General features: G+C 66.5%; 52 protein-coding genes and 1 tRNA gene (1 of these 53 running past the window's edge). 32 read left to right on the top strand and 21 right to left on the bottom strand.

Going from position 1 to position 57,343, the window contains the following annotated elements; translation table 11 throughout:
* Both QQL87_RS08870 and QQL87_RS08865 read right to left on the bottom strand, forming a co-directional pair.
* A protein-coding gene (locus QQL87_RS08870) for an ABC transporter permease (protein WP_284417050.1) crosses the window boundary here: on the bottom strand, positions 1-2,049 show its 5' portion. The gene continues 522 nt to the left of window position 1, outside the view; only the first 2,049 of its 2,571 coding nucleotides appear in the window; it begins with the start codon at positions 2,047-2,049; its stop codon lies off the left edge, out of view.
* Positions 2,046-2,783, bottom strand: a complete 738-nt coding sequence (locus QQL87_RS08865; protein ID WP_284417049.1) for an ABC transporter ATP-binding protein — start codon at positions 2,781-2,783, stop codon at positions 2,046-2,048. Before QQL87_RS08865 ends, QQL87_RS08870 begins: the two co-directional genes overlap by 4 nt.
* Before the next feature lie 55 nt (positions 2,784-2,838).
* On the opposite strand from QQL87_RS08865, the gene QQL87_RS08860 reads away from it, so the two are divergent.
* From QQL87_RS08860 to QQL87_RS08810, 11 genes are all read left to right on the top strand, one after another.
* On the top strand, positions 2,839-3,471 hold the full coding sequence (locus QQL87_RS08860) for an arylesterase (protein ID WP_284417230.1): 633 nt from the start codon (positions 2,839-2,841) through the stop codon (positions 3,469-3,471).
* A gap of 205 nt (positions 3,472-3,676) precedes the next feature.
* Positions 3,677-4,216 (top strand): RNA 2',3'-cyclic phosphodiesterase, encoded by a 540-nt coding sequence (gene thpR / locus QQL87_RS08855; protein WP_284417048.1) that lies wholly within the window; start codon positions 3,677-3,679, stop codon positions 4,214-4,216.
* A gap of 160 nt (positions 4,217-4,376) precedes the next feature.
* On the top strand, positions 4,377-5,558 hold the full coding sequence (zapE, locus tag QQL87_RS08850; RefSeq protein WP_284417047.1) for a cell division protein ZapE: 1,182 nt from the start codon (positions 4,377-4,379) through the stop codon (positions 5,556-5,558).
* A gap of 236 nt (positions 5,559-5,794) precedes the next feature.
* Entirely contained in the window at positions 5,795-6,763 is a 969-nt protein-coding gene (gene mdh, locus QQL87_RS08845) for a malate dehydrogenase (protein WP_172112917.1), read from the top strand.
* 127 nt (positions 6,764-6,890) lie between these two features.
* A complete protein-coding gene (gene sucC, locus QQL87_RS08840; protein WP_284417044.1) occupies positions 6,891-8,087 on the top strand; it encodes an ADP-forming succinate--CoA ligase subunit beta in 1,197 nt (398 codons plus the stop codon).
* A gap of 55 nt (positions 8,088-8,142) precedes the next feature.
* Positions 8,143-9,027, top strand: coding sequence for a succinate--CoA ligase subunit alpha (sucD, locus tag QQL87_RS08835; RefSeq protein ID WP_172184319.1), 885 nt, complete (start codon positions 8,143-8,145; stop codon positions 9,025-9,027).
* A 140-nt stretch (positions 9,028-9,167) separates the two neighbouring features.
* A complete protein-coding gene (locus QQL87_RS08830; protein WP_284417041.1) occupies positions 9,168-12,125 on the top strand; it encodes a 2-oxoglutarate dehydrogenase E1 component in 2,958 nt (985 codons plus the stop codon).
* A 143-nt stretch (positions 12,126-12,268) separates the two neighbouring features.
* Positions 12,269-13,504, top strand: coding sequence for a 2-oxoglutarate dehydrogenase complex dihydrolipoyllysine-residue succinyltransferase (gene odhB / locus QQL87_RS08825; protein ID WP_284417039.1), 1,236 nt, complete (start codon positions 12,269-12,271; stop codon positions 13,502-13,504).
* 65 nt (positions 13,505-13,569) lie between these two features.
* Positions 13,570-14,316, top strand: coding sequence for an SDR family oxidoreductase (locus tag QQL87_RS08820; RefSeq protein WP_284417037.1), 747 nt, complete (start codon positions 13,570-13,572; stop codon positions 14,314-14,316).
* A 44-nt stretch (positions 14,317-14,360) separates the two neighbouring features.
* Positions 14,361-15,764, top strand: a complete 1,404-nt coding sequence (gene lpdA / locus QQL87_RS08815) for a dihydrolipoyl dehydrogenase (RefSeq protein WP_284417035.1) — start codon at positions 14,361-14,363, stop codon at positions 15,762-15,764.
* Positions 15,765-15,893: 129 nt separating this feature from the next.
* Positions 15,894-16,436, top strand: coding sequence for a hypothetical protein (locus QQL87_RS08810; RefSeq protein ID WP_284417032.1), 543 nt, complete (start codon positions 15,894-15,896; stop codon positions 16,434-16,436).
* A 98-nt stretch (positions 16,437-16,534) separates the two neighbouring features.
* On the opposite strand, the gene QQL87_RS08805 is transcribed toward QQL87_RS08810, so the two are convergent.
* The gene (locus tag QQL87_RS08805) at positions 16,535-17,125 is read right to left on the bottom strand and encodes a DUF4337 domain-containing protein (RefSeq protein WP_284417030.1); all 591 of its coding nucleotides are present in this window, start codon (positions 17,123-17,125) and stop codon (positions 16,535-16,537) included.
* An 82-nt stretch (positions 17,126-17,207) separates the two neighbouring features.
* Positions 17,208-18,110, bottom strand: a complete 903-nt coding sequence (locus QQL87_RS08800) for a tyrosine recombinase XerC (RefSeq protein WP_349817258.1) — start codon at positions 18,108-18,110, stop codon at positions 17,208-17,210.
* A gap of 460 nt (positions 18,111-18,570) precedes the next feature.
* On the opposite strand from QQL87_RS08800, the gene QQL87_RS08795 reads away from it, so the two are divergent.
* Complete coding sequence (locus QQL87_RS08795) at positions 18,571-20,781, top strand: primosomal protein N' (protein ID WP_284417025.1); 2,211 nt, start codon at positions 18,571-18,573, stop codon at positions 20,779-20,781.
* Positions 20,782-20,903: 122 nt separating this feature from the next.
* On the opposite strand, the gene QQL87_RS08790 is transcribed toward QQL87_RS08795, so the two are convergent.
* Positions 20,904-21,449: a septal ring lytic transglycosylase RlpA family protein gene (locus QQL87_RS08790; protein WP_284417023.1), complete on the bottom strand. Its 546-nt coding sequence runs from the start codon at positions 21,447-21,449 to the stop codon at positions 20,904-20,906.
* 652 nt (positions 21,450-22,101) lie between these two features.
* On the opposite strand from QQL87_RS08790, the gene QQL87_RS08785 reads away from it, so the two are divergent.
* The 6 genes from QQL87_RS08785 to QQL87_RS08760 all read left to right on the top strand — a co-directional run bounded on the left by QQL87_RS08785 (position 22,102) and on the right by QQL87_RS08760 (position 29,151).
* Complete coding sequence (locus QQL87_RS08785; RefSeq protein WP_284417021.1) at positions 22,102-22,662, top strand: F0F1 ATP synthase subunit delta; 561 nt, start codon at positions 22,102-22,104, stop codon at positions 22,660-22,662.
* The gene (gene atpA / locus QQL87_RS08780) at positions 22,662-24,194 is read left to right on the top strand and encodes a F0F1 ATP synthase subunit alpha (RefSeq protein WP_284417019.1); all 1,533 of its coding nucleotides are present in this window, start codon (positions 22,662-22,664) and stop codon (positions 24,192-24,194) included. Before QQL87_RS08785 ends, atpA begins: the two co-directional genes overlap by 1 nt.
* Before the next feature lie 155 nt (positions 24,195-24,349).
* Entirely contained in the window at positions 24,350-25,228 is an 879-nt protein-coding gene (locus QQL87_RS08775; RefSeq protein ID WP_284417016.1) for a F0F1 ATP synthase subunit gamma, read from the top strand.
* Positions 25,229-25,322: 94 nt separating this feature from the next.
* Positions 25,323-26,765 carry a F0F1 ATP synthase subunit beta gene (gene atpD, locus QQL87_RS08770; RefSeq protein WP_284417014.1) on the top strand — a complete coding sequence of 481 codons (1,443 nt, stop codon included), beginning with the start codon at positions 25,323-25,325 and terminating at the stop codon, positions 26,763-26,765.
* A 114-nt stretch (positions 26,766-26,879) separates the two neighbouring features.
* Positions 26,880-27,287 carry a F0F1 ATP synthase subunit epsilon gene (locus QQL87_RS08765; protein WP_284417013.1) on the top strand — a complete coding sequence of 136 codons (408 nt, stop codon included), beginning with the start codon at positions 26,880-26,882 and terminating at the stop codon, positions 27,285-27,287.
* A 169-nt stretch (positions 27,288-27,456) separates the two neighbouring features.
* The gene (locus QQL87_RS08760; RefSeq protein WP_284417011.1) at positions 27,457-29,151 is read left to right on the top strand and encodes an adenylate/guanylate cyclase domain-containing protein; all 1,695 of its coding nucleotides are present in this window, start codon (positions 27,457-27,459) and stop codon (positions 29,149-29,151) included.
* A gap of 79 nt (positions 29,152-29,230) precedes the next feature.
* Here the strand turns inward: QQL87_RS08760 and QQL87_RS08755 are convergent, their stop codons facing one another.
* The 11 genes from QQL87_RS08755 to obgE all read right to left on the bottom strand — a co-directional run bounded on the left by QQL87_RS08755 (position 29,231) and on the right by obgE (position 40,457).
* Positions 29,231-29,737 (bottom strand): RNA pyrophosphohydrolase, encoded by a 507-nt coding sequence (locus QQL87_RS08755; RefSeq protein WP_284417009.1) that lies wholly within the window; start codon positions 29,735-29,737, stop codon positions 29,231-29,233.
* A gap of 134 nt (positions 29,738-29,871) precedes the next feature.
* The gene (locus QQL87_RS08750; protein ID WP_284417007.1) at positions 29,872-30,378 is read right to left on the bottom strand and encodes an RNA pyrophosphohydrolase; all 507 of its coding nucleotides are present in this window, start codon (positions 30,376-30,378) and stop codon (positions 29,872-29,874) included.
* Positions 30,379-30,462: 84 nt separating this feature from the next.
* Positions 30,463-31,680, bottom strand: a complete 1,218-nt coding sequence (locus QQL87_RS08745) for a divergent polysaccharide deacetylase family protein (RefSeq protein ID WP_284417005.1) — start codon at positions 31,678-31,680, stop codon at positions 30,463-30,465.
* Between the two features lie 169 nt (positions 31,681-31,849).
* Positions 31,850-33,202, bottom strand: a complete 1,353-nt coding sequence (locus tag QQL87_RS08740; RefSeq protein WP_284417003.1) for a S41 family peptidase — start codon at positions 33,200-33,202, stop codon at positions 31,850-31,852.
* Entirely contained in the window at positions 33,199-34,569 is a 1,371-nt protein-coding gene (locus QQL87_RS08735; protein WP_284417000.1) for a murein hydrolase activator EnvC family protein, read from the bottom strand. Before QQL87_RS08735 ends, QQL87_RS08740 begins: the two co-directional genes overlap by 4 nt.
* A gap of 33 nt (positions 34,570-34,602) precedes the next feature.
* The gene (gene rlmH, locus QQL87_RS08730) at positions 34,603-35,085 is read right to left on the bottom strand and encodes a 23S rRNA (pseudouridine(1915)-N(3))-methyltransferase RlmH (RefSeq protein ID WP_284416998.1); all 483 of its coding nucleotides are present in this window, start codon (positions 35,083-35,085) and stop codon (positions 34,603-34,605) included.
* 46 nt (positions 35,086-35,131) lie between these two features.
* Positions 35,132-35,488 (bottom strand): ribosome silencing factor, encoded by a 357-nt coding sequence (gene rsfS / locus QQL87_RS08725; RefSeq protein ID WP_284416996.1) that lies wholly within the window; start codon positions 35,486-35,488, stop codon positions 35,132-35,134.
* A 357-nt stretch (positions 35,489-35,845) separates the two neighbouring features.
* The gene (locus QQL87_RS08720) at positions 35,846-36,469 is read right to left on the bottom strand and encodes a nicotinate-nucleotide adenylyltransferase (RefSeq protein WP_284417228.1); all 624 of its coding nucleotides are present in this window, start codon (positions 36,467-36,469) and stop codon (positions 35,846-35,848) included.
* A gap of 66 nt (positions 36,470-36,535) precedes the next feature.
* Complete coding sequence (locus QQL87_RS08715) at positions 36,536-37,825, bottom strand: glutamate-5-semialdehyde dehydrogenase (protein ID WP_284416994.1); 1,290 nt, start codon at positions 37,823-37,825, stop codon at positions 36,536-36,538.
* A 74-nt stretch (positions 37,826-37,899) separates the two neighbouring features.
* Positions 37,900-39,036 (bottom strand): glutamate 5-kinase, encoded by a 1,137-nt coding sequence (proB, locus tag QQL87_RS08710; RefSeq protein WP_284416993.1) that lies wholly within the window; start codon positions 39,034-39,036, stop codon positions 37,900-37,902.
* Between the two features lie 350 nt (positions 39,037-39,386).
* Positions 39,387-40,457 carry a GTPase ObgE gene (obgE, locus tag QQL87_RS08705; RefSeq protein WP_284416992.1) on the bottom strand — a complete coding sequence of 357 codons (1,071 nt, stop codon included), beginning with the start codon at positions 40,455-40,457 and terminating at the stop codon, positions 39,387-39,389.
* Between the two features lie 211 nt (positions 40,458-40,668).
* Between obgE and QQL87_RS08700 the strand changes: the two genes are divergently transcribed.
* The gene (locus QQL87_RS08700; protein ID WP_284416991.1) at positions 40,669-41,586 is read left to right on the top strand and encodes a DMT family transporter; all 918 of its coding nucleotides are present in this window, start codon (positions 40,669-40,671) and stop codon (positions 41,584-41,586) included.
* A gap of 183 nt (positions 41,587-41,769) precedes the next feature.
* Here the strand turns inward: QQL87_RS08700 and QQL87_RS08695 are convergent, their stop codons facing one another.
* From QQL87_RS08695 to rplU, 3 genes are all read right to left on the bottom strand, one after another.
* The gene (locus tag QQL87_RS08695; RefSeq protein WP_284416989.1) at positions 41,770-42,360 is read right to left on the bottom strand and encodes a GNAT family N-acetyltransferase; all 591 of its coding nucleotides are present in this window, start codon (positions 42,358-42,360) and stop codon (positions 41,770-41,772) included.
* 142 nt (positions 42,361-42,502) lie between these two features.
* On the bottom strand, positions 42,503-42,772 hold the full coding sequence (gene rpmA / locus QQL87_RS08690) for a 50S ribosomal protein L27 (protein ID WP_284416987.1): 270 nt from the start codon (positions 42,770-42,772) through the stop codon (positions 42,503-42,505).
* Between the two features lie 138 nt (positions 42,773-42,910).
* Entirely contained in the window at positions 42,911-43,294 is a 384-nt protein-coding gene (gene rplU / locus QQL87_RS08685; protein WP_284416985.1) for a 50S ribosomal protein L21, read from the bottom strand.
* Between the two features lie 344 nt (positions 43,295-43,638).
* On the opposite strand from rplU, the gene QQL87_RS08680 reads away from it, so the two are divergent.
* From QQL87_RS08680 to QQL87_RS08625, 12 genes are all read left to right on the top strand, one after another.
* A complete protein-coding gene (locus tag QQL87_RS08680; protein ID WP_284416984.1) occupies positions 43,639-44,778 on the top strand; it encodes an ROK family protein in 1,140 nt (379 codons plus the stop codon).
* 413 nt (positions 44,779-45,191) lie between these two features.
* On the top strand, positions 45,192-45,806 hold the full coding sequence (locus QQL87_RS08675; RefSeq protein ID WP_284416982.1) for an outer membrane protein: 615 nt from the start codon (positions 45,192-45,194) through the stop codon (positions 45,804-45,806).
* Positions 45,807-46,059: 253 nt separating this feature from the next.
* A tRNA-Ser gene (locus QQL87_RS08670) sits at positions 46,060-46,149 on the top strand.
* Between the two features lie 114 nt (positions 46,150-46,263).
* Complete coding sequence (locus tag QQL87_RS08665; protein WP_284416980.1) at positions 46,264-47,664, top strand: ATP-binding protein; 1,401 nt, start codon at positions 46,264-46,266, stop codon at positions 47,662-47,664.
* Positions 47,665-47,667: 3 nt separating this feature from the next.
* Positions 47,668-48,594 (top strand): tetratricopeptide repeat protein, encoded by a 927-nt coding sequence (locus QQL87_RS08660; RefSeq protein WP_284416978.1) that lies wholly within the window; start codon positions 47,668-47,670, stop codon positions 48,592-48,594.
* A 605-nt stretch (positions 48,595-49,199) separates the two neighbouring features.
* Positions 49,200-50,531: an ABC1 kinase family protein gene (locus QQL87_RS08655; protein WP_284416976.1), complete on the top strand. Its 1,332-nt coding sequence runs from the start codon at positions 49,200-49,202 to the stop codon at positions 50,529-50,531.
* A gap of 120 nt (positions 50,532-50,651) precedes the next feature.
* A complete protein-coding gene (locus QQL87_RS08650; protein WP_284416974.1) occupies positions 50,652-50,819 on the top strand; it encodes a hypothetical protein in 168 nt (55 codons plus the stop codon).
* Positions 50,820-51,022: 203 nt separating this feature from the next.
* The gene (locus QQL87_RS08645) at positions 51,023-51,763 is read left to right on the top strand and encodes a DUF7168 domain-containing protein (RefSeq protein ID WP_284416972.1); all 741 of its coding nucleotides are present in this window, start codon (positions 51,023-51,025) and stop codon (positions 51,761-51,763) included.
* Positions 51,764-51,848: 85 nt separating this feature from the next.
* Positions 51,849-52,751 carry an HNH endonuclease gene (locus QQL87_RS08640; protein ID WP_284416971.1) on the top strand — a complete coding sequence of 301 codons (903 nt, stop codon included), beginning with the start codon at positions 51,849-51,851 and terminating at the stop codon, positions 52,749-52,751.
* A 68-nt stretch (positions 52,752-52,819) separates the two neighbouring features.
* Complete coding sequence (locus QQL87_RS08635; RefSeq protein WP_284416970.1) at positions 52,820-53,146, top strand: MmcQ/YjbR family DNA-binding protein; 327 nt, start codon at positions 52,820-52,822, stop codon at positions 53,144-53,146.
* A gap of 341 nt (positions 53,147-53,487) precedes the next feature.
* Positions 53,488-53,937 carry a hypothetical protein gene (locus QQL87_RS08630; protein ID WP_284416969.1) on the top strand — a complete coding sequence of 150 codons (450 nt, stop codon included), beginning with the start codon at positions 53,488-53,490 and terminating at the stop codon, positions 53,935-53,937.
* Between the two features lie 86 nt (positions 53,938-54,023).
* Complete coding sequence (locus tag QQL87_RS08625) at positions 54,024-54,977, top strand: right-handed parallel beta-helix repeat-containing protein (RefSeq protein WP_284416968.1); 954 nt, start codon at positions 54,024-54,026, stop codon at positions 54,975-54,977.
* Between the two features lie 76 nt (positions 54,978-55,053).
* Here QQL87_RS08625 and QQL87_RS08620 read toward each other — a convergent pair whose 3' ends face one another.
* Positions 55,054-55,662, bottom strand: a complete 609-nt coding sequence (locus QQL87_RS08620) for a hypothetical protein (protein ID WP_284416967.1) — start codon at positions 55,660-55,662, stop codon at positions 55,054-55,056.
* A 99-nt stretch (positions 55,663-55,761) separates the two neighbouring features.
* Here QQL87_RS08620 and QQL87_RS08615 point away from each other — a divergent pair, with 99 nt between their 5' ends.
* A complete protein-coding gene (locus QQL87_RS08615; RefSeq protein WP_284416966.1) occupies positions 55,762-55,926 on the top strand; it encodes a hypothetical protein in 165 nt (54 codons plus the stop codon).
* A gap of 28 nt (positions 55,927-55,954) precedes the next feature.
* Here QQL87_RS08615 and QQL87_RS08610 read toward each other — a convergent pair whose 3' ends face one another.
* The gene (locus QQL87_RS08610) at positions 55,955-56,971 is read right to left on the bottom strand and encodes a hypothetical protein (protein ID WP_284416965.1); all 1,017 of its coding nucleotides are present in this window, start codon (positions 56,969-56,971) and stop codon (positions 55,955-55,957) included.
* Positions 56,972-57,343: the final 372 nt, after the last annotated feature.

Below are 57,343 nucleotides of genomic sequence, written 5' to 3'. Positions count from 1 at the left end.
GACATGGGTATGTGGCGCTCCCTTGAACGCATTCGGAGAGAACACCAGCACGAAATTGATCCCCAGCCCCTGCCAGTCGATCGTGCGCATGTTGCCGATCCGCGCCGCGATGTCGCGTCCGAGCACGTTGACGACGATATCGTCGCCGAGCTTGAGCCCCAGCCCGTCCGCGATGCGCTTCTCGATCGAGACCAGCGGCGGGCCACTGTAAGTCTCGCCCCACCACTCGCCCTCGACGACCTTAGAGCCCTTCGGGATCTCGCTGGTGTAGGTCAGGCCGCGATCGCTCTGCAGCACCCATTCGGTGTCCGCCGTCGCCTTCAGGTCTTCGGCCTTGACGCCGCGGGCGGAGACGATGCGCCCGCGCAGCATCGGAACATCATCGACCGTCGATTGCGGGGCCAGGCCCTTGAGGAAGTCCCGGAAGCGGTCCGCTTCGCCCGAGGGGACGTCGATGAAGAAGAATGACGGCGCCTGCTCAGGCAGTTGCGCCAGGAACTGGCGCCGCAGATTGCCGTCGATCTGGGTGATCGTCACCAGGACGGCGAGCCCCAGTCCGAGTGAGAGCACCACAGAGGGCGTCAGCGCGCCCGGGCGGTAGATGTTGCTGACCGCCAGCCGCAGCATCGGGAAGCGGCTGCGCGGCAGGCTGCGGGCAATCGCCATCACGACGGCGGCGATGCCACGCAGCAGCACGAATACCAGCGCCGCCGCCGCCACGAACACCGCCGCGATCTTCTTGTCGTAAGACAGGCCGATCACGACCGCGATCAGCAGCGCCACGGTGCCTGATATCAGCGCCAGATAGCTCCAGCGCGGCCGGTGCCATTCGGCGATCACGGCCTCCCGGAACAGCGCCGCGACGGGCACGTCACGCACCCGACCCAGCGGCCACAGACCGAACGCCAGTGCGGTGAGCAGGCCGTAGATGAACGAGAGCGCCAGTTCGTCCGGATGGACAGCTGCCACCACCGGCAGCGGCAGGATCTTGCCGAACAGCCCGACGATGATGAAGGGCAGGGCGGCGCCGGCGCAGAGTCCGATGATCGAACCGATCGTGGCGAGCACCATCACCTGCACGAGGTAGATGCCGAACACGTCGCGGCTGGTGGCGCCAAGCGCCTTGAACGCGGCGATCACCTCGGTGCGGCGGTCGACATGGCTCTTGACCGCATTGGCGACGCCGACGCCGCCGACCAGCAATGCGGCGAGACCGACCAGCGTCAGAAATTGCGTGAAGCGGCCGATGGTCCGCTCCAGCTGCGGCGAGGCATTGCTGCGGCTGCGGATCTCCCAGCCTGCCGATGGCAGTGTCAGACGGGTGTCGGCGATGAAGGACGCGGCGGCACGGTCGTCGGTGGCGTTGTCAGGCAGTCGGACCCGGTAGGTCCAGCGCACCAGGCTGCCGGGCTGCAGCAGCGGCGTGGCGCGCAGGCCGGCCTCGCTGATCAGGAAGCGCGGCCCGAGGCCAATGCCGCCGGACAGCTTGTCCGGCTCGGCCTGCAAGGCGCTCCGGATCTGGAAGCGGATCGTGTCGATGCTGACGGTGTCGCCGATCTTGAGGTCCAGCCGCGCCAGCAGCGCCGGATCGGCGGCGGCCCCATAGGCGCCATCGCGCTCGGCCAGGATGTCGGCCATCGGCAGGTCTGGCTGCAGCTCGGCCTTCCCCAGCAAAGGATAGGCGTTATCGACCGCCTTGAGCTCGACCAGCGCCAGCTTGGCGTCGCCGGAGCGCACCATCGCCCGCAAGGTTGCCGCCAGCGACAGCTGCCCGCGCGAGCGCAGGAAGTCGATCTCCTCCGGCTTGGCCTCGCGCTGAAACAGCGAGAACGCGACGTCGCCGCCGAGCAGCGTCCGGCCCTCGCGGACGAGGCCGTCATTCAGGCTCGCCGCGACCGAGCCGACACCGGCGATGGCGAGAACGCCGAGCGCGATGCAGGCGATGAAGACATAGAAGCCGCGCAAGCCGCCGCGCAGCTCACGCAAGGCGTAGCGAACGGGCAGGAAGGCCATTCGGCCGCCCGCGACCGGCTCCGACATGGCGCTCATGCGTCAGCCGGCTCGCGTGCGGCGCTCTCGCTTTCGATCCGCCCCGAGCGCAGCCGGACGACGCGATCGCAGCGGTGCGCGAGGCTGCTGTCGTGGGTCACCAGCACCAGCGTCATGCCGCGCTCGGCGTGCTTGGTGAACAGCAGGTCGACGATCTGCCGCCCGGTGGTCTCGTCGAGATTGCCGGTCGGCTCGTCGGCGACCAGGATGGCAGGGTCCGGGGCCAGCGCGCGCGCCAGCGCCACGCGCTGCTGCTCGCCGCCCGACAGCTGGGTCGGATAATGATGCAGCCGGTGGCCGAGGCCGACCGAGTCGAGCTCGCGGGCGGCGCGCTCGGCGGCGCCGGCGTGGCCGGCCAGCTCGAGCGGCACCGCGACGTTTTCGAGCGCGGTCATGGTCGGGATCAGATGGAATGACTGGAAGACGATGCCGACCTGGCGGCCGCGGAACCGGGCCAGGGCGTCCTCGTCCAGGGCATTGAAAGCGGTCCCATTGACCACCACCTCACCGCTGTCAGGACGTTCCAACCCCGCCATCACCATCAGCAGCGTGGACTTCCCCGATCCCGAGGGGCCGATCAGGCCGATCGTCTCGCCCTGTCCCACCCGCAGGCTGATGTCCTTGAGGATATGGACCCGCGCTGCGCCGGTGCCGAGCGAGAGGTTGACGTTGGAAATGGTAATGGTGTCCGGCGCTGTGCCGGCCAGACGCGAGGTTTCGATGAGACTGTCCATGGCTCGGTCATATGGCAACTCCGCAAGCCGGGTCGAGAGGCGCGGACGCATCTTCGTGCACATACTCGTGTTGATGCTCGCTTTGATGACAGCTTCTCCGGTGTTCGCGGGCGCGGACGCGGCCAAGCCGATCAAGCTTGTCGTGCTCGGCGACTCCTTGAGCGCAGGTCTCGGCCTGTCGGCCTCGGATTCGTTTCCGGCCAAGCTGCAAAAAGCATTGCAGGCCAAGGGGCTGCTGATCGACCTGACCAATGCCGGCGTGTCCGGCGACACCTCCTCCGGCGGCCGCGACCGGCTCGACTGGTCGGTGGCGGATGGCACCGAAGCGGTGATCGTCGAGCTCGGCGCCAATGATGCGCTGCGCGGCATCGACCCCGCCGTCACGCGCAAGGCGTTGACGGAGATCGTGACCCGGCTGAAGGCGCGCGGCATCGCCGTCATGCTGTGCGGTATGCTGGCGCCGCCGAACTACGGCAGCGACTACGCCGTGAAGTTCAATGCGATCTACCCCGATCTTGCCCGGGAGTTCGGCGTGCCGCTCTATCCGTTCTTCCTCGACGGCGTCGCCGCCGACCCGAAGCTGAACCAGGCCGACGGCATTCACCCCACCGCCGCAGGCGTCGACATCATCGTGTCCAGGCTGTTGCCTACGGCAGAAGCATTCCTGCGTCCGCTTCGTGGGCAATGACGGAACGAAGCCGCGCCGGATCGACTTTCGATAACCTTAAGGACCGGGTTTTCCGCAGGTTTTACCGGCGTTAACGCACCTTCCGTCGCGGAGTCATATAAATTCGGTAGGAATTATGCATTGGCGATTCGTCGTCGATCATTCTCGTCAAGGCATGATCTCGTCACCTTTCGAGATCAGCCTCCAGCATCGGAGTCCTGAAACGATGCCGCGTCTGTTTACTGGACTGGAAATCCCGGCCGAGGTCGGCCAGACGCTTTCCGGTTTGCGGGGGGGCCTCCCCGGCGCCCGTTGGATCGATCCCGAAAACTACCATGTCACGTTGCGTTTCATCGGTGACATCGACGGCGCCTCGGCCAACGAGATCGCCTCGATGCTGTGGCGGGTGAACCGCAAGCCGTTCGAAGTGACGGTGCAGGGACTGTCGAGCTTCGGCGGCCGCAAGCCGCGGGCCGTCGTCGCCAACATCGCGCCGAGCCGGCCGCTGATCGAGCTGCAGGCCGAGCTGGAGCGGCTGATGCAGCGGATCGGCCTCGATCCCGAGGGGCGCAAATTCGTCCCGCATGTCACGCTGGCGCGGCTGCACGATGCCTCGAGCCAGGACGTCGCCGACTATCTGTCGGTCCGCGGCTATTTCCCGAGCCGGGTCTTCGTCGCCGAGCGCTTCGTGCTGTTCTCGGCGCGTGCCTCGACCGGCGGCGGCCCTTACGTCGTCGAGGACGCCTACGACCTTTGTCCGGAATGAGGAGCGCTGGGCGCAGCTCAGGCGAACGTCGTTAGCCCGGGACTAACGAGCGTCGCGGCGTTTGCGTGCCATATACCAAGACCTCACGGCTCCGCTGCATGGCGGCTTCCACCATTTGCGGATTGCATTTTCCGTAAGTCTCGTGACCTAGAGTGGGCTCATGTTGTCCACTCCCTCAGACGCGTTCCGCGCGCAATATCAGTCTCTCGTCGACACCGGTGCGATCGAGGCCGACCCCGCCCAGGCCGAGGTCGCCGACGCCCTGGCGGCGATGGAGCGGCGCCTCGCCACCTACAAGCCCGCACGCAAGCAGGGGTTGTTCGGCCGCCTCTTTTCCGACAAGAGCGAGCCGCCGCGCGGCCTCTATGTCCATGGCGAGGTCGGCCGCGGCAAGACCATGCTGATGGACCTGTTCTTTCAGGCCTGTCCGGTCGAGCACAAGCGCCGCGCGCATTTCCACGAATTCATGGCCGAGGTGCATGAGCGCATCTACGGCTACCGCCAGAACATCGCGCGGGGCGAGCTCGCCGATGGCGACGTGATCGGGCTGACCGCGCAGGCGATCTTCGACCAGGCCTGGCTGCTCTGCTTCGACGAATTCCACGTCACCGACATCGCCGATGCGATGATCCTGGGCCGCCTGTTCGCCAAGCTGTTCGAGCTCGGCACGGTGGTCGTGGCGACCTCCAACGTCGCGCCTGAGGATCTCTACAAAGGCGGCCTCAATCGCGCGCTGTTCCTGCCCTTCATCAAGCAGATCGCCGACCACATGGATGTTGTCAGGCTCGATGCGCGGACTGATTTCCGGCTGGAGAAGCTCGCCGGCGTCAAGACGTGGCTGGTGCCGCCCGACGTCGATGCGCGCGCCGCGCTCGACAAGGCCTGGGGCCAGCTCACGGGCAATGCCAGGTGCCGGTCGCGGGACATCACGATCAAGGGGCGCGTCCTGCATGTGCCATGCTCGGCCAATGGTGTCGCGCGTTTCGGCTTTGCCGACCTGTGTGAGAAGCCGCTCGCGGCGTCGGACTATCTGCGGCTGGCGCACGACTATCATACGATCCTGATCGACCACGTTCCGGTGATGGATCTCGCCGAGCGCAACGCCGCCAAGCGCTTCATCACCTTGATCGACACGCTCTACGACAATGCCGTCAAGCTGATCGCCTCCGCCGAGGCCGACCCGATCTCGCTCTACATCGCGGCCGAGGGCATCGAGGCGATGGAGTTCAAGCGGACGTCGTCGCGGCTGATCGAGATGGGCTCGGAGTCCTATCTGGCCCTGCCGCACGGACGGAAGGACTCCGCCGCGAGTGGGACTTCTACGGGGTTGGTCGAAACCTGACGAGGACAGCGTTTGCCGGGTGGTCCGGGCAGCGCCCGCCGCCGGGCACACAGCCGCGAAAACGCCACGTCAATCATGCTGAAAGGATTGTCAGCACACCCCGCCCGGAGCTGATCGAAATCAAGGCACGCCTGTCAATTGGCCATAGCGTGACTTGAACGGCCCGGGCGAAAGGGATAACCACCCAGTCGACTTTTCACCTCCCTCACTCCTTCGGGTTCAAAGGAAAATTTGCCATGGCGCGCGACAAGATTGCTTTGATTGGCTCCGGTCAGATCGGCGGAACGCTGGCTCACCTCGTCGGTCTCAAGGAGCTCGGCGACGTCGTGATGTTCGACATTGCCGAAGGCGTTCCGCAGGGCAAGGCGCTCGACATCGCTCAGTCCTCGCCGGTCGACGGCTTCGATGCGCACTACACCGGCGCGAACTCCTACGAAGCGCTCGACAACGCCAAGGTGTGCATCGTCACCGCCGGCGTGCCGCGCAAGCCGGGCATGAGCCGCGACGATCTCCTCTCGATCAACCTCAAGGTCATGGAGCAGGTCGGCGCCGGCATCAAGAAGTACGCCCCCGACGCCTTCGTCATCTGCATCACCAACCCGCTCGACGCGATGGTCTGGGCGCTGCAGAAGGCCTCCGGCCTCCCGGCGAAGAAGGTCGTCGGCATGGCCGGCGTGCTCGACTCCGCCCGCTTCCGCTACTTCCTGGCTGATGAGTTCAACGTCTCGGTCGAGGACGTCACCGCCTTCGTGCTCGGCGGTCACGGCGACACCATGGTGCCGCTGACCAAGTACTCGACCGTCGCCGGCATTCCGCTGCCCGACCTCGTCAAGATGGGCTGGACCTCGCAGGCCCGGATCGACGAGATCGTCGACCGCACCCGCAACGGCGGCGCCGAGATCGTCAACCTGCTCAAGACCGGTTCGGCCTACTACGCTCCGGCCGCCTCGGCGATCGCGATGGCCGAGAGCTATCTGCGCGACAAGAAGCGCGTGCTGCCCTGCGCGGCCTATCTCAACGGCGAGTTCGGCGTGAAGGACATGTATGTCGGCGTGCCCGTGGTGATCGGCTCCAAGGGCGTCGAGCGCATCGTCGAGATCGAGCTGGCCGGCAAGGACCGCGAGGCGTTCGACAAGTCGGTCGGCGCCGTGCAGGGCCTGGTCGACGCCTGCAAGAAGATCGCGCCCGACCTGCTCGGCCGCTGAGCAGGGTTCATTCACGGGGCGTAATCTCGCCCATATCGAGTTGCAGGATGTTTGGTATATGGTATACCAGACATCCTAACAACAATTCTGGTCGTCACCCCATCGCGGGTTCGGGGAGCAAGCGCTTATGAACATTCACGAATATCAGGCCAAGGCACTGCTGCACGAGTTCGGCGTGCCGATTTCCAAGGGCGTGCCGGTGCTCCGTCCGGAGGACGCGGATGCCGCGGCGAAGACGCTCGGCGGCCCGGTCTGGGTCGTGAAGAGCCAGATCCACGCCGGCGGCCGTGGCAAGGGCAAGTTCAAGGAGGCCTCGGCCGGCGACAAGGGCGGCGTCCGCCTCGCCAAGTCGATCGCGGAGGTCAACGAGTTCGCCAAGCAGATGCTCGGCGCGACCCTGGTGACCATCCAGACCGGTCCCGACGGCAAGCAGGTCAACCGCCTCTATATCGAGGACGGCTCTGATATCGAGAAGGAATTCTATCTGTCGCTGCTGGTCGATCGCGAGACCTCGAAGGTTGCCTTCGTGGTGTCGACCGAAGGCGGCGTGAACATCGAGGACGTCGCCCACAGCACGCCTGAGAAGATCATCACCTTCTCGGTCGATCCGGCCACCGGCGTCATGGGCCATCACGGCCGAGCCGTCGCCAAGGCGCTGAAGCTGTCGGGCGATCTCGCCAAGCAGGCCGAGAAGCTGACCAGCCAGCTCTACACCGCCTTCGTCGCCAAGGACATGGCGATGCTCGAGATCAACCCGCTGGTGGTGACCAAGCAGGGCCAGCTCCGGGTGCTCGACGCCAAGGTGTCGTTCGACTCCAACGCGCTGTTCAAGCACCCCGAGGTCGTCGCGCTGCGTGACGAGACCGAGGAGGACGCCAAGGAGATCGAGGCCTCGAAGTACGACCTCAACTACGTCGCGCTCGACGGCACCATCGGCTGCATGGTCAATGGCGCCGGCCTCGCCATGGCGACGATGGACATCATCAAGCTCTACGGCATGGAGCCCGCCAACTTCCTCGACGTCGGCGGCGGCGCCAGCAAGGAGAAGGTCGCGGCGGCGTTCAAGATCATCACCGCCGACCCGAACGTGAAGGGCATCCTGGTCAACATCTTCGGCGGCATCATGAAGTGCGATGTCATCGCCGAGGGCGTGGTGGCCGCGGTCAAGGAAGTGGGCCTGAAGGTGCCGCTGGTGGTGCGCCTCGAAGGCACCAATGTCGATCTCGGCAAGAAGATCATCAGCGAGTCCGGTCTGAACGTGCTGCCCGCCGACAATCTCGACGACGCCGCGCAGAAGATCGTCAAGGCCGTCAAGGGAGGCTGAGCGCCGCTTCTGGCGCTCGCTTCGTCCTCACCGCAACGCTTTTAGAGAAAGCACGATGTCCATCCTCATCGACAAGAATACCAAGGTCATCTGCCAGGGCTTCACCGGCAAGAATGGCACCTTCCACTCCGAGGCGGCGATCGCCTACGGCACCAAGATGGTCGGCGGCACCTCGCCGGGCAAAGGCGGCTCGACCCATCTCGGCCTGCCGGTGTTCGACACCGTCAAGGAGGCCCGCGAGGCCACCGGGGCCGACGCCTCGGTGATCTACGTGCCGCCGCCGGGCGCAGCCGACGCGATCTGCGAAGCGATCGACGCCGAGGTCCCGCTGATCGTCTGCATCACCGAGGGTATCCCGGTGCTCGACATGGTCCGGGTGAAGCGCTCGCTGCAGGGCTCCAAGTCGCGCCTGATCGGGCCGAACTGCCCGGGCGTCATGACCGCCGGCGAGTGCAAGATCGGCATCATGCCGGCCAACATCTTCAAGCCCGGCTCGGTCGGCATCGTGTCGCGCTCCGGCACGCTGACCTATGAAGCGGTGTTCCAGACCACCTCGGAAGGCCTCGGCCAGACCACCGCGGTCGGCATCGGCGGCGACCCGGTCAAGGGCACCGAGTTCATCGACATGCTCGAGATGTTCCTGGCGGACCCCAAGACCACCTCGATCATCATGATCGGCGAGATCGGCGGCTCGGCCGAGGAGGACGCGGCCCAGTTCATCAAGGACGAAGCCAAGCGTGGCCGCAAGAAACCGATGGTGGGATTCATCGCCGGTGTCACGGCCCCTCCCGGCCGCCGCATGGGCCATGCCGGTGCGATCATCTCGGGCGGCAAGGGTGATGCCGGCTCGAAGACGGCCGCGATGGAAGCAGCTGGTATTACAGTGTCTCCGTCGCCGGCACGGCTCGGCAAGACGCTTGTCGAAAAATTGAAATCCTGATTCAGGACTTAGTGCTTTTCGGCGCGAATATTTACAAAGAATAAGGTAAACCGTCCTAACCCGAGCCTGACCCGCGTCTCACGTGGGTCAGGCATTGCGCCGTTTTCATTGGGCGCATCGAAATTACCAGGACGCCTACCATGTCTCGCCAAGATGCGAACGCAGCCTTCGCCCTGTCATCTTTTCTGCAGGGCACCAATGCCACCTACATCGATGAGATCTACGCCCGCTACGAGAAGGACCCCGCTTCGGTCGACCCGGAGTGGCAGGAGTTCTTCAAGAGCCTGAAGGACGCGCCGGCCGACGTGCAGAAGAACGCGTCGGGCCCCTCCTGGGCGCGTAGCAACTGGCCGGTCTCCCCCCGCGACGAACTGACCTCCGCGCTCGACGGCAACTGGGCCGTGGTCGAGAAGAAGGTCGGCGAGAAGATTGCCCAGAAGGCGCAGACCAAGGGCGCCGAATTGTCGCTGGCCGACGTCAACCAGGCCACCCGCGACTCCGTCCGTGCGTTGATGCTGATCCGCGCCTACCGCATGCGTGGCCACTTTCACGCCAAGCTCGATCCGCTCGGCATCGAGGCGCCGCGCAACCGCGAGGAGCTCGATCCTCGGTCCTATGGCTTCACGGAAGCCGATTACGACCGCAAGATCTTCCTCGATCACGTGCTCGGCCTCGAATACGGCTCCCTGCGCGAGATCGTCGCGATCTGCGAGCGCACCTACTGCCAGACGCTCGGCGTCGAGTTCATGCACATCACGAACGCCGCGCAGAAGGCCTGGATCCAGGAGCGCATCGAGGGGCCGGACAAGGAGATCTCGTTCACCCGCGAGGGACGCCGCGCCATCCTGCAGAAGCTGATCGAGTCCGAAGGCTTCGAGAAGTTCTGCGACGTCAAGTTCACCGGCACCAAGCGCTTCGGCCTCGATGGCGGCGAGTCGCTGATCCCGGCGCTGGAGCAGATCATCAAGCGCGGCGGCAATCTCGGCGTGAAGGAGATCGTGCTCGGCATGCCGCACCGCGGCCGCCTCAATGTGCTGACCCAGGTGATGGGCAAGCCGCACCGGGCGCTGTTCCATGAGTTCAAGGGCGGTTCTGCCAACCCGGACGCGGTCGAAGGCTCGGGCGACGTCAAGTACCACCTCGGCGCCTCCTCGGACCGCGAGTTCGACGGCAACCGCATCCATCTGTCACTGACCGCCAACCCGTCGCATCTCGAGATCGTCGACCCCGTGGTGCTCGGCAAGGTCCGCGCCAAGCAGGACCAGCATGGCGATCCGCCGGATATGCGCATCTCGGTGCTGCCGCTGCTGATGCATGGCGACGCCGCCTTCGCCGGCCAGGGCGTCGTGGCGGAGTGCTTCGCGCTCTCCGACCTGAAGGGCTACCGGACTGGTGGCTCGATTCATTTCATCGTGAACAACCAGATCGGCTTCACGACCTATCCGCGCTATTCGCGCTCGTCGCCGTATCCGTCCGACGTCGCCAAGATGATCGACGCGCCGATCTTCCACGTGAACGGCGATGATCCGGAAGCCGTCGTGTTCGCGGCCAAGGTGGCGATCGAGTTCCGGCAGAAGTTCCACAAGCCTGTCGTCATCGACATGTTCTGCTACCGCAGGCATGGCCACAACGAGGGCGACGAGCCGGCCTTCACCCAGCCGGTGATGTACAAGAAGATCGGCGCTCATGCGTCGACCCTGGAGATCTACTCCAAGCGCCTGGTCGCTGAAGGCGTCATGACTGAGGGCGAGGTCGAGAAGGCCAAGGCCGACTGGCGCGCCCGTCTCGACGCCGAGTTCGAGGCCGGCACATCCTATCGCCCGAACAAGGCCGACTGGCTCGACGGCAAGTGGGCGGGCTTCAAGTCCGCCGACCAGGAAGAAGAGGCGCGCCGCGGCGTCACCGGCGTCGAGATCGACCGCCTCAAGGAGATCGGCCGCAAGATCACCAAGGTGCCGGACGGTTTCCGCGTGCACCGGACGATCCAGCGTTTCCTCGAGAACCGCGCCAAGGCGATCGACAGCGGCATCGGGCTCGACTGGGCGACCGGCGAGGCGCTGGCCTACTGCTCGCTGCTGCTCGAAGGCCACAAGGTCCGTCTCTCCGGCCAGGACAGCGAGCGCGGCACCTTCTCGCAGCGTCACTCGGTCCTGATCGACCAGGAGGACGAGAGCCGCTACACGCCGTTCAACCATCTGGTGCCGGAGCAGGGCCACTTCGAGGTCATCAACTCGCTGCTCTCGGAAGAAGCCGTGCTCGGCTTCGAATACGGCTACTCGCTCGCCGAGCCGACCGCGCTGACCTTGTGGGAGGCGCAGTTCGGCGACTTCGCCAACGGCGCCCAGGTGCTGTTCGACCAGTTCATCTCGTCGGGCGAGCGCAAATGGCTGCGCATGTCCGGCCTCGTCTGCCTGCTGCCCCACGGCTATGAAGGCCAGGGTCCGGAGCACTCCTCGGCCCGCCTCGAGCGCTATCTGCAGATGTGCGCCGAGGACAACATGCAGGTGGTCTACCCGACCACGCCGGCGAACTACTTCCACGTGCTGCGCCGGCAGCTGCATCGCGAGATCCGCAAGCCGCTGATCGTGATGACGCCGAAGTCGCTGCTGCGCCACAAGCGCGCGGTGTCGCGGCTCGAGGAACTGGCCAAGGGCACGACCTTCCACCGCATCCTGTACGATGACGCCCAGATGCAGGCGGACGACAAGACCAGGCTGGTGCCGGACGATCAGATCCGCCGCATCGTGCTGTGCTCGGGCAAGGTCTATTACGACCTCTATGACGAGCGCGAGAAGCGCGGGCTCAACGACGTCTATCTGATGCGCATCGAGCAGCTCTATCCGGTGCCGCTCAAGGCGCTGGTCGCCGAGCTCGGCCGCTTCAAGAACGCCGAAGTGGTGTGGTGCCAGGAAGAGCCGCGCAACATGGGCGCCTGGCACTTCATCGAGCCGTATATCGAATGGGTGCTGAACCAGACCGGGGCTAAGAGCAAGCGTCCGCGCTATGCCGGCCGCGCCGCGTCGGCCGCGACCGCCACGGGCCTGATGTCCAAGCATCTGGCTCAGCTGAAGGCGCTGCTCGACGAAGCCTTGAACTGACCTGCCTTTGAAGGGCGCCCCGCAGGCCATGCGGGGCGCAAGTACAAGTCCATCGCGTTGATCGTCCGTACCGCATCGCTTGCTCGCCGCAAGGCGATGACGGACGGGCTTTATGACCGCACGGGTTATTGAGGATAGAGACCATGACTGAAATTCGCGTTCCGACGCTGGGTGAATCCGTCACCGAAGCCACCATCGGCCGCTGGTTCAAGAAGGCTGGCGACGCGGTCGCGGTCGACGAGCCGCTCGTCGAGCTCGAGACCGACAAGGTGACGATCGAGGTGCCGGCACCGTCGGCCGGCACGCTCGGCGAGATCATCGCCAAGGACGGCGAGACCGTCGCCGTCGGCGCGCTGCTCGGCCAGATCAATGATGGCGCAGCCGCCGCCAAGCCGGCTGCTGCTGCGCCCGCTCCTGCGAAGCCCGCTGCGGCGCCGCCGGCTGCTGCTCCCGCCCCGGCCAAGGCGCTGCCCGCCGATACGCCGCAGGCGCCGTCGGTGCGCAAGCTCTCCGCCGAGAGCGGCGTCGACGCCACCACCGTTCCGGGCTCCGGCAAGGACGGCCGCGTCACCAAGGGCGACATGCTGGCCGCGATCGAGCGCGCCGCCTCGGCGCCGACCCCGGTCAATCAGCCGGCTGCCGCGGTGCAGGTCCGTGCACCGTCGCCGGCGGATGACGCCGCGCGCGAGGAGCGCGTGAAGATGACGCGGCTGCGCCAGACCATCGCGCGCCGCCTCAAGGACGTGCAGAACACCGCGGCGATGCTGACGACCTTCAATGAGGTCGACATGACCAACGTGATGGCGCTGCGCAGCCAGTACAAGGACGTGTTCGAGAAGAAGCACGGCTCCAAGCTCGGCTTCATGGGCTTCTTCACCAAGGCCGTCGTGCAGGCGCTGAAGGACATTCCGGCCGTCAACGCCGAGATCGACGGCACCGACCTGATCTACAAGAACTACTACCACATCGGCGTCGCCGTCGGCACCGACAAGGGCCTGGTCGTGCCGGTCGTGCGCGACTGCGACCACAAGTCGATCGCGGACATCGAGAAGGGCATCGCCGATTTCGGCCGCCGCGCCCGTGACGGCCAGCTCAAGATCGACGAGATGCAGGGCGGCACCTTCACCATCACCAATGGCGGCATCTACGGTTCGCTGATGTCGACCCCGATCCTGAACGCGCCGCAGTCGGGCATCCTCGGCATGCACAAGATCCAGGAGCGCCCGGTCGTGGTCGGCGGCAAGATCGAGGTCCGCCCGATGATGTATCTGGCGCTGTCCTACGACCATCGTGTGATTGACGGCAAGGAAGCGGTGACCTTCCTGGTGCGCGTCAAGGAGAGCCTGGAAGATCCGGCGCGGCTCGTGCTGGATCTCTGACCAACCTCATATCTGATGCTCGAGAGGCGCGCCGCAAGCGCGCCTCAAACCTAACGGGGGCCATCATGACGGACAGGGTTGCAGTGATCACCGGCGGCAGCCGCGGCATCGGCCGCGCCACCGCGCTTGCCGCGGCCTCGCGCGGCTTCAAGATCGTGGTCGGCTACGCCTCCAACGAGGCCGCGGCGCAGAGCACCGTGGCCGAGATCGAGGCCAAGAACGGCAAGGCCATCGCGGTCAAATGCGACGTCGGCCGCGAGCACGACATCCTCGCGCTGTTCAAGGCGGCCGACAAGTTCGGCACGCTCGGTGCACTCATCAACAATGCCGGCATCGTCGGTCCCACCACGCGTGTCGACGAGATGAGCGCCGAGCGCATCGAGCGCTTGATGGCGGTCAATGTCACCGGCAGCATCCTGTGCGCACGTGAGGCCGTGAAGCGGATGTCGACGCGGCATGGCGGGCAGGGCGGTGTGATCATCAACCTGTCGTCGGTCGCGGCCAAGCTCGGCTCGCCCAACACCTATGTCGACTACGCCGCTTCGAAGGGCGCGATCGATTCCTTCACTGTCGGCCTCGGTCACGAGGTCGCGAACGAAGGCATCCGCGTCGCCGCGATCAGGCCGGGCCTGATCGACACCGACATTCACGCCTCCGGCGGCGAGCCCGATCGTGCCCACCGTCTTGCCCCCCTGGTGCCGATGAAGCGCGTCGGCACCGCGGAGGAAATCGCCAATGCCATCGTCTGGCTGCTGTCGGACGAGGCCTCCTATGTCACTTCGGCCATTCTCGACGTGTCGGGCGGACGCTGACGACCGTCGTCATCTTTGACTGCAAGCTTACGGAACATTCGATCATGGCTACTTACGATCTCGTCGTCATCGGCACCGGACCCGGTGGGTATGTCTGCGCCATCCGCGCGGCGCAGCTCGGCATGAAGGTGGCCGTGGTCGAGAAGAACGCGACGCTCGGCGGCACCTGCCTCAACGTCGGCTGCATGCCGTCGAAGGCGCTGCTGCACGCCTCGGAGCTGTTCGAGGAGGCCGGGCATTCCTTCGCCAAGATGGGCATCAAGGTCTCGAAGCCCGAGGTCGACCTGCCTTCGATGATGAACTTCAAGCAGCAGGGCATCGACGGCAACACCAAGGGCGTCGAGTTCCTGATGAAGAAGAACAAGATCGACGTCCTTGTCGGCAAGGGCAAGGTGCTCGGCACCGGCAAGGTCCAGGTCACCGGCAATGACGGCGCCGCGCAGACCGTCGAGACCAGGAACATCGTGATCGCGACCGGCTCGGACATCGCGCGGCTCAAGGGCATCGAGATCGACGAGAAGCGCATCGTCTCCTCGACCGGGGCGCTGTCGCTGGAGAAGGTGCCGTCGAGCCTGCTGGTGGTCGGCGCCGGCGTGATCGGCCTCGAGCTCGGCTCGGTGTGGCGCCGGCTCGGCGCCAAGGTCACCGTGGTCGAATTCCTCGACCGCATCCTGCCCGGCATGGACCTGGAGATCGCCAAGCAGTTCCAGCGCATCCTCGAGAAGCAGGGCTTTGCTTTCAAGCTCGGCGCCAAGGTCACCGGCGTCGACACGTCGGGCGCCTTGCTCGCCGCCACCATCGAGCCGGCCGCCGGCGGCGCTGCCGAGAAGATCGAAGCCGATGTCGTGCTGGTCGCGATCGGCCGCGTCCCCTACACCGACGGGCTCGGCCTGCAGGAGGCCGGCGTCGTGCTGGACAATCGCGGCCGCGTCCAGATCGATCATCATTTCGCGACCAGCGTGCCCGGCGTCTACGCGATCGGCGATGTCGTCGCGGGACCGATGCTCGCGCACAAGGCAGAGGACGAAGGCGTCGCTGTTGCGGAGATCCTGGCCGGCCAGGCCGGACACGTGAACTACGACATCATCCCCGGCGTGGTCTACACGACTCCGGAAGTGGCTTCCGTCGGCAAGACCGAGGATGAGCTGAAGCAGGCCGGCACGGCCTATACCGTCGGTAAGTTTCCGTTTACCGCGAACGGACGTTCCAAGGTCAACCAGACCACGGACGGCTTTGTGAAGATTCTCGCAGATGCGAAGACGGATCGCGTGCTCGGCGCGCACATCATCGGCCGCGAGGCCGGGGAAATGATCCACGAAGCCGCCGTATTGATGGAGTTCGGTGGCTCTGCCGAGGATCTGGCTCGGACCTGCCACGCGCATCCGACGCGCTCGGAGGCCGTCAAGGAAGCTGCACTTGCGGTGGGCAAGCGCGCCATCCACATGTGAGCGCTGTCCGGCAGCGTGATCGGCGGGCGCGACAAAATGGCCCGCCGTCCACGTTGAACCAAACGGCAAGGTTCGAGGTCCTATCGTCATGGCGGCCTCAAACCCGAGGCCGGGCCGAGATGGAGTTCCATGCTGCGCCGCCTGCTTCAGCCGCTCTGGGTCCTGCTCGCGATCATCTTCCTGATCGAGGCTTGGCTGTGGGATCGTCTCGAGCCGATCGTGGCGCGCATCGTCGCCGCGCTTCCGTTGCGCAGCCTGAAGCACTGGCTCGCGGCGCGCATCGAGTCGCTGTCACCGGCGCTGACCCTGGTGGTCTTCATCGTGCCGGTCGTGATGCTGTTTCCGCTCAAGCTCGTCGGTATGTGGCTGCTGATGCACCACAAGTGGAAGCTCGCGCTGGTCACGATCATGTTCGGCAAGATCGTCGGCGTCGGCATCACGGCCTTCATCTTCGACGTGACGCGCCACAAGCTGCTGCAGATGTCCTGGTTCGCATGGCTCTATGAGACCGTGCTGACGCTGCGCAGAAAGGCGGCCGCGCTGGTCGATCCGATCAAGCAGCGAGCGCGCGAGATTCTCCGTGACATGCTCGGCGGCACGTCCCGTGGCTGGTCGGCGCGCATGGTCCGCCAGATCATGCGCTTCCGCCGCAGCGTGCAGCAGGCGCGCTGACTCCGGCTTGCTCGGAATCTAACGACGCGCAGATCTTGCTGAGTCGTTTTTTCACCTCCCCCGCAAGCGGGGGAGCGAGTCACATGCCGTCCGCCATCTCAATGCAGATGCAACAGATGCGGCTGGACCAGCCCGAGCACGGTCATGGCGATGCCGACCAGTGCGAGAGCCCCTGAGGCCCAGGCCAGCACCAGCATGCCGGTGATGATCGTCGCTGACGCCAGCACGATACCGATCTGGAATGCAGCCGAAGCGAGTTCATAGTGATGATATTTCGCCGTGGCGAGATCACGCTCCTCCTCGGCATGCTTGGCGCGTTCGGCGAGCTGCTCGCTGCCTTCGCCGGTGTCGGGCTCCGAGCGGTAACGGGCGGCGTTCTTCTGCCAATCGTCGATCTGCTTCTGCAGTGCCGCCTTGGTTGCCTCGTCCGGCAGCGCGGGCAGGTTCAGCTTGCCCTGCTCGGCGGCCGTCTGCACCACGGTGCGGCGCACCGTCTTGGCCTGGAAGAACGCCCACAGGTTGGAGGCCTCGACGTTCTTGCTGATCGATTCGGTCTGCGCGCCCTTGCCGAGCGTCTCCGACAGCGCCAGACACAGCGCGATCACAGAGATCAGCAGCGCGATCTTCCTGTTCTCGCCCGAGGCGTGCTCGGCGTGCTCCGCATGCTCCATGCTCTCATGTGCGCTCATCTGTTCCCCTCCGGATCCGATGGTAGCGACGATTGCCGGAACCGCCGGGGCAGCGCAAGCGAAACGATATGAACGAAAGATGTCACCGGCGCGGATGCGCCGACGCGTAGACCTGCAGCAGCCGCTCCGAATCGATGCCGGTATAGATCTGCGTCGTCGACAGCGAGGCGTGGCCGAGCAGCTCCTGGATGGCGCGCAGATCGCCGCCGCGCGACAGCAGATGGGTGGCGAAGGAATGGCGCAGCGCATGCGGCGTGGCGCTGTCGGGCAGGCCGAGCGCGCCGCGCAGCCGCTCCATCGTCAGCTGGATGATGCGCGGGCTCAGCGGGCCGCCCTTGGCGCCGACGAACATCGGCCCGTCCGCGGGCAGCGGATAGGGGCAGAGTCTTGCGTATTCATCGATCAGCTGCAGCACGTTCTGCAGCACCGGCACCATGCGCGTCTTGTTGCCCTTGCCGGTCACCACCAGCACGTCGCCGTCGCCCGCGCGTGGCACCTCGCGCCGCTTCAGGCCGAGCGCTTCCGAGATGCGCAGTCCCGAGCCGTAGAGCAGGGCCATCACCGCGGCGTCGCGCGCCAGCACCCATGTCTCGCGGGCTTCGCCGGCGCGCTCGTCGGCATCGGCCAGCCGCTTGGCGGCGTCCATCGGCAGCGGCTTCGGCAGGCTCTTGGCGATCTTTGGCGCGCGGATGCCTGAGAGCGCGCCGACCTTGCCCTTGCCCTCGCGCTCCAGGAAGCGCCCGAACGAGCGCAAGCCCGCCAAGGTTCGCATCAAGGAGCGTCCGGCGATGTCATCGGCGCGCCGCATCGCCATGAAGGCGCGGATGTCGGCGGCCTCGAGTGCCGCAAAGCGGGCCAAGGTGACCGGCTCGCCCCAATGGGTGCAAAGGAATTGCAGGCACTGCCGGAGGTCGCGGGCATAGGCCTCCACCGTCTTCGGCGACAGCCGCCGCTCGCTGCGCAGATGCGCCAGCCACTGCATCATGGCCTGGACGACGCCTTCGTCGGCACCGAGGAGGGCGGGGACCTGAGATTCTTCGTCTGTGTTCGCGTGAGTCGGCTGTGTTTGCTTTGACATGGCGTCCGGGCCCACGGATGGGCGCTGTGAAGCGTTGCCGATCGCCGCGAACTCGGTTTGCGCCTCTCCCCGCTCTTGTCCGCCGTAGCTCGGAGAGCGAAGGCGGATGCGGGGAGAGGTCGGATTGCATCGTCAGATGCAATCCGGGTGAGGGGGCTCTCCGCGCGGACGGTGCTGACCACCCGTGCGGCTGCCCCTCACCCCAACCCTCTCCCCGCAAGAGCGGGGCGAGGGAGCGCACCGACCGTGCGGCAACAAGCTCGATCTCATCTTGTCGAGTCAGATATATCGCATCCTCGTCCTTTACCGTTCGCTAACTTTGCCGGGCGGCTTTCGCTACAGCCCGCGCAAGGCTATCTCCGCCCCCATGGACCGCCCGACCGATCTCTTTCCAGCAGCAGCCAGCGCGACCGGCGTGGTCGACGTGCTGGTTCCGGTCGCGCTCGACCACACCTATTCCTATCGCGTGCCGCGCGGCATGGATCTGAAGCCGGGCGACGTCGTCGGCGTGCCGCTGGGCTCGCGCGAGGTGCTCGCGGTGGTGTGGGCGGAGAATGCCAATCCCGATCCGCGGCTGCACAACCGGCTCAAGGACGTCAGCGAGAAGTTCGAGGTGCCCCCGCTCAAGCCCGAGCTGCGCTCGCTGGTCGACTGGGTCGCCAATTACACGCTGTCGCCGCGCGGCATGGTGCTGCGGATGTGCTTGCGCATGGGCGAGCATCTCGGGCCCGAGCGCGTCCGTCTCGGCGTCCGGCTGGTCGGCGAGCCGCCGAAGCGGCTGACGCCGTCGCGCCGGCGCGTGATCGAGGCGGTGTCGGACGGCCTGCTGCACGGCAAGTCGGATCTGGCGCGCGAGGTCGGCGTATCCACCGGGGTGATCGATGGGCTCGTCGACGAGGGCACCTTGACGGTGGAGGCGATGCCGCGGGCGCTGGCGCCGCCCGCGCCCGATCCCGACTTCGCCCGGCCGGAGTTCTTCGATGCCCAGCAGGCCGGCGTCGAGGCGATGCGGGAGCTGGCGGCCAATGGCGTCTTCCAGGTGGCGCTGCTCGACGGCGTCACCGGCTCCGGCAAGACGGAGGTCTATTTCGAGGCCGTGGCCGAAACCGTCCGCCGCGGCCGCCAGTCGCTGATCCTGATGCCGGAGATCGCGCTGACCGGCCAGTTCCTCGAGCGCTTCGCGCGCCGCTTCGGCGTGCGGCCGCTGGAATGGCATTCTGAGCTGACGCCGCGCAACCGTCAGCGCAACTGGGCTTCGATCGCCGCCGGCGAGGCCCCGGTCGTGGTCGGCGCGCGCTCGGCGCTGTTCCTGCCCTATGCCGATCTCGGCCTCATCATCGTCGATGAGGAGCACGACCAGGCCTACAAGCAGGACGAGGGCGCGCATTACCATGCCCGCGACATGGCCGTGGTGCGCGGCCACATCGCCAAGTTTCCGGTGGTGCTGGCGTCCGCCACGCCCTCGGTCGAGACCGAGGTCAATGCCCGCAAGGGCCGCTACCAGCGCGTGGCGCTGCCGTCGCGCTTCGGCGGCCAGCACATGCCGCATATCGAGGCCATCGATCTCCGGCGCGAGCCGCCGCCGCGCGGCCGCTATGTCTCGCCGCGGCTGGCGGGCGAGATCCGCACCGCGATCGAGCGCGGCGAGCAGGCGCTGTTGTTCCTGAACCGCCGCGGCTATGCGCCGCTGACCCTCTGCCGCGCCTGCGGCCACCGCTTCGCCTGCACCATCTGCGACGCCTGGCTGGTCGATCACCGTTTCCGCCAGCGGCTGGTCTGCCATCATTGCGGGTTCTCGATGTCGCGTCCGCCGACCTGCCCGCACTGCGCGGCAGAGGAATCGCTGGTCGCTGTCGGGCCCGGCGTCGAGCGGCTGCAGGAGGAGGCGGCGGCGCTGTTTCCGGACGCGCGCAGCATGGTGCTGTCGAGCGATCTGATCACCTCGATCGAGACGATGCGCGCCGAGCTGACCGAGATCGCGGAGGGGCGCGTCGACCTCATCATCGGCACCCAACTGGTCGCCAAGGGCCACAACTTCCCGCGGCTCAATCTGGTCGGCGTCGTCGATGCCGATCTCGGCCTCGGCAATGGCGATCCGCGCGCCGCCGAGCGCACCTGGCAGCTCTTGAACCAGGTGATCGGCCGTGCCGGCCGCGAGCAGGGGCGCGGCCGCGGCTACCTTCAGACCCACCAGCCCGAGCATCCCGTGATGAAGGCGCTGGTCGCCTGCGATCGCGAGGCCTTCTACACCAGCGAGATCGACGCCCGCGAACGCACCGGCTATCCGCCGTTCGGCCGTCTCGCCAGCCTGATCATCTCGGCCGGCGACCGGCCGACCGCAGAAGGCTTCGCCCGCCGGCTGGTCGCGTCAGCGCCTTCAGAGGAGGGCGTGCTGCTGCTCGGCCCGGCCGAGGCGCCGCTCGCCGTGATCAAGGGCCGCTACCGCTTCCGGCTGCTGCTGAAATCGGCGCGCAATTTCGACCTGTCGGACTATCTGCGCCACTGGCTGGCGCATGCCGAGAAGCCACGCGGCAATCTCAAGCTCGAGGTCGACGTCGACCCGCAGAGCTTCTTGTAGCGGTTGGCACCGCTCTCTCCACCGTCATTGCGAGGAGCGCAGCGACGAAGCAAATCCAGAGTCCCGACGGGACCCTGGATTGCTTCGCTGCGCTCGCAATGACGCGCGGAGCGTGATGTGGCTTACGACACGACCTCGGCGGTGACGCGGCCGACGCCGGCGCGGGTCAGGCCGATGGCGCGGGCGGCGCCGGTCGAGAGGTCGAGCACACGGCCGCGGATGAACGGGCCGCGATCATTGACGGTGACGATCACGCTGTTGCCGCCATGGGTGACGCGGAGCTTGGTGCCGAACGGCAGCGAGCGGTGGGCGCAGGTCATGGCGTTGGCGTTCATGCGCTGGCCGGACGCGGTGCGGCTGCCGGACTCGTTGCCGTAATACGACGCCATGCCGGAGAAGGAGCGGCCCGTGCCGGACGACGGTGTGACCGCCGCGTTGGCGTTCATCCAGGAGGAGCCGTTGGACGACCAGCCGTTCGAGAAGGAGTCTGCCGCGGGTTCGGCGGCTTGGCGCGCCATGTGATGGTGGTGATGGCGAGCGTGATGATGATGCCTGGACCTGGCCGAGGCTTCGGTGGAGGTGCCGCCGACGATCAGCGTGATGGCAACGGCGAGCGCGGTACGCGAGCCGGCGATCTTGCCAGCCGAGAGGTTGTTCAGTTTCAGCATCTTTGTCCCTCGAAACAGTATTGCTGCGTTCTGCAGCCAGTGGACCCCCGTCAGGTATTGAGGCGGCCGCCGTTTGGTGGGCCAATGAGGCATGAATGGGGCAGTAGAGTTTGTTCCACTCGAGGGGGAACATCTTGAGATCGGATCTGTTCATCACGGAAAATTCCGTAATCCGCACCCTTAACCCTTCATTAACGAATAAATACTTTGAAATACTGTTGAGTGAAGTTCTCGCTGGGGGTGTGAAGATGTCGGCAAGTAATGCCTGCGTGGGGTGCGGTCGGCGCCCGAAAGGTCCAAAACGACAGTCAAGGCCAAACCCGCATGGCGGCCATGCAGCAACAGTTGGAACAAGATGCGAGGCTGTGGTAACGGGGTCGGGGCGAGCCGGGTGATGCGATCGTGTCGCTCCACTTGCGCGGTGCATGACGACCGACCGCGGCGCGGCAACAAGGTGCCGAATAGCGGGCCACCGCTTGTTGCGGCTGCGCGTACGCTATGTTAGCAAAGCGCCGCTTTTCGTGATCAAGCTGCTCCCGCGGCGATCGAAAATCAAAGTCCTGCTTGAATTCCAGGGGCTTAACTGGACTGCCGCGCAGCGGCGCGCCGGTTTATCTCTCGTGGGTTGGGCACTTATAAAAAGAGCGCGTCTGTGGCTGCTGAAGATCCCTCCGTATCCGGTGTGTCCGGTCGTTACGCGACGGCCCTGTTTGAACTGGCCCGTGACGAAAAATCCGTCGATGCGGTCAAGGCCGATCTCGACAATTTCAATGCTCTTCTCAACGAAAGCGCCGATCTCAAGCGCCTCGTCCGGAGCCCCGTGTTCGGCGCCGAGGTCCAGCTGAGGGCGCTCAATGCCGTGCTCGACAAGGCCGGCATCAGCGGTGTCGCCGCCAACGTGCTGCGGGTGCTGACCGCGAATCGCCGCCTGTTCGCGGTGGCCGATGTGATCCGCGCCTTCAACGCGCTGGTCGCCAAATACAAGGGTGAAGCCACGGCCGACGTCACCGTCGCCGAGCCGCTCTCCGACAAGAATCTCGACGCCCTGAAGGCCTCACTGAAGACAGTGACCGGCAAGGACGTCGCGCTCAACGTGAAAGTCGATCCAGCGATTATCGGCGGGCTCGTCGTCAAGCTCGGCAGCCGCATGATCGATAGTTCGCTTCGCACCAAACTCAACTCGATCAAGCACGCGATGAAAGAGGCAGGCTGATGGACATCCGCGCCGCGGAAATTTCCGCGATCCTCAAGGACCAGATCAAGAATTTCGGGCAGGAAGCCGAAGTCACCGAAGTCGGGCAGGTGCTGTCCGTCGGTGACGGTATCGCCCGCGTCTTCGGCCTCGACAACGTTCAGGCCGGCGAGATGGTCGAGTTCGAGAACGGCACCCGCGGTATGGCGCTGAACCTCGAGACCGACAATGTCGGCGTCGTCATCTTCGGCGCCGACCGCGAGATCAAGGAAGGCCAGACCGTCAAGCGCACCCGCGCCATCGTGGACGCGCCGGTCGGCAAGGGCCTGCTCGGCCGCGTCGTCGACGCGCTCGGCAACCCGATCGACGGCAAGGGGCCGATCCAGTTCACCGAGCGCAAGCGCGTCGACGTCAAGGCGCCGGGCATCATTCCGCGCAAGTCGGTCAACGAGCCGATGTCGACCGGCCTCAAGGCGATCGACGCGCTGATTCCGGTCGGCCGTGGCCAGCGCGAGCTGATCATCGGTGACCGTCAGACCGGCAAGACCGCGATCGCGCTCGATACGATCCTGAACCAGAAGCCGCTCAACGTTGCGGGCGCCCCCGAGAGCCAGAAGCTGTATTGCGTCTATGTCGCGATCGGCCAGAAGCGCTCGACCGTCGCCCAGTTCGTCAAGGTGCTCGAGGAGCAGGGCGCGCTGGAATATTCGATCGTCGTCGCCGCCACCGCGTCCGATCCGGCCCCGATGCAGTATCTCGCCCCGTTCACGGGCTGCACCATGGGCGAGTACTTCCGCGACAACGGCATGCACGCCGTGATCATCTATGACGATCTGTCCAAGCAGGCCGTCGCCTACCGCCAGATGTCGCTGCTGCTGCGCCGTCCGCCGGGCCGCGAAGCCTATCCGGGCGACGTGTTCTATCTGCATTCCCGTCTGCTCGAGCGCGCCGCCAAGCTCGGCAAGGACCACGGCCTGGGCTCGCTGACCGCGCTGCCGGTCATCGAGACGCAGGCGAACGACGTGTCGGCCTACATCCCGACCAACGTCATTTCGATCACCGACGGCCAGATCTTCCTGGAAACCGACCTGTTCTTCCAGGGCATCCGTCCCGCGGTGAACGTCGGTCTGTCGGTGTCGCGCGTCGGCTCCTCGGCGCAGACCAAGGCGATGAAGAAGGTCGCCGGCAAGATCAAGGGCGAGCTGGCGCAGTACCGCGAAATGGCGGCGTTCGCGCAGTTCGGCTCCGACCTCGACGCCTCGACCCAGCGCCTGCTGAATCGCGGCTCGCGCCTGACCGAGCTCCTGAAGCAGCCGCAGTTCTCGCCGCTGAAGATGGAAGAGCAGGTCTGCGTGATCTGGGCCGGCACCAACGGCTATCTCGACGCGCTCCCGCTCGGCAAGGTTCGCGCCTTCGAGGACGGCCTGCTGTCGCTGCTGCGCGGCAAGAATGCCGAGCTGCTCAACGCGATCCGCGACAGCAAGGATCTGTCCGACGACAGCGCCGCCAAGCTGAAGGCGGTCGTCGAAGGCTTCGCCAAGACCTTCGCCTGACGGCAAGGGTCGGGGCCGGCTCGCGCCGGTCCCCCACGTCGTCGACGTGGGCCAACGTGACATCTCATGCCCGGCGCCAGGCCGGGCATGACCAATCTCAGGGTTGAGCGGTCGGGTCCTGAAGGGATCGGCCGCCGGGGTGAGCTAGACGAACAATGGCGTCACTGAAAGACATGCGGGTCCGCATCGCCTCGACCAAGGCGACGCAGAAGATCACCAAGGCGATGCAGATGGTCGCGGCCTCCAAGCTGCGCCGTGCGCAGCTCGCGGCCGAGGCGGCGCGTCCCTATGCCGAGAAGATGGACGCCGTGATCTCCAACATCGCGAGCGCCACCATCACGTCCGCCGGCGGGCCGAAGCTGCTCGCGGGCACCGGGCGCGACCAGGTGCATCTGCTGCTGGTCTGTACCGGCGAGCGTGGCCTGTCCGGCGCGTTCAACTCCTCGATCGTGCGCCTGGCGCGCGAACGCGCGCTGGCCCTGATGAACCAGGGCAAGGACGTGAAATTCTTCTGCGTCGGCCGAAAGGGCTACGAGCAGCTGCGCCGTCAGTTCGACAAGCAGATCGTCGAGCATCTCGACCTGCGCGCGGTGCGCCAGATCGGCTTCGCCAACGCCGACGACATCGCCAAGAAGGTCATCGCCCGCTTCGAGGCCGGCGAGTTCGATGTCTGCACGCTGTTCTATTCGCGCTTCCGCTCGGTGATCGCGCAGATCCCGACGGCCCAGCAGATCATCCCGCTGGTGGTCGAGGCGCGGCCCGCCAACGCGGCGCCGCTGGCGCCCTACGAATACGAGCCGGAAGAGGACGAAATCCTCGCCGGGCTGCTGCCGCGCAATCTCGCGGTGCAGATCTTCCGCGCGCTGCTGGAGAACAACGCGTCGTTCTACGGCGCGCAGATGTCGGCCATGGACAACGCCACGCGCAACGCCGGCGAGATGATCCGCAAGCAGACGCTGATCTACAACCGCACGCGTCAGGCGATGATCACCAAGGAACTGATCGAAATCATTTCGGGCGCCGAGGCGGTCTAGCGGATCGCGCAGCGCCCGTTGAAGGGCAACCCAGGAACATATCCCGGTCGAGCCGACCGTGGTTTCGCATACGGATCGTAAGGAGAGATAACCAATGGCTACCGCAGCCAACCAGATCGGTCGCATCACCCAGGTCATCGGCGCCGTCGTCGACGTGCAGTTCGAAGGTCACCTGCCGGCCATTCTCAATTCGCTGGAAACCAAGAACGGCGGCAACCGCCTCGTGCTCGAGGTCGCCCAGCATCTCGGTGAGTCGACCGTGCGCACGATCGCCATGGACACCACCGAAGGCCTGGTCCGCGGCCAGGAGGTCAGCGACACCGGTTCGCCGATTCAGGTGCCGGTCGGTGAGGGCACGCTCGGCCGCATCATGAACGTGATCGGCGAGCCGATCGACGAGGCCGGCCCGGTCGTCGCCGAAGGCCTGCGCCCGATCCACGCGGAGGCGCCGAGCTACACCGACCAGTCGACGGAAGCTGAAATTCTCGTCACCGGCATCAAGGTCGTAGACCTCCTGGCGCCCTACGCCAAGGGCGGCAAGATCGGCCTGTTCGGCGGCGCCGGCGTCGGCAAGACCGTGCTGATCCAGGAACTGATCAACAACGTCGCCAAGGCCCACGGCGGCTACTCGGTGTTCGCCGGCGTCGGCGAGCGGACCCGCGAGGGCAACGACCTCTATCACGAGTTCATCGAGTCCAAGGTCAATGCCGATCCGCACAATCCGGATCCGGCCGTCAAGTCGAAGTGCGCGCTGGTGTTCGGCCAGATGAACGAGCCGCCGGGCGCCCGTGCCCGCGTCGGCCTGACCGGCCTGACCGTCGCCGAGCATTTCCGCGACCAGGGCCAGGACGTGCTGTTCTTCGTCGACAACATCTTCCGCTTCACCCAGGCCGGTTCGGAAGTGTCGGCGCTGCTCGGCCGCATCCCTTCGGCGGTGGGTTATCAGCCGACGCTCGCCACCGACATGGGCGCGCTGCAGGAGCGCATCACCACCACCAACAAGGGCTCGATCACTTCGGTGCAGGCGATCTACGTGCCGGCCGACGACTTGACCGATCCGGCGCCGGCCACCTCCTTCGCCCACTTGGACGCCACCACGGTGCTGAACCGTGCGATCTCGGAAAAGGGCATCTATCCCGCCGTGGACCCGCTCGACTCGACCTCGCGCATGCTGTCGCCGCTGGTTGTCGGCCAGGAGCACTATGAGACCGCGCGTCAGGTCCAGCAGATCCTGCAGCGCTACAAATCGCTGCAGGACATCATCGCCATTCTCGGCATGGACGAACTGTCCGAAGAGGACAAGCTGACGGTGGCCCGCGCCCGCAAGATCGAGCGCTTCCTGTCGCAGCCGTTCCACGTCGCCGAAATCTTCACCGGTTCGCCGGGCAAGTTCGTCGACCTCGCCGACACCATCAAGGGCTTCAAGGGCCTGTGTGAAGGCAAGTACGACCATCTGCCGGAAGCCGCCTTCTACATGGTCGGCAACATCGACGAGGCGGTCGAGAAGGGCAAGAAGCTGGCCGCCGAGGCGGCGTAAGAGGCGAATAGCGAATAGGGAGTAGCGAATAGAACAGTCCGTTCGCCACTCCCGTCTTCACTACTCGCCATTCGCTACTCGCTACTCGCAGGTTTTCTGTTCGTAAGGTTCCCAATGGCAACTTTCCATTTCGATCTCGTCTCGCCGGAAAAGATCGCCTTCTCGGGCGAGGTCGACCAGGTCGACGTTCCCGGCCAGGAGGGTGATTTCGGCGTGCTCGCCGGCCATGCGCCGTTCGTGGCGGCGCTGCGCCCGGGCATCCTGACGGTGACGTCAGGCGGATCGCAGCAGAAGATCATCGTGCTCGGCGGCCTCGCCGAGATCTCGGACAAGGGTCTGACGATTCTCGCCGACGTCGCGACGTCGCTGAAGGAGCTGGATCACACCGCCTTCGCGGCCGAGATCGCCGGCATGGAATCCAAGCTGAACGAAAAGCAGGGCAACGAGCTCGATCGCGCGATCGAGCGGCTCGATCACTTCAAGACGATCCAGCAGCAGCTCAACAGCACGGCGCTGCACTGATCGATCGGCGCGCCGTCTGAACAAGCGTTCATGGCCGGGCTCTGCCCGGCCATTTTCGTCTGTGGGCTCGAACGTCCCGCGTCGGCGGATGACTACTAGCAAGGGGATGCCGGTTGCGTGGTCGCCGATCTGACGGCATGCTCCCGGCCATTCGACTGGGCGTGGTGACATGGCAGGGCAGATCGTCTTGAAGCGCAAGATCGCGGCGATTTTCGCCGCCGATATTGCCGGCTATTCCCGCCTCGTCGCCGAGGATGAAGAGGAAACGCTGCGGCGCCTGGCGGCGTATCGCGAGGTCGTCGACGACTTCATCGCACGCGCTGGCGGCCGCATCTTCAACACCGCAGGCGATGCCGTGCTCGCGGAGTTTCCCAGCGCCGTCGAAGCGGTGCGCTGCGCGATCGACATCCAGGAAAGCCTGCGCACGCGCAACATGGCGTTTCCGCCGAACCGGCAGATGAGCTACCGCATCGGCATCACCATCGGCGACGTCGTCGAGCGCGACGGCGACCTGCTCGGCGACGGCGTCAACATCGCAGCGAGGCTGGAGGGCCTCGCCGATGTCGGCGGCATCTGTATCTCGCGCGCGGTGCACGAGCAGGTCGCCAACAAGCTGTCGGTGCAGTTCGCCGACATGGGCGCCCGCGAGGTCAAGAATATCCCGACGCCGGTGCACGCCTATCGCGTGGCGATGCGCCGCGAGGACGGCACCTACGCGCCGCCGCTGGACAAGGCGGCAAAGCGCGCTGGTCTGCGCCGCTTGGTCGGGGCGATCGCCTTGGCTGTCGTCGCGCTCGCCGCGATCACCGCCGGGACGGCATTCTATCTGGACCACCGCCAGTCCCAGCCCGCGCAGCCGGATGCCGCGAAGGCGGCGGCCGAAGCCTTGGCGCGGCTGTCGGCCAAGCCGGCGCCGCCGCCGCGGCGTGCCGCGTCATCGGCCGCCAAACCAGCATCGCCGGAGCCGGCTGCCGCGCAGCCGGGCGCGTCCGCGCGCGCGGATCATCCGGCGCCGGCCCCGTCGGCGACGCCGGTTGCGGTCGAGAAGTTCGTGCCCGACACGGTGCCGTTCGTCAGCGAGCGCACGCGCATCGCGTTGGCACGCGACTATGTGCCGGCCCCTGCCTACAAGGCCTTCGCGACCACCACCATTGGCGTCAGCGCCTATGTCAGCGGACAGCCGAGCGAGGAGGCGGCCAAATCGGCTGCGCTCGAGCAGTGCCAGCAACGCGCCGAGGCCTCCAACGGCCCGCGCAAATGCGAGCTCTACGCCGTCGGCGATAGCGTGGTCTATGCGCACAGCAAGCCGCCGCTGCCGCCGCTGCCATGGGTGCGTCACGACCCGAGCACCGAGCGCGCCTTCAGCGCAGCCGAGATGCCGCTGGTGCGCGACGCCGGACGCGCGCGGCTGGAGGCGAACTACGGCGCGGCGCGGCGAACCAAGGCGATCGCGCTCGGCCCGGGCGGACAGTTCATCTACACCGTCGGCGGCGAGCTGGTCGACGACGTGGTCCGGCGCAATCTCGAGGCCTGCGGAGCCCAGGCCGGTGCGCCCTGCATGATCGTCGCTCTCGACGATGCTTTCGTGGTGCCGGTGCCGACAGTGATGAAAGCCACGGGCTTCTTCCACGCGGCCAGCCACGCGGCGATTGCCCCGGAGGCGCGCGAGGAGGTGGTGCGTCGGCTGGAGGCTGCGACGTCCGGGTGGAACGCCATCGCGGTCGGAACCGCCGGTCGCCCCGGGTTCGGCCTGAGCGGCGACCGCGAGGAGACGGCGATCGGCGGCGCGCTGGCGGATTGCTCCACCCGCGACAACGACTGCCGCGTGATTGCGATCGGCCCGTTCACGGTCGAAGACAATTAGCCCAGCCTTCTCGGCGGTCATTCCGGGCATGTGGACCAGGCAGCCAATGGCGGACGGCAGCCCGACCTCCTAACCAGTCTCAGTCGCCCGTTGCCGCGAGATGCGCGAACGCCTGCGCCACCGCGCGGTAGACCTCGCGGCGGAACGGCACGACCAGCTCGGGCAGGCGCGCCAGCCGTTCCCAGCGCCAGGCGTCGAATTCGGCCGGCTGGCCGTTGCGCGGCGTGACCGGATCGATGTCGGCCTCGCGCCCGGTGAAGCGCATCGCGAACCATTTCTGGCGCTGGCCTCGGAAGCGCGCCAGCCGGTGGTTCGGATCCTCGAACGGGGGAAACTCGTAGGTCAGCCAGTCGGTCTCGCCGAGGACGTCGGCATCGCGGATGCCGGTCTCCTCCCACAGCTCGCGCCGCGCGGCGGCCTGCAGGTCCTCGCCCGGATCGACGCCGCCCTGCGGCATCTGCCATTCCAAACCCGGCAGCACGATCTCCGGCCCGTCATCGCGGAAGCGGCGGCCCAGGAACACGAGGCCCTCGGCGTTGAGCAGGGCGATCCCGACATTGGGACGATAGGGTCTGTTTTCGGTCATGCTGATATCCGTCGGCTGGGGCTTCGCATGGCAACCCATTGTGACGGCGTTGTCGCGACGCATCTGCAGAGATTCTTTGCAGTGCGAGCGTAGCACATGGGGGGCCGGCGCAGCGCAGTCCGACGCGATTCAGATCAGGTGCCCGCCAGCGCGGTGAACTCCTTGACGACGCGCTCATAGACCGGCCGCTTGAACGGGACGATCAGGGTGGGCAGGTTCTTCATCGGCTCCCAGCGCCAGGTGATGAACTCGGCCTTGTGGTGGCCGCCGCCGGGCCGCTCGACGTCGATCTCGGTATCCGCGCCGGTGAAGCGCAGCGCGAACCATTTCTGCCGCTGGCCGCGATAGCGGCCCTTCCAGGCGCGGCCAGCCACCGTGCGGGGGATGTCATAGGTCAGCCAGTCGTCGATCTCGGCCAGCTTCTCGACCGAGCGGACACTGGTCTCCTCGTAGAGCTCGCGCTGGGCGGCCTGCCAGGCGTCCTCGCCGGGATCGACGCCGCCCTGCGGCATCTGCCAGACATGGGTGTCGTCGACATGTTCGATGCCGCCGGCGCGCCGGCCAATGAACACCAGCCCTTCCGAGTTGATCAGCGTGATGCCGACGCAGGTGCGGTAGGGCAGGTCCTCGTAGCGCGTCATTCCGTCTTGGCCTTCCTGCGTTGCCTCGGCTCCTCGCAAAGGCCCCGCGCTCACGTCGCCGCCGCCGCAGCAGCCGACGCCCGTTCAGTTCGATTTTGATTTCAGCATCGCGGTTGTCAATGGCACCAGCAGAATACCCTTGCGGTCGAGGCCCTTGATCCAGGTGCCGATGCGGTCGATCGAGACCGGCAGGGCCGATGCCGTGCCGACGGCGACGCCGCGCTCCTTGGCGAGACTCTCGAGCTTGGCCAGCGCATTGTCGATCTCGACCGGGGTCGGCACCGCATCGATGGCGACGTCGCCTTTTGCAAACGGCATGGCCCGGCCGGTGGCCAGCGATGCGGCCACGCTGCGCGGCGCGGCGCCGTCGTCGAACAGTGCCAGACCGCGCTTGGCGGCCTCGTTCACGATCGGCTGCATCGCCGCCTCGGTGGCGACGAAGCGCGCGCCCATGAAATTGCCGATGCCGACATACCCCTGCAGCCGGCTCATGTGCCAGAACAGCCGGTCGATGTTCTGGTCGGGTCCAAGCGTGGCGAGCAGCGTCTGCGGGCCCGGATCGTTGTCGGGATAATCATAAGGCTCCATCGGGACCTGCAGCAGGATCTCATGGCGCTGCGCCCGGGCGCGCTCGGCGAGCTTGGTCGGATCCGAGCCATAGGGCGTGAACGCCAGGGTCACCGCCGGAGGCAGCTTCATGATGGCATCGACGGTCTTCGCCGCGCCGACGCCGAGGCCGCCGATCACGATCGCAACGGACGGCATGCGCGCCGCCTTGGCGCGGTCGGAATCGGCGGCGTAGGCGGTGAACGGCTTCAATCCGTCGGCCATCACCGGAATCATGCCGTAGCGCGACTTCTCCAGCAGGCGCGGATCGACGCCCGGCATCTGGCTCGCCGGCGCGGCGGAGCCCGGCTCGGCCGTGTCGCTGCCACCACCGCCGATCGCCACCTCCTGGCGGGCGCCGCTGGAGCCGTCGATGATGGTCACGGTCTTGCGCTCGCCGCCCTCCGGCTTGGCCGCCGTGGCGGCGCCGTGGTCGGGCTTGGCGTCAGGCTTGGTCTCGGGTTTGGCGGCGGTCTTGTCGTCCGGCTTGGCGCCGTCGTTGATGGCAACCCGGCTGATCGGCTCGCCCCCGAGCGGATTGTCGCTGAACATCGCAAAGCCGGCGAAAACCACCAGGAACAGGCCAAGCAGCATCGCCAGGGCCTGGAGCGCCGTGAACGGAAGCCGAAGGCGGCGCCTGCGACGCTTCTCCGTCTGTCCAAGCGGGGCGCTCAGCTCGTCGGCCGTCTCTGTCATCGAAATTCCCGAATCAATCGGGTCGACGATACCACGGCAGGGATTCGGGCGCAGGGCCAGTGTCCGCGAGCCCGTAGATCGGCGGAGCCAGGGCGGACGCCGCGCTCAAAAGCAAAGGGCGGCCCCAAGGCCGCCCTTCAAACCAGATGTCACTGTTGCCAGAAGCGGCTTAGTTGGCGGCCTTGGCCGGCTTGTCGGCAGCGGCCTTCTCGGTCGGTGCCGGCGTGTTGGCGCTGTTCTTGATACCGTGGAGCAGGTCGGCCGCGAGCTTGAGCGCCTTGTCGTCCTTGGCATCCGGCGGCACGTAGGATTGCGAGCCGGTCTTCTCGTCGCCGTCGTTCTTGAGGTGACCGCGCAGCGACGCCTCACCCTTGGTGTCGGTGCGCGACTTCAGCTCATCCGGCACATCCTGCAGCACCTCGATATCAGGCACGATACCCTTGGCCTGGATCGACTTGCCCGACGGCGTGTAGTAGCGCGCGGTGGTCAGGCGCAGCGCGCCATTGCCGGCGCCGAGCGGGATGATGGTCTGCACCGATCCCTTGCCGAACGAGCGCGTGCCGACCAGGGTGGCGCGCTTGTGGTCCTGCAGCGCGCCGGCCACGATCTCCGAGGCGGAGGCCGAGCCACCGTTGATCAGCACGATCACCGGCTTGCCCTTGGTGAGGTCGCCGGAATGCGCGGTGCGGCGCTGCGTCTCCTCGGCATTGCGGCCGCGGGTCGAGACGATCTCGCCACGCTCCAGGAAGGCGTCGGAGACGGTGACCGCCTCTTCCAGCAGGCCACCCGGGTTGTTGCGCAGATCGATGATGTAGCCCTTCAGCTTGTCACCGATCGAGCCTTGAAGATCGGCTATGCTCTTCTTCAGGCCTTCGGTGGTCTGCTCGTTGAAGGTGGTGATGCGGATATAGGCGATGTCGTCGCTCTCGGGGCGCGAGCGCACCGAACGGACGCGAATGTTGTCGCGGGTCAGCGTCACGTCGAGCGGATTGTCGGCACCCTTGCGCACGACCTTCAGCTTGATCTTGGTGCCAACCGGGCCGCGCATCTTCTCGACCGCTTGGTTGAGGGTCAGGCCCTGCACCGCTTCATCGTCGAGATTGGTGATGATGTCGTTGGCCTGGATGCCGGCCTTCGAGGCCGGCGTGTCGTCGATCGGCGACACCACCTTGATCAGGCCGTCTTCCATCGTCACTTCGATGCCGAGGCCGCCGAACTCGCCGCGGGTCTGCACCTGCATGTCGCGGAAGCTCTTGGCATCCATGTAGCTCGAATGCGGATCAAGACCCGACAGCATGCCGCTGATCGCCGATTCGACGAGCTTCGAATCGTCGGGCTTCTCGACATAGTCGCTGCGCACGCGTTCGAATACGTCGCCGAACAAATTGAGCTGGCGATAGGTATCCGAGGTCGCGGCGCGCGCGGTCGATCCCATAAAGATCGCGCGCGGTTGCGACACGAACAGGGTCAATGCCGCACCGGTGGCCGCGCTCAGGAGAATTACCGAAGTCTTACGCATCATCCGCGTACCTTTTCGCCTTCATTTGCGGCCCACCATGGGCCTGGATCGATCGGAGTGCCGTCCTTGCGGAACTCAACATAGAGCACTGGTTGACTCGCATTCGTTGCGAGAATGGAGGCGACCTGGGACGTCGTACCCATGGTCGCGACCGGCTCTCCCGTCTGAACAAACTGCCCGATGTTGACGGAAATGCGCTCCATCCCGGCGATCAAGACATGATACCCGCCACCGGCGTTGAGGATCAAGAGTTGTCCGTAGCTGCGGAAGGGGCCGGCGTAAACAACCCAGCCATCACACGGGGTTGTGACCTGGGCACCGGGACGGGCCGCCAAGGAAATGCCTTTATCGGAGCCGCCGGCACCGTCGGATGCGCCGAACTCCCGAATCCTGCTGCCGTTGACCGGATAGGTCAGCATGCCCTTGGTCGAGGCGAAGGCGATGGCGGGCGCCTTGCGGCTGGGATTGCGCAGCGCATTCGCGTCCGGCTTGGCGTTGACCGGGACGCCCTGCAGGCTGGCCGTCGAGGCGGCCTTGGCCGCGCTCTTGAGGTCGAGCTCCATGGTCGTGATCAGGCTTTGCAGCGAGTCGATCTGCTGGGCGAGCATCGCCGCGCGGGCGCTCTCGGCCTCCATGTCCTTCTCGGCGGAGCTCTGCTTGCGCTGGCGCTCGTCCACGAGCGCGGCAAGCCGGGTCTGGTCGGTCCGCAGCTTGTCGCGGTCGGTGCCGAGCCTGTCGCGCTCGGATGCGATGGTCTTGCGGATGGCGACGAGCTCGCCGAGATCGGTCGAGAGCTTTTCGGCGCGGCTGCGCATCTCGGGAATCACCGAGCCCAGCAGCATGGCGGTGCGCAACGACTGCAGGGCGTCCTCGGGGCGAACCAGCAGGGCCGGCGGGCTGCGCCGGCCGGCACGCTGCAGCGCGGCCAGCACCTCGATGATCTCGGTCCGCCGCGCCTCGAGCGAGTTGCGCAGATCCTGCTCGCGGCCGTCGAGCCCGCGCAGCCGCGTCTCGGCCTCGCCAACGCGAATCTCGACGCTGCGCACCTGGGCTGCGACGTCGATCAGCTGCTGATTGAGCTTGCCGCGGTCCTCGCCGAGCGCGGCGATGTCGGCCTTCAGGCGCTCCTGGGCCTCGGCCGCGGCCTTCTGCGCGGCGCGCGCGGCTTCCAGCTCCTGCTCGCGCTGCTTCAACTGCTCGGGCGTCGGCGGCGTTGGTGAGGAGGTACCGCTGATGGAGGGACGAAGTCCGGTCTGCGCCATCGCCGGCGCGACGGTTGCGGCCATCAGCAAAGCGATCACCGACGCGCTGCGCGCCCGGCCATGGCGGACGGGGATTGGCAAGCGAGAAAGGGGCCGCGCGACGAACATCGACGTCCTTATTGTGCTCCCGTCGTCCTTGTTTCAAGCGCGGTGATAGGGGTGACCCGCCAGGATCGTAGCAGTACGGTAAATCTGCTCGAGCAAAAGGACGCGGACGATCTGGTGCGGCCACGTCGCAGCTCCGAACGCGACCCCAAGCTTGGCTCTGCGCCGCAATTCAGGCGAAAGTCCGTCGGCCCCGCCGATCACGAAGGTGGTCGCAGCGGCGCCTTCGTCCCGCCAGCGTCCGAGGTGACCCGCAAAGGTTGTGCTGTCGATGTTCTGTCCCCGCTCGTCCAGGCAGACCAGGACGGACTTGTCGGGGATGGCCGCGCCGATTGCGGCTGCTTCCTCAGCGATCCGGGTCGCGGCGTCGCGCGCTCGGCTCTCTGGAAGCTCATGGATATCGAGGCCGCGGAAGCCAAGCTTGCGGCCGATGTCGTCAAAGCGCTCGCGGTAGCGCTCCGCGAGCTCCCGCTCCGGACCCTGCTTCAACCGGCCGACGGCCACCACGACAATGCGCATGGGCACGCACTAGCACGTGCACCGCGCGATTTGCAGCCTGCCGCGCCTACAACGTCTTCGCCGGGTTCGGCCCCTGCGTCCACAACCGCTCGAGGTTGTAGAACTCACGGACCTCAGGCCTGAACACGTGCACGATCACGTCGCCGGAATCGATCAGAACCCAATCGCAATTGGGCAGTCCCTCGATGTGCACCTTCTTGGTGCCGGCTTCCTTCAGGCCCTTGGCGACGTTTTCCGCGATCGAGCCGACGTGCCGGTTCGAGCGGCCCGTGGTGATGACCATGTAGTCGGAATACGCCGATTTGCCGTGAAGATCGATGGTGACCGTCTCCTCCGCCTTCATGTCGTCGAGGCGGGAGAGGATCGTGCGCAGGGTCTTGTCGGCGTCGGGTTGCGCCTGCAAGGCCGCATCGTCGGTCGAAGTCTTACGCGTCGACTTTGCAGTCGCTGACTTGGCCGCCGCTGACTTGGAAGCCGCTGACTTGGAAGCCGCTGACTTGGATGTCGTTGCCTTCGTCTTCGGTAAGGCCGACTGGGACAATACAGATGTGGTCAGGGACCATTCCTTTCACTGTATCGCAGGCCCGAATCCATGAGGGCCTGCTGACCATACTAGGCATGTGGGGGGCATGGTTTCAACAATCCAGTCCCCCCGGTTGACCGGTCCGGCATTTCGACCAGCCGACCCGCCTCGGACCATGACGGGCCAGCTCTTCCATGCACATCCGATGCCGCCCGGACGGAGCCCGCGCATCGCCGCTCACAACGACTTCCAGCTGCCGTCCGGGTTCCTGAGCCCGGTGGACGACAGGCTCATTTTGAGCCCGGTGAGGTAGACCCAGGCCGGTGCCGTCCGGCCGGCCAGCTGGCTCGCTTGCGCCTCCGGAATTCGGTACCGCGCCAGCGCGCGTGCGGCCGGTGCATTCAGGGCGCGGAAGCTGCGGGGCGGACGGTCGACCACGGCAATGGGAACCTGGGCCGCGATGTGCTGCCACTTCTGCCAGCGATGGAACTGCGCGAGATTGTCGGCGCCCATGATCCACACGAAGCGCAGGCGCGAGGCGCGGCGGCGCAGGTAATCGATCGTATCGGCAGTGTAGCGGGTGCCAATGACGGATTCGAGACAGCTGATCTCGATGCGCGGATCGGCTGCGACCTTGCGTGCGGCGGCCGCGCGTTCGGCCAGCGCATGCAGCCCGCCATTGTCCTTGAGCGGATTGCCCGGCGTCACCAGCCACCAGACGCGGTCGAGCTGCAGCCGCTTCAGCGCAAACAGGCTGATCGCGCGGTGCGCCTGGTGCGGTGGATTGAACGAGCCGCCGAGCAGGCCGACGCGCATGCCGTCGCTATGGGGCGGCAAGGCTTGGCGGATCGCAAGGCGCATGGCGGTGTCGTCGGTCACGGCTGCCACCGCCTGCTGCTCGCTCAACTCAACCACAGGGTGCGGCGATCATGGCCGCGTCTGCCCGGTGCCGTGAATCCGGTATTTGAAGCTGGTCAGCTGCTCGACGCCGACCGGCCCGCGTGCATGGAACTTGCCCGTCGCAATGCCGATTTCAGCGCCAAAGCCGAACTCGCCGCCGTCGGCGAACTGGGTCGAGGCGTTGTGCAGCACGATCGCCGAGTCGACCTCGTTGAGGAACTTGTCGGCCGCACCCTTGTCGTCGGTGACGATCGCATCGGTGTGGTGCGAGCCGTGCGCGTGGATGTGGGCGATCGCGCCCTCCACGCCATCGACGAGCTTCGCTGCGATGATCGCGTCGAGATATTCGGTGTCCCAATCCTCGTCCGAGGCCGGCTTCACCCGCGTATCCGCCGCGCGGACGGCCGCATCGCCGCGCACTTCGCAGCCAGCGCCGATCAGCATCTCGACCAGCGGCTTGATCTTGTCCTGTGACGCGCGATCGATCAGCAGCGTCTCAGCCGCACCGCAGACGCCGGTCCGGCGCATCTTGGCGTTCAGCACGATCGACTTGGCCATCTCGAGATCGGCGGCGCCATCGACATAGACGTGGTTGACGCCTTCGAGATGCGCGAACACGGGCACGCGCGCCTCGGCCTCGACGCGCGCAACCAGGCTCTTGCCGCCGCGCGGCACGATGACGTCGACGCCGCCGTTGAGGCCGGACAGCAGCAGGCCGACCGCAGCGCGATCGCGCGTCGGCACCAGCGTGATCGCGGCGTCCGGCAGGCCCGCTTCGCGCAGGCCCTCGACGAGACATTCATGGATCGCCCGGCAGGAGCGGAACGAGTCCGAGCCGCCGCGCAGGATCACCGCATTGCCGGACTTCAAGCACAGCACGCCGGCATCGGCTGCGACGTTGGGGCGGCTCTCGAAGATCACGGCGATGACGCCGAGCGGCACCCGCACGCGCTCGATGGTCATGCCGTTCGGCCGCTGCCAGCTCTCGGTGACGACGCCGACGGGATCGGCGACGCCACGCACGGTCGCGATGCCGTCGGCCATCGCGGCGACGCGGGCCGGTGTCAGGGTCAGGCGGTCGAGGAAGGACGAGGTCATGCCGGCGGCCTTCGCCTCGGCGACATCCTCGGCATTGGCGGCGATGATGGCGTCAGCGCGGGCGCGGATCAGCCGCTCCATCGCCTCCAGCGCCCGGTTCTTCTGCTCCGGCGGCGCCAGCGACAGCACCCGGGCGGCCGCACGGGCACGCTTGGCGAGGTCGTTCATCAGGACGGGCAGATCGGCGCTGCCGTCGATGGCTTTCAGAGGCGCGGTCATGGGCGTTTCAACCTTGAATTAAGGCTCTCCAGTAGCACGGAATTTGGCCGTTTGCGAACGCTGGTACCGCGGCCTCAGGCCGGGCCGGCACCCGCTGGGCCGATCACCAGGTCGTCGCGATGGATCATCTCGGCGCGGCCGGACATGCCGAGAATGACGGCGACATCGGGCGAGGAGCGGCCCTTGATGCGGTCGGCATCGTCGGCGTCGTAGGCGACCAGGCCGCGGCCGATCTCATGGGTATCGAGATCGCGCACCACGACGGCGTCGCCGCGGGCAAACTGGCCGTCGATGCGGACCACGCCCGCCGGCAGCAGGCTCTTGCCGGCGCGCAGCGCGGTGACGGCGCCGGCGTCGATCGTCAGCGTACCCTTGGGCTCGAGCGAGCCGGCGATCCAGCGTTTTCGCGCCGTCACGGGGTTGGCCGGCGTCAGGAACCAGGTGCAGCGGCCGCCATTTGCGATCGCCGCCAGCGGATGCTCGATCTTGCCGGAGGCGATCAGCATGTGGGTGCCGCCGGTCGTGGCGATCTTGGCGGCCTCGATCTTGGTGAGCATGCCGCCGCGGGAGAATTCCGACGCCGCGCTGCCGGCCATGGCCTCGATGTCGGCGGTGATGCTTTCGACCACCGGGATCAGCCGCGCGTTCGGATCCCGTGCGGGCGGGGCGGTGTAGAGGCCGTCGATGTCCGACAGCAGCACCAGGAGATCGGCGCTGGCCATGGTGGCGACGCGGGCGGCGAGGCGGTCATTGTCGCCATAGCGGATTTCGGCGGTCGCCACTGTGTCGTTCTCGTTGATGACCGGCACCGCGCGCCACTCCAGCAGCTTGGCAATGGTCGATCGGGCATTGAGATAGCGGCGGCGCTCCTCGGTGTCCTGCAGGGTCACCAGGATCTGTCCCGCGCCGATGCCGTGGGCGCCGAGCACCTCCGACCAGATCCGCGCCAGCGCAATCTGCCCGACCGCGGCGGCGGCCTGGCTTTCCTCCAGCTTCAGCGGCCCGCGCGGCAGCTTCAATCGGCTGCGGCCGAGCGCGATTGAGCCCGAAGACACCACCAGCAGCTCACAGCCACGGCCATGCAGCCGCGCAATGTCGGCGGCGAGTGCGGCCAGCCAGGAGGTGCGGACTTCACCTGCCTCGGAATCGACCAGCAGCGACGAGCCGACCTTGACGACGATGCGGCGGAAGTTTTCGAGACGCGGTGCCATGGTGAGTTCGGCCAGAGTCAGCGGCGTTGAGCAAACATTGCAGGATTGATCGGAGCCGACGCCACGAGGCCGGTGCGCTCCCCTCCCCCTTGCGGGGAGGGGTCGGGGGTGGGGGCCACACGGCAAGACCACCGTTGGGGCACCCCCCTCCCCAACCCTCTCCCGCAAGGGGGGAGGGAGCGCACTGAATGCGCGACGAGAGCTTCCAAGAATCTGATCGAATGCGTGCTCCGGGCGGCCCTTCAGGGTGATAGGAGACGAATGCGTTGCAGCGAGTTATGCGACGGCCGCAGCCTGCGAGGCAAGGCTGGAGTCAAGCAAGGCTGGAGTGAAGCAAGGCTGGCGTCGGCTCAGCCCTGCGGTGGCAGCGGCGCCGCCCATGGCTCCTCGGTCGCGGCGCTCTCGGTCGTGCTCTTGGCCTTGATCGACACCGGCTGCTCACTGATCACGTCGGCGAGCTTGCGCAGCGCGTCCTTGACGCCCTCGCCGGTCGCACCGGAGATCAGCAGCGGCGTCTTCTTGGCGGCGCGCTTCAGCCGGTCCTTCTGCTTCTTCAGCTCGTCCGGGTCGACCGCATCGATCTTGTTGAGCGCGACGATCTCGATCTTGTCGGTCAGCTCGCCGCCATAGGCATCGAGCTCCTGCCGCACGGTCTTGTAGGCCTTGCCCGCGTGCTCGCAGGTGGCGTCGACCAGATGCAGCAGCACGCGGCAGCGCTCGACATGGCCGAGGAAGCGGTCGCCGAGACCGGCGCCCTCATGCGCGCCCTCGATCAGGCCGGGGATGTCGGCCAGCACGAATTCGCGGCCGTCGGCGTTCACGACGCCGAGCTGCGGGTGCAGGGTGGTGAACGGATAGTCGGCGATCTTCGGCTTGGCGGCCGAGACCTTGGACAGGAAGGTCGATTTGCCGGCGTTGGGCAGCCCGACCAGGCCGGCGTCGGCGATCAGCTTCATCCGCAGCCAGATCCAGCGCTCCTCGCCGGGCTGGCCGGGATTGGCATTGCGCGGCGCCCGGTTGGTCGGCGACTTGAAGTGGGCGTTGCCGAAGCCGCCATTGCCGCCCTCGGCGAGCACGAAGCGCTCACCGACCGTGGTGAAGTCATGGATCAGGGTCTCGCGGTCCTCGTCGAAGATCTGCGTGCCGACGGGAACCTTCAGCACCACGGACTTGCCGCCTGCGCCATGGCAGTCCTTGCCGGACCCGTTTCCGCCCCTCTGGGCCTTGAAATGCTGCTGGTAGCGGTAATCGATCAGGGTGTTCAGTCCGTCGACGGCCTCGATCACGACATCGCCGCCGCGGCCGCCATTGCCGCCGTTCGGACCGCCGAACTCGATGAACTTCTCGCGCCGGAACGCAACGCAACCGTTGCCGCCGTCGCCGGAGCGCACATACACCTTGGCTTCATCGAGGAATTTCATGATGCGCCCTACGTAGGCGAGGCGGGACCCCACGGCAACCGCGGAATGGGGTTAATTCGGCCGGAAGCCTTAATTTCGAGCGGCAACTCGGCCTTGCGCAAGGCTTAGACAAGGCTTGGACAAGCGTTGCGCATGGGTTGCGGCAGGGCTGCGTCACGCTTTCAGCGGAGGGGCTGGAGCCGCTCAGGCCGGGCTGATATGGCAGCCCATCATGAGCGTGCTGTCCCGAATCTCCACCGCGAATGACGAGCGCTCGGCGCGGCTGGCCGGCATCGGCCTGATGCTGCTGTCGATTTCGATGTTCTCGTTCGGCGATGCGCTGGGCAAGTTCCTGGTCTCGACCTATGCCGTCGGCCAGCTGCTTTGCTTGCGCGCCTGCGCGGCGCTGCTGCTGCTCGCGCCGTTCATCTGGCGCAACCGCAGCGCCTTCATGCGGCTGGAGCGGCCGTGGCTGCAACTCCTCCGCGTGGTGCTGTCCACGCTGGAGGTCGCGGCGTTCTTCCTCGCCACCGTCTATCTGCCGCTCGCCGACGTCATCACCTACTATCTCGCGGGACCGATCTTCGTCACCGCGCTATCGGCGCTGGTGCTGCGCGAGCATGTCGGCTGGCGGCGCTGGACGGCCATCCTGATCGGCTTCTGCGGCGTGCTGATCGCGCTCAGGCCCTCGGCGCAGACCTTCAGCCTGCCGGCGCTGATCGCGCTCGGTGGCAGCCTGTCGTTCGCGGTATTGATGCTGATCACGCGCAGCCTGCGGTCGACGCCGGACATCGTGATGGCGTCGTCGCAGTTCGTCGGCACCTTCCTGCTGGGAGCTGCGATGGCGCCGTTCGGCTGGGTCACGCCGACGCCCGGCAGCCTCGTGATGTTCGCCGCCGCCGGCATCATCTCGGTCACCGCGCTGTTCTGCGTCAACCGCTCGCTGAAGCTCGCGCCGGCCTCGGTGGTCGTGCCCTATCAGTACACGATGATCGTCTGGGCCGTGCTGTTCGGCTTCGCCGTATTCGGCGACGTGCCGCACCCAGCGACGATCGTCGGCGCGACCATCATCATCGGTGCGGGGCTGTACATCTACCTGCGCGAACGCAGCCTGGGGCAGGGACAGGGTGCGGTGAATCCGCCGGTGTGAGCGAGCGTTTGGCAAGGCGCTCGCCGCAGAATTCGGTGTCGTCCCTGCGAACGCAGGGACCCATAACCACCGTCGGGGTGGCGGGAGCAGGCTGTTGCTCCAGAGATCGCAAAACCAAATCCTGTGGTTATGGGTCCCCGCGTTCGCGGGGACGACACCTTTTGCTGAACTTGGAGCCGGGCCTTATCCGCGCCGCCCCGTATTCGCCCAGGCCTTCAGCGAGGCCCACACGCCGCGGGTCAGGCGAAAAGCGTCGACGGGCGCCGATGAGCCAAGCACGTCGAACCGATGCAGCTCGACGCCGGTCCATTGGAAGCCGCACTTCTCCAGGATGTTGCGCGAGGCCGGGTTGCTGACGCGGGCATGGCCGATCAGGACGTCGTCCTCGCTCTCCTCGAAGAAATAGTCGATCGCCGCCCGCGCCGCCTCGGTGCCGAAGCCGCGGCCCCAATGCTCGACGCCGAGCCAATAGCCGAGCTCGGCCCGGCCTTGCGCGGAACGATTGATGCCCACGATGCCGATCGGGGCGTCGAGGTGCTCGATCAGAAACGCCGTTTCGCCGGTCTGCTCCAGCGCCCGCACGAAACGGGCGGCATCCACCTCCGAATAAGGGTGGGGCAGGCGGCGGGTGTTCTCGGCGATGCGCCTGTCATCGGCGAGCCGGGCGATGGCAGCGACGTCCGCGAGCACAGGCGGACGCAGCGTCAGCCGGGGTGTCTCGAGGACGCAAGGTCTCGCCTCGCGCAAGGTGGGAGTCGTGATGTCCTGCAGCATGTCGGGCTCCATCGACGCTTCGGGATCAGCTTCAGATCAGCGAAAATGAAAAGGGGAGGCCGGTTGTCCCGCCTCCCCTGGAGCCATCTGGCGCTCCGCCGGTTTGTCAGGACCCGGCGGACGCGTATCGTTCCACCGTATTCTACTCAGCAGCTTGGGCGGCTACCGGGCGTACCGAGATGAACGTGCGGTTGGCACGGTCATGAAACTCGACGACGCCCTCGATTTTCGCGAAGATCGTGTGATCCGTGCCCATGCCGACGTTGAGGCCGGGATGCCAGGTCGTGCCGCGCTGACGCGCAATGATGTTGCCGGGAATCACGCGCTCGCCGCCGAACGCCTTGACGCCGAGACGCTTGCCCTTGGAGTCGCGTCCGTTGCGGGATGAACCGCCTGCCTTTTTATGAGCCATCGCTCGTCTCCGATCTCTTGCGATCACCTTTAGCGCGATTCCGCCAAGGGATCATTCACATTTGCAAACCGCGCGGACGAAAAATCCGCGCATGATGAGGTTCAAGCCGGTGCGGCGCGCGACGCGCGCCAGCACGCCTTACTCGGCAGCCTCGGCCGCCGGAGCTTCCGCCTTGACCTTCTTGGGCCGCGGGCCCTTGGTCGGCTTGGCGTTGTCGGTCAGGATCTCGGTGACGCGGACCAGGGTCAGCTCGTCGCGGTATCCGCGCTTGCGGCGCGAGTTCTTGCGGCGGCGCTTCTTGAACGCGATCACCTTGGCGCCGCGCTTGTGGTCCAGCACCTCGACGGCCACGGACGCGCCAGCCACGGTCGGCAGTCCCAGCACCGGCGTGTCGCCACCGACCACCAGCACTTCGTTCAGCTGCACGATCGTCCCGGGCTCACCGTCGATCCTGCAAATCTCGAGCACATCATCCGGGACAACGCGGTATTGCTTGCCGCCGGTTTTGATGACTGCGAACATCGTTTTCATCCTTCGTGTTCGATCCCGGCCTCGAAGCCAGATGGCTCCGGGTCGGCTTCTTGTTCAGTCGTTATGGTTCATGGGGTCCGGCCCGATCGGGGCCAGCGTCGGCGCATCCCAGGCATCGAGGCCTGTCCGATACGCGCAACGACAATCGGCGCGAGAAGCTCGCGCCGGTCGATCGCGGGGTTATAGCGGCCGGGGACGGCGAGTCAAGGGAAGAGGGCGAATGGCGAATAGGGAGTAGCGAGTAGGGGAAGAGGGGAGCGGTATGGCCTCTTCGCCCCCTCCCCCCGAACCATCCGTTCCGTCCGCCGTTGTGTCCTCACACACGGAGCAAGACCATGGCCGACGACGTCATGACCACCACGGGCATTGCCCGTCACGGCGCCGCGCGGCTGCCGTCGGTCGAAATCGACAGCTTCAACATCGAGCTCAAGGACGAGGAGGGCTTCCTCGGCGACCGGGCCTCCAAGGGCGCGTTCCGCAAGATCCTGGAGCGCTGGCGCAAGCCGTTGCGGAAGTCCGGCAAGGACCCGTTCGGCGACGAGGACAGCGCGACCATCAGCAAGAAGGCGCTGGATGAGATCCTGGTCGGCGACGACACCGAGGCCTCCGCCGTGGTGCATTCGGCGATCGAGGAGTTCGCCCAGGAGCTCGCCCATGTCACCCGGCGCTTCCTGCGCACCAAGGCCTGGGGCAAGACCGAATGCATCGTGGTCGGCGGCGGCTTTCGCGATTCCCGGCTCGGCGAGCTCGCCATCGCGCGGACCGAGATCATCCTCAAGGACGAGGGCTTTGGCGTCGAGCTGGAGCCGATCCGCTACCATCCCGACGACGCCGGCTTGATCGGCGCGCTGCATCTGGCGCCGTCCTGGATCTTCGAGGCCCATGACAGCATCCTCGCCGTCGACATCGGCGGCACCAATATCCGCTGCGGTGTGGTCGAGACCGCCTGGAAGAAGACGCCGGATCTGTCCAAGGCCTCGGTGTGGACGTCCGAGCTGTGGCGCCATGCCGATGACGAGCCGACCCGGGAGGGCGCGGTGAAGCGGCTCGCCAAGATGCTGAAGGGGCTGATCGAGGAGGCCGACGCCGAGGGGCTCAAGCTTGCGCCGTTCATCGGCATCGCCTGTCCCGGCGTCATCAACGAGGACGGCTCGATCGAGAAGGGCGCGCAGAACCTGCCGGGCAATTGGGAGAGCAGCAAGTTCAACCTGCCGGCCAGCCTGGTCGAGGCGATCCCGATGATCGGCGATCACGACACCGCGGTGCTGATGCACAATGACGGTGTCGTGCAGGGCCTCTCCGAGGTGCCGTTCATGCAGGACTACGAGCGCTGGGGCGTGCTGACCATCGGCACCGGGCTCGGCAATGCCCGCTTCACCAACCGCCGCAAGGACAACGGCCGCAAGGACAAGGACGACAAGGCCAAGGATGACAAGGCCGACGACAAGAAGGTGGCCAAGAAGAAGAAGGATTGAGCGGAATCGCTTGGTTCCATGCTGCAACGCAGCATGGAACCAAAATGCGACCAAGCGTTCGCAGCGTGCGAAAAACCGTCGTTCAACCAAGCGGATGGGCGAGAGCCCGGTAACCTTGATCGGTTAGGTTAAGAAACGGTTTGCGTTGCGGTGCACGCGCAGATGGCCCAGGGTCGCCTCGTCGCTCAGGCCGGCCGGATTGACCCCCGTCTCTTCCGTCGGTTTCCCCAAGATGAAGCGACACGGGACCGCCGGTATGTGTCAGCGTACGGCGGTCCCACCTTTTGTTTTGTCTCCCCGCCTCCGAATTCTCTGCAGCCGCAGCCAGCGGCTGCGCGCGGTCCAGAAACCGTCGCCATCCTCTTTCCATATTTATAAACCGTCTAGTCGGTTTCATAGTTAGTGCATCCCAATTGGGGTGGGATTTTGACGGCGCGCTAGCGCCGAATCTGCCGGCAACGCCGTACAAGGCGCCAGCCTGTGCGGCCGCGCCGGCGCCCTTCCCCGGGACCGGCGTCCATGCCGGCGCCAACATCGGCGGCGCGTTCACCGGCAATGATGCGTTCGCGCCGATTGCCGGCGGCAATGCCGGCAGGCTCTCCGGCGTGATCGGCGGCGTTCAGGCCGGCTACAACTACCAGCTCTCGCCGCTGTTCGTCGTCGGCATCGAGAACGACCTGGAATTCACCGGCCTGTCGCGCAAGGCCGACCTCGTCATGCCCGCCGTCAGCGCGCCCTGGCTGACGTCGGGCCGCGCCCGCGCCGGCTTCACGATGCTCGATCAGCGCCTGTGGCTCTACGGCACCGCAGGCCTCGTCGCCGGCGAGCTGAAGGACGGTCCGATCCACAAGACGAAGATGGGCTGGACTGCGGGCGGCGGCGCCGAATGGGCGTTCCTGCCGACTTGGTCGGCCAAGCTCGAATATCTCTACACCGCCCTGAAGCACGACAATCTGCCGGACTGGCGCGCCGCCAAGCTCCATGCCGTGCGGGTCGGCGTGAACACTCATTTCGACCTGTTCCGCTGACCGCAGCAGCGCAGCGTTCACGAGGTTCGAGGGCCCGCGCGTCAGTCAGGGGCCTTCGAAGCGCGGGGGCGAGCGGCGCAGCCGCCCGGTCGCCGCGTGCGGTCCGCTTCCCCGGGCGGACCGCAATCGCGCACAGGCTTTCGCTCCACGCCGCGGGGCCCCGGGGGAAAAATTCGGCCGGCTGCCTTGTCACCCCCGCCGCCGTGCCCTAGAACGGCGCCCGACCCGGGGGCTCTGCCCCTGATTTGCGCCCGGAGAGGTGGCAGAGTGGTTGAATGCACCGCACTCGAAATGCGGCATAGGTGCAAGCCTATCGGGGGTTCGAATCCCTCCCTCTCCGCCACTTAAGCTCAGAGCCGCGAACGCCGCCCGTTGCCGATTCGTCGTCGGGCATCGCAGCGAGCGTTCTGAACAGATCCGTGTTCGACCTTCCCCTGAGCACGCGGCTGATGCTCGTTTGTCGGGACCGCCGAGCGCGGCGCGCGCTCGCAGCCTCTGCCTGCGAGGCGAAATCTTGCTGCGATGGTGTATGGATCGCAAAGATCTGCGTGGCCCCTGCAAAATTCACTGCGCGTCCAGATCATTATGCCGCGGATCGGGCTGTGGGTCCGGCCCGAGCCTCCCTCGCTTAACAAACCAGCGATGCCTGACGGCTAAGTTTACCGCCAGGGGAGGGCCTTGCACCATGTCGCTGCTGTCATCCGACGTTCAATCCGTGGTCGACATGACCAAGGCGCATCCGGGTGTGGATGGGTTGTTTCATGCGCTTCTCGTCGTGCTGGAAAATGCGCCCGATGGCGCGATCATCGCAGCCGCGCTCACCCAGGTCGATCCCGGCCAGTGCCAGAACCCGCAGCATCGCCGGCGCGCAGCCGAGCTGCTCGACCGCAGCGACAATCCCGACCTGGCGCGGCAGTGGCGCATCGCGGAGACTGCATCCTTCCCGGACAATGTGATTCCGCTGCACGACGGCGCGGCGGCCAGCCCGGCAGCCGGCGACGCCATCAGCTTCGCCGACATCGGCGGTCTCGAGCCGGTCAAGGATCAAGTGCGGCGAAAGATCATCAAGCCGTTTCAGACCCCGGGCCTATTCAAGGCCTTCAAGCGCAAGGCCGGCGGCGGAGTTCTCATGTACGGCCCGCCCGGCTGCGGCAAGACCATGCTGGCGCGCGCGCTCGCCAATGAATGCAACGCCGCGTTTGTGTGCGTGCGGGCGGCCGAGATCCTCGACCCGTTCGTCGGCGTCGCCGAGAAGCGTCTGGCGGAGACGTTTCGGAACGCCCGCATGCGCAAGCCGACGGTGCTGTTCTTCGACGAAGTCGAGGCCCTCGCCCAGCGCCGCCAGTTCGGCGGCAACGACAAGGTCAATACCGTCGTGTCCGTGCTGCTGTCCGAGATGGACGGCATCAGCGCATCGAACGAGGGCCTGCTGTTTCTTGGCGCAACCAACCTGCCCTGGTCGTTGGATTCCGCCTTCCGGCGGCCCGGCCGCTTCGACCGGTCGATCTTCGTGCCGCCGCCGGACCGGATCGCGCGCAAATTCGTGTTGCGACGTCTGCTCGCCCAGCGTCCCCATGACAAGACGCTGGATCTCGATCCGATCGTCGAACGGACCTCCGGCTATTCCGGCGCCGATCTCGAAGCGCTGGTCGAGACGGCCACCGACTTTGCCATCGACGACAGCGCCGAAGCCAACGACATCGCACCGCTCTCGAAACGTCACTTCGCCGAGGCTCTGAAGGAATGCCGCCCGAGCACCGGGGAATGGCTGACCCAGGCGAAGAGCTACAGCGACTACGGCAATCAGGACGGACTTTACGACGACCTGAAGGATTTCCTGTCCCGCTACGCGAGGTAAGTCATGTCCAATGCCAAATCTGGGACGATCGCCGCGGCCCGCGCCTATGCGTCCGCCGGCAACTTCAGGCTGGCGGAACAGCATCTGAAGAGCGCCCTGTCCGCCGATCCGCATGACGGCGAGGCGTGCGAGGCCTGGTGCGAGCTGCTCACCAAGCAGAAGAAGTTCGCCGAGCTGGAAATGTTCGCCAGATCGTGGATCGGCCGCGACGGTCAGAGTGACGGCGCCTACACCTATCTGTTCGGCAGCTACGTCGCTCGCGCGGATCGCAGCAATGCGACGGCCGTGCTGGCGCGGTTTCGCGAGCTTTTCCCCGCGCATGTTGCGCAATATCGGGCGTTTCAAAGCATGCTGGAGGTCAACTGCGGCAACGAAGCGTCGGGCTACGATCAGGCCATCACGGCCTTCCAGTCCATCGGCGACCGCGCGCAGGTGCTTAGGTTCCAGAGTCAGGCGGCGTTCCGGCGCTCCGATTTCGCCGAAGCCATCCGCCTTGGCGACCAGGCCTGGCAGGCCGGCTACACAGACACGAGCTTTGCCAGCTACATGGCGATGATCTGCTTCCGGTCGTTCCGGTTCGGGACAGCGCGGCACTACGCGCGGCTCGCGCTCCGCGCCGAGCCCGGACATCCCGTCGCCACGGAGCTGCTGGTGTTGATGCGGCTCGTCTGGTTTCCCCCCTTCCTGCTAGCCCATGCCCTGCTGTTCCTGTGGGCCCAGGTCGAACGGAGTCGCGCCTTCGGCGCCATGGCTCTCCCTTTCGTCTTGTTTGCTGTGTTCGGCCTGCTCAGTGTGCCCGCAAGGGAAGAGATCGTCTGGGCGGTGTTCGCTCTGGTGATGCTCTATTCCAGCTACGCGCCGTTCATTGGCGAGATCGCTGCGCTTGCAAACCGGGTCCGCGCCCCGACGATCCGGCTTTCGGGCTATTGAGTTGCGCAGGAGGTCGCGCGCCGGGGAGCGTGATTTCGATAAAAAATAATCCTATTGCCATTTTTCAGAATCCATGGTTCTCTCTCGCCATCCCGGCCCGCCGAGAGGGGCGCTTCGCGATCGTCACGAGACGTGGGGCTGGAGATGCGATGGCTGCGAGCCGGCTGCAGCGGGCGTGATGCTCGCCGACGAACGGCAGGCTTGCGGACGTGAAGACGCGTGGTCCTGGCACCCCGACGCTGGTGCCAAGCTTTCTGGTGATGATGATCCGGAGAGCGACGGTGGCTAACAGGCCGGACACCGGGGAGAGCGCGATATAAGCGTGAAAACCATCGCGCGGGGAATGCCGGGTGTCCTCGGCTGAACCTGTGGTGACTGCCGCCTGCTTTTTTTCTGCAGGCGGGCCATGGGTGCGGCCAGCGCCCGGCATTCCCCGCGCCCTCTCATGTCGAGGGCGGAACGACCGTCCAACCCGGACGCCCATGGCGCCGCGGGACCGCAGCTCCGCGCGTTGCGCCACGGCCATCACGCCGGGCCGGAGAACTGGGAGCAGGTTTCGCTCGTATTCAACCCATGCGCTGCCGCCCGCCCTGGAGTTCCGCCTGATGAATTCTTCCTCTGATCGTCCGCTGCCGGGCTCTGCCGCCGTGCCGACGTCGCGGCCGGGGCGGCTGCTGCGGCTGGGCGGGATCGCAGCGGGGATCGCGGGCGGCGCGGTGGCGGACGGGTTGCGGCAGCTGGCGCAGGGGCGGCGGCCGGGGCTGCCGGAGTTGCTGCTGGCGCCGGCGCAGGCGCTGCGGCTCGCCAGCGGGCTTGCCGGACTGCGCGGCGCGGCGATGAAGCTCGGCCAGATGCTGTCGCTGGATCCGGGGCTGGTGCTGCCGCCCGAGGCCGCGGCGCTGCTGGCGCAGCTGCAGGAGGCGGCGCCGCCGATGCCGCCGCCGCAGCTCGAGCGGGCGCTGGCGCGGGCCTGGGGCACGGGCTGGCGCGCGCGGTTTCGCGTCTTCGAGACGCGGCCGTTCGCGGCGGCCTCGATCGGCCAGGTGCATCGCGCCGAGACGACGGACGGGCGGCGCCTCGCCATCAAGGTGCAATATCCCGGCGTGCGCGCCAGCATCGACAGCGACGTCGACAACATCGCCGCGCTGCTGCGGCTGCCCGGCCTGCTGCCGCGTCAGATGGATCTCTCGCCGCCGCTGTCCGCCGCCAAGGCGCAGCTGCATGCGGAGGCGGACTATGCCGCCGAGGCGGCGCAGCTGCGTGCCTTCGGCGGCTTTCTCGCCGACGATCCGCGGTTCGTGGTGCCTGCGCCTGTGACCGCGCTGTCCACGCCGGAGGTGCTGGCGATGGATTTCGTCGACAGCCGGCCGATCGCGTCGCTGGCATCTGCAGCGCCGGACCAGCGCGACGGCGCCATGGCGGCGCTGATCGACCTGACCATGCGCGAGCTGTTCGTGTTCGGCGCCATGCAGACCGATCCCAATCCCGGCAATTTCCGCGTCACGCCGGACGGCGGACGCATCGTGCTGCTGGATTTCGGCGCTGTCAGGCCGATCCCGCCGGCGCTGCAGGCGGCGTTCCGCGCGCTGCTCGCCGCTGGGCTCGATGCCGACCGCGCGGCGAGCCGCGCCGCCATGCTGACCATCGGCTATTTCGACGCATCAACGGCGCCGCGGCACCAGGACGCGATCGTGGACATGTTCCTGCGGGCGATGGCGCCGCTGCGCCAGCTTGGGCCTTACGACTTCGCGCGTCAGGACCTGCTGGCGGAGCTGCGCGACCGCGGCCTCGCGCTCGGCCTCGACCGCGACCTCATCCATGTGCCGCCGGCGGCGACGCTGTTCCTCCACCGCAAGATCGGCGGTCTCTATCTGCTGGCGACGCAGCTGCGCGCCCGTGTCGATTGCGCGGCCTGCGTCGCGCCCTACCGCGCATGATGGCGGAGACGCCCATCGCGCGGCCGGTGCTCGGCGCCGATCCGCCGGCTGCGCGCCTCACGGCCGTGCGGATGATGCCATGCCTGACGCTGACGGCGTTGGTGGCGGCGCCGACGCAACTTGTTGATGCAGCGCGCCGCCGCCGACCTCGCCTGGATCGCACACGAAGGCGCCAAGCAGGGGCGCGCGGCGCAGGACGGAATCACGAACTGGGTGGCGCAGGCGGGCGAGGCCTTCAGCTTCACGTATCCGGAAGGCGCGCCCTCGGCGGTGAGGGCGCTGATGTAGGCCTCAATCCCCTCAAATCGGGTGAGATTGATGGCTTTTTGGGCCGGTCAGATGGTACACGCAGGTGGTCACAAATGTCCGCCGGTCTTTTTGCGAATGCCTTGTTCGAATGGGTTTATGGAATGCCCCCGGCGCTCGGGCGGGAATCCCTTCCTCTCCGCGATTCCGTCTGTTCATTTTGCGCCGACCATGAGCCTTCACCGGTGACCCAGAGTTTCGATCCCGCGGCGCTCGACAAGCTGAAATCGCGCATCCAGGCGCTGCGCGCGAAAACCATCGCCAATGGCTGCACCGAGGACGAGGCGCTGTCGGCGGCGGCGAAGGTCGCAGAGCTGCTCGACCGCCATGATCTGTCGCTGTCCGACCTCGAGCTCAAGTCCTCGACCTGCGAGCGCAAGGTCTACGAGACGCATCGCAAGAAGCGCATTCCGATCGACGACTGCATCGGCGCGATCGCGCATTTCTGCGATTGCCGGGTGTGGCGCGAGAAGAATGAGGCCGGCGACAATCGCTACGTGTTCTTCGGCCTCGGCGCCGATGTCGAAGTGGCGCATTACCTGGCCGAGCTGATCGACAATGCGGTGCGCGCCGAGCTCGGCCGCTTCAAGACCTCGGCTGACTACGCCCGCTTCCGCCACCAGGACCGCCACCTCGCCAACGCCTCCTTCTCGCTCGGCATGGTCGTCTCGATCGCCGGCCGGCTGGTGGCGATGAAGGCGAGCCGCGATCAGGTCAACGCCAGCACCGGCCGCGGCCTCGTCGTCCTCAAGACCTCGGTGGTCGATACCGAGTTCGACAAGCTCGACATGAAGCTGCGGACCGCGCGCAGCACGAGCCGAATGGTCTCGACGACGGCCTATGAGGCCGGCGGCGCCGCCGGAGCGACGGTGACGATCAGTCCGGGCGTCGGCGCGTCGGGGCGGGGCCATCCGAAAAACGGCTGATTGCGACAGGACCGCAGGGGCGGCCGAATGTCGACATCACTGTTCGCCGATGGTGTACCGGGCGCCGATCGGCTAGATTTTCGCCATGAGCTACTGCGTGTTCATGCATCGGACTGATTCGATCTACGACGACAGCCCGGCGGAGCAGTACCAGTTTCCCAGGCAGTATCTCGGTCGCGCCGAGGGCAGTGTCGGCGACTGGATCGTCTATCTCGAGCCGACGAAGGTGCCGGGCACGCGCGGCTATTTCGCCATCGCACGGGTCGAGCGGATCATCCCCGATTCGAAAGCGCCGGGCATGTATCTCGCGCTGATTGAACCCGGCTCGTATCTGGAGTTCGTCAACCCGGTTTCCTTCAGCGAGCTGAACGGTCCGATCGAGCGCGGCCTGCTCAACGAGGCAGGCAAGCTGTCGGGGCGGGCTCAGGCGGCGGTCCGGCCGATTTCGCCGCAGGACTTCCAGAGCATCATCGAGCGCGGTCTGGATGGTCGCGATGCGGTGTTGCCGCGTGTGCCGGAGACGGCGCATCCCCCGGCTGGGTTCGCCGAAGACCAGGCGCCCCTCGTGTCCGAACAATTGCGCGATCGCATCCGCCGCCTGACGTCGCGTGTGGTGCGCGATCGCCTGTTCCGGCGGATCGTGCTGCGGGCTTATGGCGAGCGTTGCGCGATCACCGGGCTCAAGCTGATCAACGGCGGCGGGCGCGCCGAGGTCAACGCGGCCCATATCCGCCCCGTCGAGGCAAACGGGCCTGATCTCGTGACCAACGGCCTGGCGCTGTCAGGAACGGTGCATTGGATGTTCGACCGCGGGTTGATCAGCTTGAGTGATGATCTTAACATCCTCGTCTCGCGACAAATCAACGACGTCGATCGCATCAGAGGTTTCATCAATCCGTCAGGACTCGCCTTTTTTCCGGATCGCGCCGGGGATCGGCCTCACCCGCATTTCTTGCGATGGCATCGCGAGCATTGCTTCAAACACTGACGTCGAACACCGCCTTCGAACGTCGCCGTCCTCAGTCTCGTGTTCGAGCGCCCCGGGAGGCCGCCGCCATGACCGGTCCCGAGTTTCGCACCCTCGCTCTGTCGCTCGCGGGCACGATTGCAGCGCCGCATTTCGATCGCACGGCGTTCAAGCTGCACCGGACCTTCGCGACGCTGGCGGCCGATGGCGCCTCGGCCAATGTGCTGCTCACGCCCGACGAGCAGGAGCATTATGCCGGTCTCGCGCCAGAGGTTTTCCGCCGGGTCCCGAACAAATGGGGTGACCAGGGCTGGACCATGGTGACGCTGGCCGGTGCCGATCCGCGTCTGCTGCGCTCCGTCCTCGAAAGCGCATGGCGCGCCGCGCACCGCCCTCCGCGCTCGCGCAAGCGTTGAGCCGGCTGGCGGACCTCTCTCTGGCGCTGCAGCAAGGATTTCCATTCCAAGTTGACGGCTTCTGCGCCATACTACCCGTCTGCCGACGGGCGTAGGCCGCCGGCCATCGGCGACGGTCGGAAACGAGCGGAGCCCGCAGAGCACTGAATTTTACGCAGCTGAATTGATTTCGATGATGCACGCACGGTTGATTGACCGGTTCTGACGACCGCCGCCCAGGCCGCCCGGCTCCACTGACCTGATTTGAATGACGTCTGCTTTCTGAACAACCGCCCTGAACGACCACCCTTGATGACGCCTGCTCTGAACGACGCCCGACCAGATGACATGGAGAGCTCCAGATGTGCAGCCTGCCGCGTCGGTGCCGACTGCTGCTTTCGCTGATCGCCCTCGCGGCGCCGCTGGCCGCCGTGCCGGCCGGTGCGCAGAGCGGGGATCGCTCACGCTCGGCCGAGGCGTTGCTCGTGCGCCAGGACAATTCCGACTGCGGCAATTCCGATGTGAGGGCTGACGATCCGTCGCGGATCGGCGGCACCGTTCTGATCACGCGGGAGGCCGATGGCAAATGGCGCGTCAAGGTCGCGATCACCGCGGCGCCGGACACGACCTATCATTTCTTCCTGAAATGCGTGAGGTCGCTGGGCGACATCAAGACCGAGGATGAAGGCGAGGCGGTCGCCGAATTCGAGCTCGCGGCCGACGGCGCGCCAGCGGTCCTGACCTTCGACATGTATCCGGAAGGGGCGCCGTCCGGCCAGAAATTCCAGAGCACGCCGGTCAGGCTGCCGTGACAACTCCCTCTGGTGCCAACTTCCTTGGTGACTACTCCCTTGGTTCACGTCCTTTGGTTCACTCTGATCAAATGCGAGGATGCGCCGTGAAGACAATCGGTTTCGTGATGACGATGGTGTGTGCGATCTGGCTGGCGTTCGGGGCGGGCGAGGCCCATGCGCAGGCCACGCGCACATGGGTCTCGGGCGTCGGCGACGATGCCAATCCGTGCAGCCGGACGGCCCCCTGCAAGACGTTCGCCGGCGCCATCTCGAAGACGGCCGCGGGCGGCGAGATCAATACCATCGACCCCGGCGGGTTCGGCGCGGTGACCATCACCAAGTCGATCCGCATCGTCGCGCAGTCCGGCGTCGCCGGGGTGCTCGTCTCCGGCACCAACGGCATCGTCGTAGCGGCGGCGGCGACCGATACGGTCTATCTCGAAGGCCTCATCTTCGACGGCGTCGGCAGCGGTCTCAACGGCATCCTGTTCAACAGCGGCGGCTCGCTGGTGGTGCAGAACTGCAAGATCTTCGGCTTCACCCAATGGGGCGTCCTGTTCACGCCGACCACGCCCGGCAAGCTCTCGATCTCCAACTCGGTGATCACCAGCAATGGCAGCTCGGCGAGCTTCGGCGGTGTCAAGGTGATCGGACGCGCCGGCGCCACCACCATTTCCGGCGTGATCGACCGAACGCTGCTCTCCAACAATAATGCCACGGGATTCCTGATCGACGGCACCGGCGGAGGCGGTACCTCGGAGGTGACGGTGCGGGACAGCGTGGTCACCGGCAACACCGGCAACGGCATTGCCACCACCTCGACCGGCTCGATTTCTTCCGTCGTCTTCGTCGACCGGACCGCCTCGTCGCACAATGGCGCAGCCGGGATCAGCGCCACCACCGTCGCGGCGGCGGCGGTGATCCTCAACAATTCCAGCGTCCACAACAATACGACGGGCCTGTTGGCGAGCGGCGGCCAGATCGGCTCGTTCAAGAACAACGCCATCTCGTCGAACACGACGGACGGCGCGCCGACGGTCATCCTGCCGCTGAACTGATGGCTCCGCGAGCGCGCGGAGCCCGGATGTCGCCGATGCGGCAGTCGCCGCGGGCGGGCCTGTGCCGAACCCGGCCTCAGCCCTTCGGGCTGGACTTCGTCAAGGCGTTCCAGGCGGCCTGGTTGGCCGCGTCGAACGCCTTGCGCGACTCGCCCAGCGCGGCGCTGAACACCGACCAGGACGCGCTGCCCGCCTGCTTGAGCTGCTCGAGATGCGCCCCGGCCTGGGCCGCGTCGGATTTGAGCTGGGTGAAGACCGCGTCGAGATCGGCGGTCCCGGTGGTCGTCACCTGGGTCGCTGCCGCGCGAAACCGGTCGGCGGACTCGGTCCAGGCCTTGGCCTGTGCGGCGGCGATGTCCTTGAAGGTCGTCTTCTGCTGCTCGGCCTGCTGGCCGATCGTGTCGAAATAGGCCTTCATCTGGGCTTCGAATCCGGCCCAATGCTGGTCGAGCTCGCTTTTCGCGCTGGCCAGTGTCGCCCCTCCGGCTTCGGCTTGGGTCTTGAGCAGGGCCTCGAGGTCATCGCGCCGCTTCTGCAGGTCTGCGAAGATCTCCTGGGCCTTGGCCTTGGATGCCGCCTCGGCCTCGGCGGCCTTGACCCCAAACGACTCCAGTGCGGCGTCCATCTCGTGGAGGCGCTCCCTGGCCCAGTTCACGTAGACGCTCGTGCTGCTGTGCTCTGACATTGTCGAACTCCTTACGATCTGCCCGGCGCGAGCGTATAAAAACGGCACCGTTTAGTTATGATCTGTATCAAGACGGCGGCGCCGACAGATCACGTTCCCGTGCGCGATCCCGATCTGTACAACTCGGCGGCTCGGCCCGACATCGCCGTGCCGGAGAAAGCCTGCGACAAGGCAACGCACCGATGGCTGATGCCTGGCGTGCTGCTGCGGCTTGAGCTGACGAGGCCGATGGCGCTGCCCGAGGGCCGTGCACAGAGTTGCTGATGATCTGCCTCGTGTGGCGTCGCCGCCGTCACCCCCTTCGTCCGACCATCAGCAGGATGCCGCCGATCTGCGGCAGCAGCGCCAGCAGGATCAGGCGGAGCATGATGAAGTCGTCGGCGGACGGCTTCACCACGCCGCGCGACACCCAGGCGACCAGCTTGATCGCGGCCTCGGTCTGCGGATCGGCGGTCTGGCTCACCGTGGCCATCGCGGCATCCAGCGCTTGGCGCCGCTCGGCCACCGCGGCCTCGCGCTCCCGACAGAACTTGCCGACGCCGCCCTTGCATTCGCGGTCGCGCGCGATCATCGCATCGCTCAGCGCGGTCTGCGCCGCCTGCACCGCCGGCGTCACCCGCGAGGCGCGGGCGAGCGTGACGTCGCTGATGTTGGTCGAGGCGAAGCCGATGCCGGCGGTGACCGCGAACACGAAGGTCATCAGCCACACCGTCCAGCCGGTCAGCGCCGAGGCCCGGTGCCGCCCCTGCCACAGCCGCGCGGCGCAGGTCGGCATCACCAGCGCGACGAGGTCGGCGGTCACGCCGACCGCGAGGAACATCCAGCCCGCTGTGCTGTTCGAGCCGAGCGAATGCGCGAACCAGCCGTTCATCGCCATGCCGACCGCGGCCAGCGCCAGCGCGGCCAGCTGCAGCAGGATCGACGAGGCGGTGATGCGGGGACGTTCGACCACCTTGCGCGGCATCACCGGCGCGCTCGCCGGAACGATGTCGCCGTCGAGCGCCGGTGCGATGTCACGTGGCGCCATCGTGGAAGGGGCCGCCGGGATCGCGGCAGCGGCGGCGCTCGCGGCCGCCTCGGTGCGCGCCGGCGTGCCGGCGGGCGTCGTCGACGGCTCGTTCACGTAGTCCAGGAAGTCCGGCATGATCAGCGTTTCGGACGCGAGCATCTCGTCATCCAGCGCCGCTTTCGCCTTCTTCGGCTTCGGTCGCGGGCGCGGCTTCACGACCGGCGTGCGCTTCGGGCGCGGCTTGGCCGTCTTCGGCTCCCGCCAGGGAATGATCGACGCTACTACGGACTCATCAGCCATCGGGGCCGCTCCAATCGGTCGTGATGGGCGCAACGCTGCGTTTGCACGCAACGCGGTTCGCGCCGGCATCATGTGGACATATGATCGGGAGGTGGGCTCTCGGCCCGCCGGGGCGGACCTGTCGTTCTTGCGGCCTGGCTGGCGTCGCGCGAAGAATTCGTCGGCGTCTTCCGCGCCCGATCCGCTGATGATGCGGTGGGCTAGCGGTCACCGGCGCCACGTAATGAGGCGGCGCCCGGAAAGGTCTGGTCCGCGCGGGGCCGGGCAGGTCAGCCGTGTGCCCAACACCCTTGTTCTTAACCAATGGTTAACACGGATTCGCCGGTTTCGAAACCGCGCGGCGCGTGTGGCGCCAACAGCGGTTGTGAAGAG

Source organism: Bradyrhizobium sp. SSBR45G (genome assembly GCF_030159255.1).
GTDB lineage: Bacteria > Pseudomonadota > Alphaproteobacteria > Rhizobiales > Xanthobacteraceae > Bradyrhizobium.
Note: the sequence above shows the minus strand (reverse complement) of the source record. Positions and strands in the feature narration are given on the sequence as shown.

Coding starts and splice junctions, on each gene's coding strand:
- QQL87_RS08720 (WP_284417228.1), bottom strand. CDS start 36,469: ATGCGCCTTGCGATCCGCCAAGCCTTGCCGCCCCATAGCGACGGCATG.
- QQL87_RS08795 (WP_284417025.1), top strand. CDS start 18,571: ATGGACCGCCCGACCGATCTCTTTCCAGCAGCAGCCAGCGCGACCGGC.
- atpD (WP_284417014.1), top strand. CDS start 25,323: ATGGCTACCGCAGCCAACCAGATCGGTCGCATCACCCAGGTCATCGGC.
- QQL87_RS08735 (WP_284417000.1), bottom strand. CDS start 34,569: ATGTTCGTCGCGCGGCCCCTTTCTCGCTTGCCAATCCCCGTCCGCCAT.
- sucC (WP_284417044.1), top strand. CDS start 6,891: ATGAACATTCACGAATATCAGGCCAAGGCACTGCTGCACGAGTTCGGC.
- obgE (WP_284416992.1), bottom strand. CDS start 40,457: ATGAAATTCCTCGATGAAGCCAAGGTGTATGTGCGCTCCGGCGACGGC.
- rpmA (WP_284416987.1), bottom strand. CDS start 42,772: ATGGCTCATAAAAAGGCAGGCGGTTCATCCCGCAACGGACGCGACTCC.
- QQL87_RS08765 (WP_284417013.1), top strand. CDS start 26,880: ATGGCAACTTTCCATTTCGATCTCGTCTCGCCGGAAAAGATCGCCTTC.
- QQL87_RS08695 (WP_284416989.1), bottom strand. CDS start 42,360: ATGCTGCAGGACATCACGACTCCCACCTTGCGCGAGGCGAGACCTTGC.
- QQL87_RS08760 (WP_284417011.1), top strand. CDS start 27,457: ATGGCAGGGCAGATCGTCTTGAAGCGCAAGATCGCGGCGATTTTCGCC.
- proB (WP_284416993.1), bottom strand. CDS start 39,036: ATGGCACCGCGTCTCGAAAACTTCCGCCGCATCGTCGTCAAGGTCGGC.
- QQL87_RS08630 (WP_284416969.1), top strand. CDS start 53,488: ATGTGCAGCCTGCCGCGTCGGTGCCGACTGCTGCTTTCGCTGATCGCC.
- QQL87_RS08775 (WP_284417016.1), top strand. CDS start 24,350: ATGGCGTCACTGAAAGACATGCGGGTCCGCATCGCCTCGACCAAGGCG.
- QQL87_RS08800 (WP_349817258.1), bottom strand. CDS start 18,110: ATGATGCAGTGGCTGGCGCATCTGCGCAGCGAGCGGCGGCTGTCGCCG.
- thpR (WP_284417048.1), top strand. CDS start 3,677: ATGCCGCGTCTGTTTACTGGACTGGAAATCCCGGCCGAGGTCGGCCAG.
- lpdA (WP_284417035.1), top strand. CDS start 14,361: ATGGCTACTTACGATCTCGTCGTCATCGGCACCGGACCCGGTGGGTAT.
- mdh (WP_172112917.1), top strand. CDS start 5,795: ATGGCGCGCGACAAGATTGCTTTGATTGGCTCCGGTCAGATCGGCGGA.
- zapE (WP_284417047.1), top strand. CDS start 4,377: ATGTTGTCCACTCCCTCAGACGCGTTCCGCGCGCAATATCAGTCTCTC.
- odhB (WP_284417039.1), top strand. CDS start 12,269: ATGACTGAAATTCGCGTTCCGACGCTGGGTGAATCCGTCACCGAAGCC.
- atpA (WP_284417019.1), top strand. CDS start 22,662: ATGGACATCCGCGCCGCGGAAATTTCCGCGATCCTCAAGGACCAGATC.
- QQL87_RS08610 (WP_284416965.1), bottom strand. CDS start 56,971: ATGGCTGATGAGTCCGTAGTAGCGTCGATCATTCCCTGGCGGGAGCCG.
- QQL87_RS08640 (WP_284416971.1), top strand. CDS start 51,849: ATGAGCTACTGCGTGTTCATGCATCGGACTGATTCGATCTACGACGAC.
- QQL87_RS08865 (WP_284417049.1), bottom strand. CDS start 2,783: ATGGACAGTCTCATCGAAACCTCGCGTCTGGCCGGCACAGCGCCGGAC.
- QQL87_RS08810 (WP_284417032.1), top strand. CDS start 15,894: ATGCTGCGCCGCCTGCTTCAGCCGCTCTGGGTCCTGCTCGCGATCATC.
- QQL87_RS08635 (WP_284416970.1), top strand. CDS start 52,820: ATGACCGGTCCCGAGTTTCGCACCCTCGCTCTGTCGCTCGCGGGCACG.
- QQL87_RS08740 (WP_284417003.1), bottom strand. CDS start 33,202: ATGATGCGTAAGACTTCGGTAATTCTCCTGAGCGCGGCCACCGGTGCG.
- QQL87_RS08830 (WP_284417041.1), top strand. CDS start 9,168: ATGTCTCGCCAAGATGCGAACGCAGCCTTCGCCCTGTCATCTTTTCTG.
- QQL87_RS08655 (WP_284416976.1), top strand. CDS start 49,200: ATGAATTCTTCCTCTGATCGTCCGCTGCCGGGCTCTGCCGCCGTGCCG.
- QQL87_RS08660 (WP_284416978.1), top strand. CDS start 47,668: ATGTCCAATGCCAAATCTGGGACGATCGCCGCGGCCCGCGCCTATGCG.
- sucD (WP_172184319.1), top strand. CDS start 8,143: ATGTCCATCCTCATCGACAAGAATACCAAGGTCATCTGCCAGGGCTTC.
- QQL87_RS08755 (WP_284417009.1), bottom strand. CDS start 29,737: ATGACCGAAAACAGACCCTATCGTCCCAATGTCGGGATCGCCCTGCTC.
- QQL87_RS08620 (WP_284416967.1), bottom strand. CDS start 55,662: ATGTCAGAGCACAGCAGCACGAGCGTCTACGTGAACTGGGCCAGGGAG.
- QQL87_RS08790 (WP_284417023.1), bottom strand. CDS start 21,449: ATGCTGAAACTGAACAACCTCTCGGCTGGCAAGATCGCCGGCTCGCGT.
- QQL87_RS08750 (WP_284417007.1), bottom strand. CDS start 30,378: ATGACGCGCTACGAGGACCTGCCCTACCGCACCTGCGTCGGCATCACG.
- QQL87_RS08680 (WP_284416984.1), top strand. CDS start 43,639: ATGGCCGACGACGTCATGACCACCACGGGCATTGCCCGTCACGGCGCC.
- QQL87_RS08805 (WP_284417030.1), bottom strand. CDS start 17,125: ATGAGCGCACATGAGAGCATGGAGCATGCGGAGCACGCCGAGCACGCC.
- rplU (WP_284416985.1), bottom strand. CDS start 43,294: ATGTTCGCAGTCATCAAAACCGGCGGCAAGCAATACCGCGTTGTCCCG.
- QQL87_RS08745 (WP_284417005.1), bottom strand. CDS start 31,680: ATGACAGAGACGGCCGACGAGCTGAGCGCCCCGCTTGGACAGACGGAG.
- QQL87_RS08700 (WP_284416991.1), top strand. CDS start 40,669: ATGAGCGTGCTGTCCCGAATCTCCACCGCGAATGACGAGCGCTCGGCG.
- QQL87_RS08715 (WP_284416994.1), bottom strand. CDS start 37,825: ATGACCGCGCCTCTGAAAGCCATCGACGGCAGCGCCGATCTGCCCGTC.
- rlmH (WP_284416998.1), bottom strand. CDS start 35,085: ATGCGCATTGTCGTGGTGGCCGTCGGCCGGTTGAAGCAGGGTCCGGAG.
- QQL87_RS08820 (WP_284417037.1), top strand. CDS start 13,570: ATGACGGACAGGGTTGCAGTGATCACCGGCGGCAGCCGCGGCATCGGC.